Source organism: Mesorhizobium sp. M0491, from assembly GCF_040321265.1.
In the GTDB taxonomy this organism is placed as follows: Bacteria; Pseudomonadota; Alphaproteobacteria; order Rhizobiales; family Rhizobiaceae; genus Mesorhizobium.
Genome location: NZ_JAMYRE010000015.1, coordinates 1 through 57,347 on the forward strand (window position 1 = coordinate 1; position 57,347 = coordinate 57,347).

Genomic DNA, 57,347 nt, shown 5'->3' on the forward strand with positions numbered 1-57,347 from the left:
CCGGTGGGGTGCCGGCCGGCCCCACCCCCCGCCCCCCCCCCCCCCCCCCCCCCATATATATTTACATCTTAACAAACCCCCCCCTTCGGGCCGGGGGGCTCCGGGCGGGGGGCCGCGGCCCCCCCCCCCCCCCCACCGGCCTTGGGAGGATTTAGCGGGCTGCGGTCCAGCCCTTGTAGTCCTTCAGGTTCTCGGCCGTGATGAGCTTCGGGTCGAGCAGGACGGTCGGCTCCGCCGGCTTCTTGCCGGCCAACAGTTCGGCCGCCATCGTCAGCGACTGGCCGGCCATCACATAGGGATCCTGCGAGGCCGAGGCCTTGATCATCGAGGTGCCGGAGGAGAGTTCCTTCTCGATATCGGGCGCGCCGTCGACGGCGGTGAAGATGAACTCCGAGCGGTTGAGCTGCTTGGCGGCAAGCTGGGCGCCGATCGCCGTCGGATCGTTGATGGCAAACACCGCATCGATCTTGTCGAAGCGGGTGAGCAGCGACTGGAACACCTTCAGGCCGCCGTCGCGCGAGCCTTCGGCATTCTGGTCGTCGGAGAGGATCTTGATGTCGGGATGCTGCGCCAGCACGTTCTTGCAGCCCTTCACCCGCTCCAGAATCGACGACGATGCCGGTCCGTTGAGGATGACGTAGTCGCCCTTGCCGCCGGTGTGGTCGACCAGGTATTGGCAGGCCTCTTCGCCGGCCTTGACGTTGTTGGTCATCACGGTCACGTCGGCGCCCGGCGCCGAAACGTCGAAGGCGGCAACGACGATACCCGCAGCCTGTGCCTTCTTCACCGCCGGCGCGATCGCCTTGGCGTCGACGGCATTGAGCATGATCACGTCGACACCGGCGGCGATGAACGAATCGACCTGCGAGACCTGCTTGTTGAGGTCATAGTCGGCCGACACCGAGGTCACCTCGACCTTTGGGTTGATCTTCTTGGCCGCGTCCTCGATGCCCTTGATGGTGGCGACGAAGAAGGGATTGCCGAGCAGGCCGACCGAGATGCCGACCTTATTGAGGTCCTTGGCCGAAGCAGGCGCGATGGCGAGCGACGCGAGTGCGACGCCGCAGAGCAGTTTGGCGATGGTCTTCATTGCTTTCCTCCGATTGCCCCGCGCCTCTCACGGTGCGTTACATGAAACCGGTCGTTGACGCCGGCGACTAAGGTCAATCACGTTCTTGCTCCTGCCTGGAGCCTGTAGCGGTCGAGGGCGACCGCCACGATGATGACCAATCCCTTGATGATGTACTGCCAGATGTCGGAGACACCGGCCAAGATGAGCCCGTTGGAGAGCACCGCGATGATCAGGCCGCCGATCAGCGTACCCCAGATCGAGCCGACGCCACCGACGAAGCTGGTGCCGCCGAGGATGACAGCGGCAATGGCGTCGAGTTCATAGGACTGCCCGAGCTGCAGCCCGTTGGCGGCATAGAGCCGGGCCGCCGACATGGCGCCGCCAAGGCCGGCCAGCAGGCCGGAAATGCCATAGACGAAGAGCAGCACCAGCGGCACCTTGATGCCGGTCAGCCGCGCCGCTTCGGCATTGCCGCCGACGGCATAGATCCAGGTGCCTAGCACGGTGCGCTTGAGCACCAGCCAGGACAGCACCACCACCGACAGCGCGATGATGACCAGCCACGGAATGCCGAACAGCGAACCGTTGCCGATGAAATCGAACGGCAGGTCCGAATTGAACACCGTGGTGTCCTGGCCGAGCAGGCGGGCGACGCCGCGCACCGCGGTCAGCGAACCCAGCGTGACGATGAAGGGCGGCAGCTTGATATAGGCGATGAGCAGCCCGTTGATGAGGCCGAAGCCGAGGCCGACCAGAATGGCCGCCGGCACACCGAGCAAACCCCAGTCGGGCACCAGCGACACCATCACCGCCACCATCGCCGATGCGGCGAGGATGGCGCCGACGGACAGGTCGATGCCCCCGGTCAGGATGACGAAGGTCATGCCGGCCGCCAGCACGATGTTGATCGACGACTGCTGGGTGACAATCAACAGGTTGGTCTCGGTCAGGAAGCGCGGGTTCAGGAACTGGAAGCCGGCCGCCAGCAGGATCAGCACCGGCAGCATGCCAAGGGCAGCGAAAGCCGTGCGCAACCGTCGGCTCGTGCCGGTGGCCTGGCCGCCTGCGCTGATCTCGGTCGCCTTGTCGGTCATTGCTGAGCCGCTCCCGTTGCAAGTTCCATGATTTTCTCCTGGCTTAGCGGTTCGCCTTGCGATGCCGTCACCTCGCCCGATATCGTGCCGTCGCGCATCACCAGCACGCGGTCGGCAACGCCGATCACCTCGGGCAGTTCGCTGGAGATCATCAGGATGGCGATGCCCTGTTTGGCGAGATTGTCGATCAGCCGGTAGATTTCCGATTTCGCCCCGACATCGACGCCGCGGGTCGGCTCGTCGAGGATGACGACCTTCGGCTCGGTTTCGAGCAGGCGGGCGAGCAGCACCTTCTGCTGGTTGCCGCCCGACAGCGAGCCGGCATTGGCCTGCACCGAACTGGTGCGGATGGAGAGACCGGCAACGGCCTTGGAAGCGCGCCTTTCGGCGGCCGCGAAGTCGCGCAAGCCGCCGGCGCGCGAATCCCGCGCCAGCACGCCCATGCTGATGTTGTCGGAAATCGACATGTCGAGGAACAGGCCGAGTTCCTTGCGGTCCTCGGTCAGATAGGCGATGCCGGCATCGAGCGCCTCGCGCGGCGAGCCGATGGTTACAGGTTTGCCGTCGAGTTCCAGCGTGCCTGACACGCGCCTGTCGGCGCCGAAGATCAGCCGCGCAAGCTCGGTACGGCCGGAACCGACCAGACCCGCCAGCGCCAGCACCTCGCCCTTGTGCAGGTCGAACGAACAGTCTTTCAGGAGACGGCCGTCGGACATGCCACGCACCGAGAGCGCCACCGCGCGCTTTTCGTCCGGCGGCCGATGATCCTTCTTGTAGAAAGCCGACAGATCGCGGCCGACCATCATCGAGACGAGGCGCGAGGCGCTGAGGTCGGCACGTTCGAGCGTACCGACATAACCGCTGTCGCGCAGCACGCTGACGCGATCGGCAAGCTGGTAGACCTCTTCCATGCGGTGACTGATGTAGATGATGGCGATGCCTTGCGATTTCAGCGTCGCGATGACCTCGAACAGCCGGTCGGTCTCGCGCGAGGTCAGCGACGTCGTCGGCTCGTCCATGACGATGATGCGCGCATTGGTCGACAGCGCGCGGGCGATCTCGACCAATTGTCGCTCGCCGAGCGACAGGCTGGAGACCATGTCGCGGGCCGAAAAGGAGACGCCCAGACGCGCGATGATCTCCCTGGCGCGCCGGGTGCACTGGTCACGATCGACGATGCCGAAGCGTCGCGGCTCGTTGCCGAGGAAGATGTTCTGCGCCACCGTCAGATTGGGCGCCAGCGACAGCTCCTGATAGATCACCGCGACGCCGCTGGCGCGCGCCTTGATCGGATCGCCGGTCGCGGCCGGCATGCCGTCGATCAGGATCTCGCCACCGGCATCCGGCCGATAGGCGCCTGAAAGCACTTTCATCAATGTCGACTTGCCGGCGCCGTTCTCGCCCATCAAGGCGTGCAGCTCGCCGGCATGGACGCTCAGCGAGACATCGTGCAAGGCACGGATGGTGCCGAACGTCTTGGAGATGTGGCGCATCTCCAGCACCGGCTGGCGCACCGTCTCGGCCTTGGCAATCGCACTCATCGCGCGCCTCCCGCCACCGCACCAGCGACGCCCCGGTCCATGGTGGCGGCACGCCAATTGCCGCGATAGCCTGCCAACCCGGTGAAACGCGACGCGCGCACCGGCTCCGGAACTTCGGCGGCGAATTCGCGCCCAACGCTCTCGAAGGCGAGCGCCGCTGCACCGGTGGCACTGCCCTCCAGCGTGGCGCCCTGCAGGAAAGCCTGGTCGGGACGCAATTGCGCCAGCAGTCCGGCGAGCAGACCGCCCGTATTCAGCCCGCCATCGACGATCACCGTGTTGTTCGAATGGATGAGGTCGAGGCAGAGATCGACCATCAGCGCGACGTAGAGCAGCGCCGTAGCCGCGCGTTCCTCGACATTGGGCGCGCGCCCCGCCAGTCGGCCGGAATGCCCCGTCATCGGCCCGCCCGGCGCGAAGCTCGGCAGCGCCATGATGCCGGCATCGATCACCCGCTGCACCGCCGGGCCGGCGATCTCGCCTTGCCAGCCGGCGCTGATGGTTGCGAATTCACGCCCGCCCATGAAGCGGATGGTCGGCACTGGGCCGCCGCCGACATCGACATTGACCAGCATGTCGCGATCCCGGTCGAGCGCGTCGAGGGGACAGGACGGATTGAGCACGACGACCCAGGTGCCGGTAGAAACGACGGTGACCGGGCCAAGCTCCTGCCGGCGATAGGCATGCAGCGCCGCATTCGAGTCATGGACGCCGTTGTGGATGGCGATCGGGCTTGCCGCAGCGCCGAGGCGCTGCTCGCCGATAACGGTGCCGGCGCGCTCGAAGGCAGGCATCCGGTCACGCCAGCCCTGCGCGTCGACCAGCGAGGAAAAATCTTGGCGGCGCGGCGCCCACAAATGCGAATGGCAGCCGAGATAGGATACTTCCGAGACCGCCCGTCCGCCAAGGCGCCAGCTCCAGTATTGCGGATAGCCGAGGATCGATTTCGACGCAGCGAACGCGTCCGGATCGACCTCCTGCAGCCACAGCATATGGCGGCCGTAATTGAAGCCGAGCGGCAGCCGCGGCGAGAACGTCTCGGAAAAGTCAGGAATGCGGCGGTCGATCCGCGCGGCAATCTCGGCCGGCGGCTCTTGCTCGTAATCGAGGAGAGGATGCGTCAGCGCCGCCTCGTCCACCAAGGCAAAGGTGCAGCCATGGCCCGACACCATGACCCCTTCCACTCCATGACCATCGACCGCATCGGCAACGGCGCTGAGCGCCCAATGGTGGAGCGCCGCCTCGTCGAGCACGCTGAAGCCGTCTTGGCGCACCCATTTCGGCTGTGTCCGGCGCTCGTCGATGATCCGCCCGTCCTGGCCGAAGACGAACAGCTTCGAATTGGTCTTGCCGAAATCGAGGACAGCCACCTTCACTGGATGGCTCCCGAGGCTATCCGCACCATGACGCCGGCGTCCTCCAGCATGCGCGCATCGGCGTCGGAGAGACCGTCGTCGGTGACCAGCGTGCCGATGCGGGAAAGCGGCAGCGCAACATTGCGCGCGTGGATCGACAGTTTGCGGCTATCGGCCAGCACCACGATCTGGTCGGCGCAGAGGCTGAGATCGAAGATCGAGCGTACCAGCAGCGGGTGCGATTCCATCACGCCTTCCTGGCCAAGGCCTTGCGCGCCGAGAAAGAATTTGGAGGCGTAGAAGGGCACGGCCTGGGTGAGCGAATGGATGATGCCGGGTTCGCGATGCAGATCACCGCCCGCAACCGTCAGGCTGCAATGGCCGTGGTCGCTGAGATAGGCCGCCAGCGGCATCGAGTTGGTGTAGAGGCGGATGTTGCGCTCGGCGAGCTTGACCCCGAGATGGAAGCAGGTCGAGCCGCCATGCACGATGACGGCGTCGCCGTCACGCACCATGGTCGCCGCGAGAGCGGCGATCTGCCGCTTGGCCTCGACCGCAAGGTCGCGGTTCTCGTCATAGGGCCGGGCGTAGGCGACACCGGCCTGGGAAGCGCCGTCGAGCGCCGAGATGCCGCCATAGACCTTCCGCGCTTCGCCGGCTTCGTCGATCCTGTCGATATCGCGCCTGACCGTCGCGGCCGAAACGCCAAGCCGTTCCTGCAGCTCGCGCACCGAAGCGAACGGACGATCCCGCAGCAGTTCGACGATCTGACGCTGGCGGCCGGAGTCGCTCAATTCTTTCCTCCCGGATGCCATTTCCATGGCAGTTGGCGCAACTTACTCAACATTAGCCGGATTGCAAGCGGGTTTTGATGATACTAGATCACTGTTGACGTAGATCACTCGTATCTGCGATATCAGCGCCAATTCGACCCCGGCAACGGGATTTCGCGCAGGACACGGCCGAGCCGTTGGAGGAAAAGCGCCATGGCGACCCAAGCTGATGCGCAGGAGCTGGCGGCCTTACGGGCGCTTTCGGCCAGCATCGGGCAGAGCCCGCATCTGACCCAGGCGGCAGGCGGCAACACCTCGCTGAAAGCCGGCGACACGCTGTGGATCAAGGCCTCCGGCACCTGGCTGAAGGACGCGCTGGTCGATGACATCATGGTGCCGGTGGCGATGGCGCCGTTGCTGAGAGCCGTCGAACAGCGCGATCGCGCCGCCGACCAGCCGCAGGGTTTCACCATTGCAGCGCTCAACCCGCGCGGCCTGCGGCCGTCGATCGAGACCACGGTGCACGCCCTGATGCCGCAGCGCGTGGTTCTTCACGTCCATTGCGTCGACACCATCTCGCTTGCCGTGCAGGCCGATGGCGAGGCCGAGGTCGCCAGGCGGCTCGATGGCATCGAATGGGCCTATGTGCCTTATTTCCGGCCGGGCCTGCCGCTTGCACGCGGCATTGCCGAGAAACTGCGGCCTGGTGTCGACGTGCTGATCCTTGGCAATCACGGGCTGGTCGTCGCCGCCGAAACCGTCGCCGAGGCGGAGCTTCTGCTGCGCCGTATCAGGTCATTGCTGGCCCGGCCGGCGCGCGCGACCGCCGCACCCGACCTCGATGCCTTGGCGGCGCTTGCCGGCGGCAGCTTCTACAGATTGCCGGCCGATGTCGAAGCGCATGCGGTTGCGCTCGACCCTGAGAGCCGCCGCATGGCGCAGGCCGGCAGCCTCTATCCGGACCACGTCATCTTCCTCGGCCAGGGCTCCATCGTGGCGAAACCAGGCGAGGCGGTGGCCGATGTCATTGCACGACTGGACACGTCGCCTGCGGCGATCCTGTTTCCCGGCGCAGGCGTGCTGATGCGCGGCGACGCCAGTGCCGGCGCCGATGCCATGCAACGCTGCCTCGCCGACGTGACGGCGCGCATCGACGTCGCCGCACGGCTGAACTATCTCACCGCTTCCGAGAATGACGAGCTGGTCAACTGGGACGCCGAGCAATATCGCCAGAAGCTCAACGCGGCTGGCGGCTAGCATGGACATGATGCCACTTGTCATCGGCATCGACCTAGGCACATCAGGTGCGCGCGCCGTCGCCATGCGCCCGGATTTTTCCATAGCCGGGCATTCGGCCGTTCCACTCGACAGGTTTGGCCGCGATGACCGAGCCCCCACGGCATGGTGGCAAGCGGTCAAGGCGGTGCTGACGGACCTGCTTTCCGGCATCGACCGCACGGCGGTCCGCGCCATCGCCATCGACGGCACCTCCGGCACGCTGCTGCCGGTCGACGTCGCCGGGCGGCCGCTGGCCGAACCGCTGATGTACAACGACAAGGTCGATGACGACGACATTCTGGCCGCGATCGACCGCACCGCGCCGGCTGCAAGTGCAGCGCACGGAGCGACATCCGGCCTCGCCAAGGCCCTGCGCTTCCAGCATCTGCCGGGCATTGCGGCGGTGCTGCATCAGGCCGACTGGATTGCCGGAAACTTCTCCGGCCGCTTCGACGTCAGCGACGAGAACAATGCCCTGAAGACAGGCTATGATGTCGAGGCCCGCCGCTGGCCGGAATGGATCGCCGCGACCGGAATGCGCGTGGAGTTGCTGCCGCGCGTGGTCGAGCCGGGCGAAGTCACCGGCGCCCTCACCGCGGAAGCCGGGGAACTGTTCGGCTTGCCGCGCGATGTGGCCGTCGTCGCCGGAACCACGGATGGCTGCGCCTCGTTCCTGGCGACCGGTGCTGCCGCGATCGGCGACGGCGTCACCGCGCTGGGATCCTCGCTGACCATCAAGATCCTGTCCGACCGGCCGATTTCGGCGCCGCGCTTCGGCATCTACAGCCACCGGCTCGGCAACGCCTGGCTGGCAGGCGGTGCGTCGAATTCCGGCGGCAAGGTGCTGGCTCAGCATTTTCCGCTCGCCCGTATCATCGAACTCAGCGCAAAAATCGACCCGGAGACCGACACCGGCCTCGATTACTATCCGCTTCCCGCCACGGGCGAACGATTTCCGATCGCCGATCCGGCGCTGCCGCCTCGCCTTGCACCCCGGCCGGCGGACGACGCCGATTATCTGAAAGCGATGTTCGAAGGCATCGCCGCGATCGAAGCGCTCGGCTATGACAGGCTTGCCGAACTCGGCGCGCCCGCGCTGATATCGGTCAGGAGCGTCGGAGGCGGGGCGGCGAACCCAGCCTGGACGGCAATCCGGCGGCGCAGGCTCGGCGTCGATTTCCTGCCCGCGCTTTCCGACGAGGCCGCCGCCGGCACGGCGCGGCTGGCGCTGATGGGTGCAAGCCGGGCAGGACTCCTATGAGCGCGAAAACGATCGAACGTCTCGACGGCATCGGGCCGCTGGCGGAGCGCTACGACGTGTTCCTGCTCGACCAGTTCGGCGTGCTGCATGACGGCACACGGCCCTATCCGGGCGCGGTGGCAGCGCTGTCGGCGCTGAAGCGCGCCGGCAAGACCGTGGTGCTGGTTTCGAACTCCGGCAGGCGGGCACGACCCAATGAAAGCCGGCTCATAAAACTCGGCTTCGAAGCGGGAAGCTGGGATCATTTCGTTTCTTCCGGCGAGGTGGCGTGGCGATCCTTTAGGGAGATGGCGACGTCGGGGAAGCTGCGCCCAGGGACAAAATGCCTGCTGATCAGCCGTGAAGCTGACCGCTCCGCGATCGAGGGCCTGCCTTTTGTGCTGACCGGGTCCGGCGATGAGGCCGAACTGGTGCTGATCGCGGCCAGCGAGGGTGACCGCTTTGACCTCGACCATTATCGCAGGCTGTTCGCGCCGGCCGCAGAGCGGCGGGTGCCGTGTTTCTGCACCAATCCCGACATCATCATGCTGACGGCCGTTGGCCCTCGCTTCGGCGCCGGCCGTCTGGCCGATCTCTATGAAAGCCTGGGCGGCAGCGTTACCCGAATCGGCAAGCCCGACAAGGCGATTTTCGACGCCGCGCTGGCGCTGGCCGGCGAGCCGGACCGTGGCACCGTGGTCTGTGTCGGCGACAGCGTCGAACACGATATATCGGGCGGAAACAGCACCGGCATCGCCACCGCGCTGGTGCTGAGCGGAATACTGGCGGACACACCGGATCTCGCCGCTGTTTTCGACGAACAGCAGGCCTGGCCGGACTACATCACGGACAGCTTCAGCTTCCGCTGACCGCTTCCAGCATGCGCCGCGCGCTCTCCTCGTCGGTGATCAGGATGGTTGGGGCAATGAGGGTCATGGCGCCGAGCAGCGCTTCGGTTTTCTCCTCGCCACCGGAAGTGAGGATACGGATCGGTGCCTTGCGCAGACGGTCGACATCCACCGACATCACGTGGCTGTTGACGGGATGGTCGACCAGATCGCCGTTGCGGTCGAAGAAATGGAACAGGAGGTCACCCACGGCGCCACGCGCAAGCAGGGCCTCCCGATCCGCCTCCTTGAGGAAGCCGCCACGAGAGAAGGTGGTGGCCGAGGCGATCCCGCCGACGCTCAGCAGAACGGCATCGAGCACGTCGGCCATCTCGAAAATCTCCTGCAGGCCGCAGCGCTCGATCAGTGCGATCTTGGTCTCGACGCTGTCGACGACGGCTGGTGTCGGCATCAGATAGCCGTCGCCCTGGAATATCTGAGCGAAGCGCCAGGCGAACTCGGCTGGGTTGACCCGGCGCACGACGCCGACACCGCCAAGCAGCGAAATCACCTTGAAATCGGTGAGCGACTTGGCGCTGATGAAGGGCAGGCTCGAGAACAGCGTCTGCCCCCAGCCGACGCCGACCCGCATCCCGGACTTCATCGTGTCCGACAGGAAACTGCCGGTCTTGGCGCTGATCGCTGGTATCGGATCGGCATCGGGTGCCGAAAGCGGCGCCACCAGCGCCTGCTGCAGCCCGAACGTCTTCTCCAGCGCGCGCTCAAGCCGCACAATTTCCGACAATTCGCTCTCGATGGTGATCTTCACTTCGTTGCGCGCCCGGGCATCCGCCAGCATGCGCACGATGGTGACGCGACCGACGCCGAGCACGTCGGCGATCTCGTTCTGCGTCATCTGTTCGACGAAATACATCCAGGCGGCGCGAATCCTGAGGCGATCCGTCCGGCTTTCGCTGGCGACCTGCTCGGTTGCCTCGCCTCGACCGTCTTCGCTTTCGCCCTGTCGTCGTCTGCCCAAGTCTGTCTCTCCCCCTGCGGCGACGGACGAGCGCGCCGCCGCCGATTCTGCATGCTGGTCTAGTATCGCCTATTGATCTACCAATCGATAGGAGCAATGTAGAGAGTGGCGGCTGCCCCGGTTGGCGGCTATCCGCAGCAAATTTCAAGGCGATCCGCGATGCTCCGACAAATCTCCGAGGATGTCCGCGTCAATCTGAAGGACCGGCTGCGGGAAGTCCGCGAAATCATCCGCCAGAGCCGCCATGACGGCAGCGGCAATACCAGCATCCTGCGCGAAGCAACCAGCCATCTGCCGCCGTTTCCAGGCAAGGGCATCGAAGGCCTGCTCAGCCATGCCGCGAGTGCCGTCGACGAAGCGCTGTCGATCGCTGAAGCTTTCGTCCCGCATGAGCGCCCGATCAAGGTGGACGGCACCACGGTGAAGGGCCTCGGCACCTATTTCCCGGTCGGCAACGAGGATCGCCAACTGGGCGCCGAGCGCCTGTTTCGGCGCGATATGTATTATCTGACCAAGGCGGTGCTTGCCGGTCTGAACATCGACAGTGCCCGCATCCACGAAGCCGATTTCGCGGCCGTCCATGCCACGATGCGCAAGCGGCATGGCGATCTGCTGGCCGCGTTGGCCGCGCCAGGTGCCGGACTGCAGGCAATCGCGGCCACCTGTTCGGCGCTGCTGGTCGAGTGCCTCGGCCAGCGTCCGGTCCGCTTTGCCGAAACGGTGTCCGAAACGCCGGCGGTGGTGGGCAGCAGCGCACTTGACGTAAGCTGCCTGGCACCGCTCGCTTTGGCCTGCGGCCTGGCGACCGCCGGCAGGGACGGCGCGCCGGAGCCGGATATGCTGGAGATCGCGATCCTGGCGGCGGATATCCGCCACGACCGCATCGTTCAGGCCTGCGCCAAGGCAAACCCGATCGCTGAACTGACACCGGTGTTCGCCACCTTGCTTGCCCATCTGCCGTAGTTGGCCGGCCTGGGCTAGCCTTCAGCGGCCATGGCCATGATCGCTTTCTTGGCGCGCTGGATGGAAGCCGGGCTCATCGAGAGTTCGGTCAGCCCCATCTTCACGAAGGTCGCAATGAGATCGGGACGGCCGGCCGCCTCACCGCACATGCCGACCATGATACCGGCGGCGACGCCGGCTTTTGCCGTCATTTCGATCGCCGACATGACGGCCGGATTGGTGACATCGTTGAGCTTGGCGACCGTCGGATTGAGCCGGTCGGCGGCCATGATGTACTGGGTCAGATCGTTGGTGCCGATCGAGAAGAAAGCAACCTCCTTGGCCAGCGCCGGGGCGATGAGCACGGCGGCCGGGGTTTCGATCATGACGCCGAGATCGAATGACGCGTGCGGCACGCCTTCGGCTTTCAGCTCGACCGTGCATTCGTCAATCAGCACGCGCGTCTGCCTGACCTCCGAGATGTCGGACACCATCGGCAGCATCACCTTGATGTTGCCGTGCACGGCGGCCCGCAGCAGCGCCCGCAGTTGGCGCTTGAAGATGTCGGGCCGGTCGAGACACATGCGGATGCCGCGCCAGCCGAGGAAGGGGTTTTCCTCGTCGGGAAATTCGATGCCGGCAATCGGCTTGTCACCGCCGATGTCGAGCGTGCGCACAATGACCGGATACGGCGCAAAAGCCTTGGCCAGCGCCGCATAGGTCTCGGCCTGCATGTTTTCCGAGGGCAGATGCATGTGGCGCATGAACAAAAGCTCGGTGCGGAACAGGCCGATGCCCATGGCACCAGCCTCTTGCGCCGCTTCGATTTCCTCAAGTGAGCCGATATTGGCCGCGACCTCGATGATCCTGCCGTCGGCAAGCTTCGGCGTCACCGTCTTGAAGATGGTCAGTCCGGCGCGCTCCTTTGCCGCCGCTTCGACGCGGCCGGCGAAATCGGCGCGGGTCGCCTCGTCGGGGTCGATGATCACATGGCCGGCATTGCCGTCGAGCGCGACGTCTCGCGCGGTACGCAAGGCATTCACCTGGCCGCCGAGGCCGAGCACTGCCGGAATGCCGTGCGAGCGGGCAATGATGGCGATGTGCGAGGTGGCGCCGCCATGGCCGCACACCACGCCGCCGATACGCTTCAGCGGCGCGCGTGCCAGATCCCAGGCGCCGATGTCATCGGCAATCAGGATAGCCCCTTCGGGTATGTTTTCGAGGCTGACATCGTCCTGCCCGAGCAACACGAGGCAGATCTGCCGCCCGACCGCATGAACGTCATCCGCCCGCGCGTTGAGATAGTGATCGTCGACCGCGCTGAATTCGGCGGCAATGTTGGAGGCGGCGGTGATGACGGCGGAGACCGCGTCATTGCCGCCCTTGATCAGGCCCTCGGCCTCACCAGTCAGGCTATCGTCGGCGGCGATATCCCTGAGCGCGGCGACGATGCCGCGGTCTCCAGCCGACAGGCTGTCCTGCGCCAACGCATAATCCATGCGGGCCTGGACCGCGCCGACAGCCGCGCGGAACCTGTCGATCTCGCCTTCTATCTCCTCGGCCCGCAACATGCGGCCCTGTCCGGCGATATCGGGCGGGAAATGCGCAAAGGCCGGGCCGATGGCGAAACCTTCGCTCGCGGCCACGCCACGCAGGCGGTTTGCCCCGTCAGGTGCCGCTGGCGCCGGTTCGGACGCGGGTGCCGCTTCCTGTCCGGCATCGTTCGCCGGACTCTGTGCTTCTGCTTCATCATCGAGGCCGGCCCGCGGATTCTCGAGATAACCGATCAGCGCCTCAAGCGCCTCGATGGCATCGGCGCCATTCGCCCGCACCGTGACTTCCTGGTTCTCCTTGACCGCCAGCAGCATCAGCTTGACCGAGCTCTTGGCGCTGACCGCCTTGCCGTCCTTGACCAGTTCGACGTCGGATTCGAAGCCCTTGGCGAGCTTCACGAACCGCGTCGCGGGACGGGCGTGCAAACCTTCATGCACTCTGACGATGGTCGAGCGTTCCATGGCAATACTCTGGTTTTGGGCGCCGCTCCCAACATAGGCCACGGCGCGAATGCTGTCAGGCGGCGATGGTGATGATCGCGCCGGTCTTCAGGGCGGCCACCAGCGCTTGCGGGTCGACTTGCGACGCACAGATCTCGCCCGGCCTCTCGGCCTCGGTAGCGCCGTTGAACGAGATGACGACATGGCCCATTTCCAGCACCTTGCTCCACGCGCTGGAGCCGACCGCTGTGATAACAGCGACAACCGGGCCGAGGGTGATCGAAGCGCCCTTGGCGGGCGCTCCGTCACTTGGTCCCTGCTCCGCCTTGTGGAGCACCGAAACCTCGGCAAGCTCCGGCGGCGAGCCATCCGCAAACAGGATGACCACGCCCCCTTCGGCAAGGTCCGCCACTTCAGGGCCGATGGCAGTGACCCGTGTTCTCAGCAGAACCGTCATATGGCGAACCTCATTTTCTCAACTTTCCCTAGAGCGGTGAACCGCTCTATCTCTTTGTTTTGACGCAATTTCCAAGGGAAAGCATTGTGCGCTTTTCCCTGGAATTGCCTTAGAACACGATCAGGCTGACAACCCAGGCGATCAGCACCGAGACCGGGCCCATGATCTGGCGGCTGATCAGCACCGCCGGAACACCGATTTCGATCGTCTTCGGCTTGGCCTCACCAAGCGCCAGGCCGACGGGGACGAAGTCGCAGCCCACCTGGGTATTGTAGGCAAACAGCGCCGGCAGTGCCATCGCCGGCGAAATCGTGCCGTTGGCGATCTGCGGGCCGATGATGGCGACGCCGATGACCTGCGCGATGACCGCACCTGGCCCGAGGATGGGCGACAGGAACGGCAGGCCGCAGATCGCCGAGATGATCAGCAGGCCGACGATGTTGTTGGCCAGCGGACCCATCGGCTGCGCCAGCACATCGCCGATGCCGGTGTACAGGATCAGACCGATGAGCATGGTCACGAAGGCCATGAACGGCAGCACGTTGCGGATGACCTGATCGATGGTGCGGCGGCCGGCATTGAAGAAGATGCCGACGATACGTCCCATGACGCGGCCGATCGTGCTGATGAGGCCGATCAGCCCACCTTCGCTCGGCAGCGGCTGTGGTGCCGCAGCCGCATTGTTGCTTGAACTCATCGCTGCTGCTCCCCCTGCAGTCGTGATCGTTTCGGATCCGTCCGCCATTGTGATGTTGGCCGGCTTCACGCCCGAAACGTAGATGTCCTCAGTGATGAACTGGGCCAGCGGCCCGGATTGACCGACCGGCGTCAGATTGACGGTCGGGATACGCTTGCGCGGATAGACGCCGCATCGCGCGGTGCCGCCGCAATCGACGACGACAACCGCCATCTCGCTTTCGATCGGCGGCGCCCTGAAGCCGTCGACGGCTTCGCCACCGGTCATGTCGGCAATAAGCTGCGCCACCGGGTGAATGCCACCACCGGTGACGGAAACCACCTTGCTGCGCTGTTCGGTCGGCTCGATGACGAGCGGGCCACCCCAGCCGGTTTTGCCCTGGGTGATCCTTACGGCTTTATATGTCTTGGCCATGATGTCCTCCCCGCCCTTACAGCTCGACGCCCTGGCGGCGTGCCATGATGGCGGTGATGCGTTCGGTCAGCATCCCCTTGAGCAGGATGACGACGAGGCCGACGATGGCGTACCAGATCGCCACCTTGACGTGGTAGCCGGCGACGACGACGCCCTTCTTTTCCAGCTCCAGCAGCGCGACGAGAATGCCGCCCCAGACGAAATACTCGCCGGGATTGATGTGCGGGAACAGACCGAGCGGCGGGTGCACATAGGACACGGCCGCGTCATAGAAGGCCGGCTTGTGCTTTTCTTCCAGGAACGATCCGAACGTATAGGCCATCGGATTGGTGAGGAAGAACACCGCCAGCAGCGGCAACAGCGTGTAGCGCGTCAGCGCGATCCGGCCGGCGCCGCGCGCCAGGCCATGCACGCGCTCTTCGCCGACCAGTTCGGTGACGGCGTAGAAGGCCGTCATCAGCACCACCAGCGTCGGGATGATGCCGGTGACGAAGCCGGCGAAGACCTCGCCGCCCTTCTGGAAGATGCCGATGAAGTACTTGCCGATGGCGGTCAGCCAGCCGAGCTGCTCTTCCTGCTGGACGTCCTTCAGCTTTTCCTTGAACTGATCGACGGTGATCGGTCCGCTGTCCGCTTGTGCGAGGACAACGAGATGGTCGGAGGCATGCTCGACTGCGAGCTTGCCATGCAATGCGGCATCCGAGACCATGGCACCTGCGACATGCAGATTGTGCACGGCCATGTCGGCATGCTGCGCCAACAACGAAAATACAGACATTTCTCCTCCTTATGCCACCCGCCGGTTGATCCCAGTCGGTGCGCGGCGTCCTCTATCCCTTTGATTTAGAGCCCGAAATCCTCCGGCCCTAAGCCCTTGCTATGTTCAAGCCGGACAGGCCCGGCTTCTTCCCCGGCTCCGACCGTGTCTTGTCGATCTGCTCGATCGCCCGTTTCACGGCCTCGGCCACACCGGGTTCCCCCTCCCCCATTATTGCAGGGTTGGACCGGAGTTTATCGAGGGGAACACCCTCGAATTCTTCATGTCTTTTGAATTTGGTGAAGACGGAACGGCCGCTCATCACCATCAGGCGGCGCACGACCAGATCGGGCGTCACCACGACGAGCGCGATGGTGCCCTTGGCCAACCGACCGCGAAAATTGCCGGCTCCGACGAAGCCGTCCTTGTACTGGTCGGTGACGCCCCTGAAGACATCCGAATAGTGCCGCATCTGCAGCCAGACGCCGAGCGACTGCAGCGCCCACACGATAACCAGCAGAAGCAGTCCCCACTGCCAAATCGCCATTCGGTTCTCCTCCCGAAGCCTCAGTTGAACCGCACCTTGGACCGGCGCGTGACAACAGCAAAGTGAGAACATTTGTTTCCGAGAATGTCAATATGTATGATATTGGCCTCGGCTGCGGTCATCTACAAGGGCGCTGACCGATTTCGGCCGTGGCGCTGTTGTGCTAGGCTGACCGGGAAACAGGATACGAGGAACATGGAGCTGCCCTTCAGGGACGAGCTGGCCTTGATGCCGGATCTTCGCCATCGGCTGCGGCAGCTGCGCTGGTTCCGCGCCACCTTTCGCGGCAGCGCCAAGGTGGTCTCGGACACGTTCGGCGTGCGCTTCGAGATCGACGAGGCCAAGCTCACCAGAGCCTTTCTCGACTGGGTCGAGATCATGGAAGCGCAGAAGCGCTTCGCCGCGATCGACCGCGCCGACTTCATCGTCTTTGCCGCCGGCCTCGTGCTGCGCGAGTTGATAAAACAGGCGCCGGCAAAAGAAATATCCGGCCTCACCCAACTGATCGAGACGGAAACGAACGCCGGCACGCTGGAAATCGTCCGCTTCTGGCCGGAGGGTTTCCTCTACACCAACTACTGCGTCTCGGTGATTTCGGCGATCCACGAGCAGGAATTCGGCACGGCACCCGGCATCGACAAATGCGCCGACGATTTGCGCACATGGTGGTCCTATCGCGAGAATGTGACCGAGATGCCGGCCTATGCGGTGGCTTTCCTCGACCGCTTTCTCGGCGCCGAACCGAACTGGATCACCCCAGATCGCGCGCAGTCCCGGCAAGCCATGCAACGGGCGCTCGGGTCTTCCCGTGCGAGCGATGCGTTGCGCCAGCTTTGAGCCCGCTCTTCGCGCCCCCAAAACGCACGCGCTATTGAACATTTGACTTTTTGCCGATAGCGATGTGCGAAAATTGACTCGAGAGGGAAACGCGTGGCGCGACCAAGGCCTATTATTTTCGATTGCGACGGCGTTCTTGTCGACAGCGAGCCGCTGGCCGCCCGCGCCTATGAGCGCGTCTACGAAAAGCACGGCATGCCCGGTGTCAACACCAGCATCATCGCCCAATGCGTCGGCATGAAGCAGTCCGATATCATCGCCAGGATCAAGGAATTGACCGGGCACCAATTTCCGGCGGCGGCGGACGGCGACATCTGGGCCGAGACCAAGGTGCTGTTCTCGCAGGAATTGAAGCCGACACCGGGAATCACTGCGTTTCTCGCGACGCTTGCGGGCGACCGCTGTGTCGCCTCGTCCTCCTCCGTCGAGCGCATAAACCACAGCCTTGCCGTGACCGGGCTGGCGCGTTTCTTCGGCGACGCGATCTACAGCTCCTCGATGGTCAAGAACGGCAAGCCCGCGCCGGACATCTTCCTCTTCGCGGCGGACAAGATCGGCGCCAATCCCGTTGACTGCATCGTCATCGAGGACTCGCCCTTCGGCATCCAGGGCGCTGTCGCCGCCGGCATGACGGCGATCGGCTACACCGGCGGCGGCCATACCTATGCCGAGCACGCCGCGCGGCTGACAGCTGCCGGTGCCGATTTCGTCTGCGCCGACTGGCAAGAAGTTAGCCGGCAATTGGCTAGGTTTGGTGTGCCGGCCTAGTTTAGGCGATACTTTGTGAATCCACGGCTGGCCCATTCGCCAGGCGGCACCAATGAGCCCACACGGAAGTTGAAGGACAGGACCTTGGTCGCATCGGCGTCGACTTCGCATCGGAAATTTAGGTTATACCAGGCGTTTCTGGTGCTGAAGGCGGCCTGCGGAGGATTGAGAACATTGCCTTTGTCCAGCGTGATGGTTGGCACCCATTGGACCGTATAGTCGGCAGTTTGCAATTCCCGGCTCAGAACGTTGCCGCAAAGGGTGGCCACGCGCTGACCGCGCGGCACATTCTCCATGGAGCTTGTAGCGAACGCATTGCCGGTTGCCCCTTGCGAGTAAAGCTTTCTGACGCCAGGAAGGCCGGAATAGATCGGTGATCCCGCAAGGGCGTTGTTGGTGGGATTTGACCTTCCAGCATTCCCGCTCGGCGCTTTGAAAGCTTTTGCGGGTTTGAACGTCATTGTCTTGGCAGGTTTGGCTTTGGGCTTTGCCTTTTCGGTCGAGGCTGGAGGCGCCGGCTTGTCACCGGTCTCAGCCGTCAATGGCTTTGGCGTCACGACGGCTTGCTTTTCGTCGGGTTGCGGTGCGGGTTCCTGTTTGTCCGGCTGCTGTTTGTCGGTGTCCTCGGTCGCCTGCTTCTCCTCGCTTTGCGCGGGCTTTTCGTCCGGCGCAACGGTGGCTGGCTTCTCGTCAGACTTGCTGGGCTCTGCCTTCTGCTGTGGCGTTGCAGCCGGGGCGGGCTGGGTCGGCGCGGGTGTCGGTGCTACAGGCGGCTTCGGCGCCTCATCCTTGGCCGGCGACGGCGTGTTGGGTTTAGCGCTGCTTCCGTCGAGCGATTTCTCCGGCCCGGTATCTTTCTGGCCGTACTGGAAAACGCGCTTCAAAACCTGGTCGTCTGGCGGTTTCGGCGGTTCCGGAGGCGGCTTTTGTTCAGGCGGCTTTTCAGCCTTCTTTTCAGGTGTCGGCTCCGGTGGCTTTGGAGCAGGTTTCGGCTTGGGCTTTTCGGGCGGGGGCACGATCGCGACATTGACGGGCTGTTCCTGCTGAGCCGGCTGCTGCTCGGGTCTCGGCAGGCCATAGACCAGAAACGCCGCGATGAGTGCATGCAGGATCAGCGATGCGGGCAAAGCCCACAGCAGATGCCGCCGCCGTTCTCCTGTTTCGCCCTTCATCCGCACCGATGTGGAATGAAATGGCGGCGGCTTCAAGCATAGGTAGTGGATTGGCTTGATTTAACCGCTGACAGGTTGGTGATCGGATGACGACGCGCAGACCCCAGGTCAGCCAGTTTGCCGCTGGCGCGGGATCCTGTCCAGAAACCGTTCGTCCAGCCGTGTCTCGCCAAACCAGTTCAGCCGGTTGATGCTGATAAAGCCGGCATCGATCGCCTCGTTTTCGTCACCCGGCTCACTTGCATGAGCGCGCCCGCGCGGCACGGTGATGACCGTGCGTTCGCCGTCGCTTTCCACGATCTCGGCCTTGCGGGCGATCTTGTCGCGGCCGATGCGCGGCTGCCGGATTTCGGCCGGCAGCAAGGTCGGCAGGTTGATGCTCAGCCAATGCCCCTCAGCGGCCCAGTCGGCGCGCGATTGCCACAATGAAGCGATCAGCGCGCCAAGCCATTGGTCGTCGCCATCGGTGAAATCAGGATTTTTCACGCGTGAGAAGCCGATGGCTGGAACGCCCCAAAACGTCGCCTCCCGCGCAATGCCGAGCGTGCCGGAATAGGCAAGGTCCTCGGCAACGTTGCGGCCATCGTTGACGCCCGACAGCACAAGGCCCGGTTTGTCGGAATCGGCGAACAGCCAGGTCATGGCGCTTACCACGCAATCGGCCGGGGTGCCGGAACAGGAGTACCAGTTCGGCTTGACGCGCCCCATGGTCAACGGCCTGGCAATCGTCAATGACGAGCCGGCAGCAGTGCGCTTGCCGTCGGGCGCGACCACCCAGACATCGTCGCTCAACCCGCCGGCGGCCTTGACGAGACGGGCAAGCCCCGGCGCTTCGATGCCGTCGTCGTTGCAGATCAGAATTCTCATCGTTTTCTTGCCTCCGACACCACCATGCGCTGGCCGGTGCGGCACTGCGTCCGCAGCGACGGGATGTGGGTTTGCAGATCGCCGAGAAGGTCCGGCGTGCAGGAATGACCGAGTGCTGCGGGACGCCCGGCCTTCTCCCAGATGTCAACATTGCCCGACAGCGTCGGATGGGTCGGCATGCGCACCCAGTCCGCCCGGCCGGCCTTGTGCAACAGATCGCCCGGCGAACCTGACGGCAGATGGCCGGTAAGCAGCACCGGAAAACCGGAATTGTCGGCACGCGGCAAGAGGCGCGACGACGGGCCGGCCTCACCCATACCGTCATCCGCCAGCAACGGCATTGGCGGCAGAGGATCGGCATCGGTCCAGTCGGCTGCGTCTTGCAGGCGGCGAAGCAAGAGTTCTGAGACACCTGGCAACAGGGATGCGGTGGCGCCGATCTGCGCTTCCAGCGACGAACGCATGCCGGCATGGATCGCGAAAGGCCCAGGCAAGGCCGCGATCAGCTCCAGCGACCGACCCGAGAGCGGCGTCGGCAAAAGACACCCGCCCGAATGCCTCGCAACCCACTGCGAGATTTCGAGCGCCCGCGCCGCCCCCGGCACCGGATCGGCGCCATAGGAAGCATCGAGGACAAGAAGATCGCACCCGGGAATCGTGTCCATCACGAAGACATTGCTGTCCGGCACCACGTCGGCGGAATAGGCGACGCGGCTCTCGCCATCGTCCACGGCAAACCAGACGCCCCCCACCACATGCCCGGAGCGTCCCGTCCGGATCGTGAGATTTCCGCTCTTCAGCGTATCGCCGGGTTCGAACAATTCGATGCGGTCTCCGGGGAAAGGGAACCGCCTGAAATCCTCGGGCTCAGCATAGCCGGCGAGCGTGGCAGGCGCCTCATTGCGGGTCTCCGCCGTCATGAAAATCGGGCCGGCATAGCCGCGCGACAGCAGCCAGCTCAGCGCGCCGACATGATCCTCATGCGCATGCGAGACGAACAGCGCATCGATGTCGGCGGCCGACCCGTTCAGCACCGGATAGTAGTCCGCCCCCGAGGCGCCGACCTTGATGCCGACGTCGAGCAGGATGCGATCCTTGCCGCTGCTGACAGCAAGGCTGGTGCGGCCCTTTTCGCCAAAGCCGCCGAGCAGGTCGAGCATCATCACGCTGCTGCCCCCGCCGCCGGGATCAGCCAGCCGGAGCGTATCCGCAGACGCGCCTGGGCTCCGCTCTCCAGCACGACCGGATCGGGCTGTTCGAAATGCAAGGTGAGATCGAGGCTGGTCGAAGGCGTGAATTCGATGCGCGCCGAGCCACCCTGGTAGATCACCCGCTTGACCAGGCCGTCGAAGCCGGGACCGTCCGGCGACACGTCGAGATCAGCCGACCGGCAGCAGATCTTGGCGCCAGCGCGCGGCCGCTCGCCTGGCCGGCAGCGGACAATCAGCTCAGTCCCGAGAACCCGGACCTTGCAGTGGCCCGCCTGCTCCGCGCTCAGCACGTCGGCGGGCAGCAAAATGCCTTGCGAAATGAAGGATGCGACCATTTCATTTGCCGGCTCATGATAGAGCTCGCGCGGCGTCGCCAGCTGGGCAAGGCGCCCGCCATCCATCACCGCGATGCGGTCGGCCAATGCCATCGCCTCGGCCTGATCATGGGTGATGTAGACGATGGTGGTGCCGGTGCGCTTGTGGAACGATGCGAACTCGTCCTCCATCGATGCCCTCAGATGCACGTCGAGATTGGCGAGCGGCTCATCGAACAGCACTAGCGAGGGCGCGGCGACAAGGCAGCGCGCCAGCGCCACGCGCTGGCGCTGGCCGCCGGAAAGATTGGCCGGCCGACGCTCGCCCAGCCCTTGCAGATTGACAAGGGCCAGTGCGTCTTCAACCTTCCGGCGGGCGACGGCCTTGTCGAGCTTCGCCACCTTCAGCGAATAGCCGATGTTCTCGGCCACCGTCATATGCGGCCACAGCGCATAGTTCTGGAAGACGATGCCGACGCGCCGCTTTTCCGGCGCGACGCTGCCGCCCTTGCCCGACACGACCTCGCTGCCGATGCGGATTTCGCCCGACGTCACTTTCTCGAATCCGGCGACGAGCCTCAGCAACGTCGTCTTGCCGCAGCCGGAAGGGCCGAGCACTGCCAGGAACTCGCCGTCGGCGACGTCGATCGACACGTCCTTGACGGCATCGAAATTGGCGAAGCTCTTGGTCACATTGTCCAGGCTCAATCGCGCCATGGCAGCACTCCGGTCGGAAGGTAGGGGGCAAGCAGATTGGTCACCAGCATCAGCGCGAAAGTGACCGCCACGGTGATGACGGACATCGCCGCCGCATAGTTGGAATCGCCGCCCTGCTCGAAGGAGAACATCACCACGCCGATCGTTTCCGAGCCCGACGACCACAGCAGCGCCGAAACGGTGAGTTCGCTCAGTGCCGTCATGAAGATCAGCAGGCCGCCGGCGATCGCCGCCGGTGCCACCAGGGGAAAGATGATCGTGCGCATGCGGGTGAACAGCCCGGCGCCGGCCACTTGCGCAGCCTCCTCCAGCGCCCGGTCGATCTGGTGATAGCCGCTGATGGTCGGCCGCAGCGCCAGCACCAGGAAACGGGCGAGATAGGCGTAGAGGATGATCCAGACGGTGTTGTAGAGCTGGATGCCGGTCAACGGGATCGGCCGCAGGAACATGAGCAGCGAGGCGATCGCCAGCACCACGCCTGGCAAGGCATAGGGCAGCTCCACCGACAGATTGAGCAGCCGCACCCAGCGCTGCTTGCCCCACGCGATCAGATAGCCGATCGGCACTGCGACCAGAACCGCGAAGAAGGCCGCCGCGATCGACAGCCAGAAGCTGTTGAAGAAGGCGCGGCTGGCCGCGTCATGCTCGAACAGCACGAAGCGATAATTGTCGAGCGTTGCCGTCTTGGCGGTGAGCGCGATGCCGTAGCCCGGCACCAGCGATGTCAGAACCAGCCCGAACAGCGGCAGGAACAGCACCACGATGATCAGCAGCCACATGCCGGCCTGGACCGTAGGCCGCCAGCGACCGAGTTCATAGGGCTCGGCCGAAAGCGACGTGGAGCTGATGCGATAGTCCCGGCGGCGGCTCATGATCTCCTGGGCAAGGATGCCCGCCATGGCGATGATGCCGATCAGCACCGACAGGAACGCGGTTTCGCCGAGCACGGCAGCGCCGCCGCCGGCCAGCTTCTGATAGATCAGCGTCGGCAGCACGAGATAGTTGGCGGGAATGCCGAGAAAGGCCGGAATGCCGAAATTGCCGACGCAAGAGACGAAGGCAAGTGCGGCGGCGGCCATGATCGAGGGCGTCATCAACGGCAGCACGATGGTGACCAGCACGGTGAACCAGCCGGCACCGCCCGCCCGCGCCGCTTCGACCAGTTCGCGCGGCAGCTTGCGCAGGCCGGCGCGCACCAGCAGGAAGACCAGCGGGCCATACTGCACGCCGAGCAGCAGGATGATGCCCGAGGTGGAATAGAGCGGGTTCCTGGTCCCGAGCGGCGGTGCCGCCCCGAACAGCTTGAGGAACGGGCTTGCCGGGCCGAACAGCTGCAGCCAGGCAAGCGCCGTCACCTGCGGCGCGATCATCAGGGGCATGACGTAACAGAGCACCATGGCGCTGCGAGCGCGGATATCGGTCAGAGTGACGAGGACGGCCACCAGCGTTCCCGACAGCACCGCAAGCAGGGTGCCGCCGATACCGACGACCAGTGTGTGCCAGGTGGCGATCCAGGTCGCCGGACTGGCGAGCCCCACCTTTATCGCGACGGTCGACAGCGTGCCGCCGGGTGCCACGATTTCCTTGATCAGGCGCAGCATCGGCAGCAGCGAAAGCAGGACGATGACGATGGCCACCGCCGCCGTCAGGACCATTTCCTGGCCCCGGCGTTCCCTGATCCGTGTTGACATGATTGCTTTTCCTGGGATCGATCAGCCGATGCGCTCGGGTTTCGCAGTCGGCATGCCGCTAGAGGGGCATGCCGACTGGATTGCCGGCTCAGCCGCCGAACAGTTCCGAGAATTTCGCCTTGTCGGCGTCGGTCTTGGCGACGATTGCCTTGGTGTCGAACGACATCACCTTGACCTTGACGCCTTCCGGCAGCCATTCGGGGCGGCCGACCGAGGCGCGCGCCGGCAGATAGCCCATCGAAAGCGCAAGCTTCTGGCCGTCATCGGAAAGAATGAAGTCGACGAACTTCTTGGCGCCATCGACATTCCTGGCGGTCTTCATGATGGCGACCGGTTCGGTCACTGCCGGCACACCTTCCGAGGGGAACACGAATTCGACCGGGGAACCTTTCTTCTTGGCGTTCATCGCCATGAAGTCGACAAGGATGCCATAGGGCTTCTCGCCCGATGCCACCGACTTCAGGACCGCACCGTTGCCGCGCACGCTGACGGTGTTGTTGGTCTTCAGCTTCTGGAAGAAATCCCAGCCATAGTTGGTATCGCCGACGAAGCCCGAAAGCAGGTAGGCGGCGGCACCCGAATAGAGCGGGCTCGGCATCACCAGGCCATCGGCATAGGCGGGCTTGGCAAGATCGGCCCAATGCTGCGGCTTCTCGGTCGCCGCGGTGTTGTAGACGATGCCGGTGGTGATCAGCTTGCTGCCGAAATAGGTCTTGTCGGCATCATAGGCATCCGCTTCGATGCCGTCGAGCTTTGCCTCGGGATAGGGCAGCAGCCGGTCGTCCTTCTTCAACAGCTCCATGCTGACCGCGTCAGCGATCAAAAGCACATCGGGCTGCGGGCTGCCGGCGGCAAACTCGGCTGCCATCTTGGTCAGGATGTCGCTCGTTCCCGAGCGATAGATATTCACATCGATACCCGGCTGCGCCTTCTTGAAGGCATCCACGGTCTTGGCCGCGTCGGCTTCCGGCTGGGACGTGTAGAGAGTCAGTGTTTCGGCGTTTGCCACGCCAGCAAACAAAGTTGCCGCGAGCGCCAGCTGGCTGGCCAGCAGCTTGATGAAGTGCGTCTTCAATGAGACCTCCTGTCTTTCTGTGCATGACCGGTCCGGCTCTGGCCGGCTACCCGTCTCTTCCTCCCTGCACGGCGCATATGACTGGTGGATGACACAGCGCGTGAAACCCACAAAATATGTTCATATGTACGATGTCAATTACAAATGAACAAAACTGTGCGACAATCGACGCGCCGGCGATCGGCATCGATTGACATCCGGCCGGTGTTTCCTGATGAGCGCCGGGCAGGCCACGGCTCATGAGGGACAGGAACCGATGACCACAGAAAAACCCAGACAGGCTCGCCTGCCGATGGTCTCGTCGGACCTTACCGTCAAAACGGCATGGCTCTACTATGTCGAAGGTTTCACCCAGGAACAGATCGCCGAAAAGCTCGATGTCTCCAGGGTGAAGGTCATGCGTACGCTGGCCTCCTGCACCGCCGAGGGCATTGTCGTCACCATGATCAACGCGCCGACCGCCGGGCAGGTGGCGCTCGAGCGGGAACTGGAAAAGCGCTGGGGTCTGAATGCCGCCGTCGTCATCCCTACGCCTTCGGCGCATGACCATCTGGAGAAGGCCATCGGCCATGCCGTCGCGGCCTATCTCGGCGAGCAGATGCAGGACGGCATGACGCTGGCGATCGGTGGCGGCGCGACCCTGCATGCCAGCCTCGGCTTCCTTACCCGTCGGCAGTTGAAGCGTGCCTGCGTGGTGGCGCTCGTCGGCAGCCTGCCGCACTCGCAATGGATCAATCCATCCATCGTTGCTGCCAAGGTCGCCGATGTCTTCGAGGTCGACAGCTATCAGATCACCGCGCCGGTGACGGTCGACAATTCCTCGCTGCGCGATCTCCTCTGGGCGCAGCCGACCCTGCAGGATGTACGCCAACGCGCGGCCGCCGCCGACATCGCGCTGCTCACCGTCGGCGACATGTCGCCGGACGCCACCATCTTCCGGCACGGCATCGTTCCGTCATCGCTGATCGCTCCGTTGAAAGCGAAGGGCGCGGTCGCCAACATGCTGTGCTATTTCGTCGATGCCGCCGGCGGGCTGGTCGACCACGAGGTCAACAGCCGCGTCATGGCCATCGATCTCGATGTGGTCAGCAACGTGCCGAACGTGGTTCTCGCCGCGGGCGGCAAGCGAAAGGTCGCGGCGATCCTCGCCGCGCTGAAAGCCGTCGACACCAACGTGCTGATCACCGACAGCGATACCGCCACGGCGCTGCTTGCCAAGGGCGGCTGAGCCGGTTCGACTGGCCCCGGTGTTTCCCGCTACCCGTGTTTCCCGCTAAATGAGCCCGCGCTCGCGCAAAAAATCCTCGACACCGACATGGGTCATGGATTCGAATTCGGCGACCGCTTCGGCCACCCGCTTGCGCTGCGCCGCCAGCAGCGTGAACACCTGCTTCATCTCGCCGGAAACGCCGAAACGGCTCCACCGCTCGGCGATGTGGGTGGGCAAGCCGATATCGGCGCAGAACGCATCCAGGCTGTCATACCCGAGGCTGGCGACAAGCTGCCTGGTCTCCTGCGCCGACATGCGCGGCTCGAAGGCATGATCGTGCAGGCGCTGCGCCACCAGCTTGATGTCGGATGGCGACGCGCCCATGACCTTGCCGAACAGGGTTTTGACGTCAGACGGGTCGAATGCAGGCATATTTGGCCTCCCTGGATCGCAGTCCAGATAGAACATGGGTCAAGGGTTGGTGCCTGACAAGTCGTTTCTGTTTGTGAGCGCGCATGATTTGGCACCGGCTCCCGACAGGACCTAGACCAGCATGCCCATCGGGTTCTCGATCAGGCGCTTGAAGGCGACCAGCAGTTCGGCACCCAGCGCGCCGTCGACGGCGCGATGGTCGGTCGACAGCGTCACCGACATCACGGTGGCTATTCTGATCTCGCCGTTCTTGACCACTGCCCGCTCCTCGCCGACACCAACGGCCAGGATGGTCGCATGCGGCGGGTTGATGACGGCGGCAAAGTCCTTGATGCCGAACATGCCGAGGTTGGACACCGCCGTGGTGCCGCCCTGATACTCTTCCGGCTTCAGCTTGCGGCTGCGCGCCCGGCTGGCCAGATCCTTCATCTCGTTGGAGATGGTGGACAGCGTCTTTTCGTCGGCATGCCGAATGATCGGCGTGATCAGCCCGCCCGGGATCGACACGGCGACGCCGACATCGGCATGCTTGTGCTTGACCATGGCGCTTTCGGTCCATGAGGCATTGGCATCCGGCACTGCCTTCAGCGCCATGGCCATCGCCTTGATGACCATGTCGTTGACCGACAGCTTGTAGGCGGGCGCATCGCCCTTATCGGTCTTCTTCACCGGGGCTGCGGCGTTGATCTGCGTGCGCAGCGCCAGCAGCGCATCGAGCTCGCAGTCGAGCGTCAGGTAGAAATGCGGGATGGTGGTCTTGGCCTCGACCAGCCGCCGCGCAATGGTCTTGCGCATATTGTCATGCGGGACGAGGTCGTAGGAGCCCTGTTCGAACAGTTTCAGCACCTGCTCGTCCGACATCGCCTTCACCGCAGGCGCAGGAGCGCCAGCAGGAGCCTTGGCGGCAGGCGCCGCCTGGGCACCTCCACCGGCAATTGCCGCATCGACATCGGCCTTTACCACACGGCCATGCGGGCCTGTGCCACTGATGCTGGCAAGGGCAAGGCCCGCCTCGCGGGCCAGGCGTCGGGCAAGCGGTGTTGCACGGCCGGCCGATGGCGATTGGCCGATCCCCCCCCTCGTGGGGGAGATGCCAAGTGGCGGCAAAGAGGGCAGGGCAGAGGGGGGCGTGACAGAATGCGACGTTGGCGGGGCAGCGCCCCCCTCTGTCGGCTTCGCCGACATCTCCCCAACGGGTGGGGAGATTGGCGCTTCGTCCTGCTTTGTCGCAGCGACATCAGCCCCATAAGCCTCATCGTCAGCATAAATCCACGCGACGGCAGCGCCGACCGCAATATCGACACCTTCCTTGCCGCTGACATCGCGCAGGACGCCGCTGGCCGGCGCGTCGATCTCCATCGCCGCCTTGTCGGTCTCGATCTCGAACAGCACATCGCCCTTCTTGACGCGCGCGCCCTCCTCGGCGAACCAGCGCGAGATCTGTCCGGTCGCCATGTCCATGTCGACCTTGGGAAGAATGACTTCGGTCGGCATTTCTCAGCGAACCCCTTTCACGAGGTCGCGCGCGGCGGTGATGATGTCGGGAACCTGCGGCACCGTCGCCTTCTCCAACTCCGGATTGTAGGGGATCGGCGTTTCGGCGCCGCCCAGCCGCACGATCGGCGCATCGAGATAATCGAACGCTTCGCTCTCGGCGATCATGGCGCTGACCTCGGCGCCGATGCCCAGCGTCTTGACCGCTTCGTAGACGCACATCAGCCGCGATGTCTTCTTGACGCTATCGATGACGGTTTGCTTGTCCATCGGCCGGATGGTCCGGAGATCGACGACCTCGACGTCGATGCCTTCGCTCTCCAGCACGGCAGCGGCGTCGAGCGCCTTCTGCACCATGATCGAGGTGGCGACGATGGTGAGGTCCCGGCCCTCGCGGCGGATATCGGCCTTGCCGATCGGCACCGTGTAATAGCCTTCGGGCACCGGGCCCTTCATCTTGTAGAGCAGCTTGTGCTCGAAGATCATCACCGGATCGGGATCGGCGACCGCCGCCAAAAGCATACCCTTGGCATCATAGGGCGTCGCCGGCTGGATGACTTTCAGACCCGGCACATGGCCGAGCCAGGCCTCGAGGCTCTGGCTGTGCTGAGCCGCCGCACCGGTGCCGGAACCGGCGGGAAAGCGCATCACCACGGGAACCGAAACCTCGCCGCCCAGCATGAAGCGCATCTTGGCCGCCTGGTTGACGATCTGCTCCATGGCAAGCGTGGCGAAATCGGAAAACTGGAACTCGAAGATCGGCCGCATGCCGGTGAGGGCAGCGCCCACCGCAACGCCCGCGCCGCCCAGTTCCGAAATCGGTGTGTCGATGACGCGGTCAGCGCCGTAACGTTCGACCAGGTCGCCAGTGACCTGGAAGGCGCCGCCATAGACACCGATATCCTCACCCATCAGGAAGACGCGTTCGTCCATGTCCATGGCGATCGCCATGGCTTCCTGGATCGCCTGGGCGTAGCTCAGTTCACGCACCATCGCGTCCATCACGCCTGCTCCGTATACACGTAATTTCCGGTCTCGCTGATATCGGGCGATGGGCTCGCCTTGGCGAACTCGATGCCCTCGGCGATCTCTTGCGCCACGGCATCGCGAATGGCCTCGATGCCCTTGTCGTCGATGAAGCCGAATTCCCTGAGCTCGCTTTCGAACAGGGTGATCGGATCGCGGTTCGACATCCAGTCCTCGATCTCTTCCTTGGTGCGATAGCGGTTGCGGTCGCTCTTGGAATGGCCGCGATGGCGGTAGGTCTTGGACTCGATCAGCGTCGGCCCCTCGCCGGCGCGGGCTCGGGCGATGGCCTGATGAGACGCCTCGGCGACCTCGGAGAAGATGTTGCCGTTGACGATGACGCCGGGCATCGAATAGGCGGCGGCGCGCTCGGCGATGTTCTTGACGGCGGTCGAGCGGGCCGTCGATGTCGACATGCCATAGCCATTGTTCTCGCAGACGAAAATGACAGGCAGCTTCCAGACCGCCGCCATGTTGAGCGCCTCGTGGAAAGCGCCTTCATTGTTGGCGCCATCGCCGAAGAAGGAGACCACGACCTTGCCGGTCTTCATCATCTTGGAGGACAATGCCGCCCCGACGGCGATCGGGATGCCGCCACCGACGATGCCATTGGCGCCGAGATTGCCCTTGCCGACATCGGCGATGTGCATCGAGCCGCCACGGCCCTTGCAATAGCCTGTGGTCTTACCGAAGAACTCGGCGAACATGCGCTTGACCTCGGCACCCTTGGCTATGCAGTGGCCATGACCGCGATGCGTCGAGGTGATCTGGTCATCCTCGGCAAGCGGCATGCAGATGCCCATGGCGCTGGCTTCCTGGCCGATCGACAAATGCATGGTGCCGTGGATGAAACCGCGCGTGTAGCACTCCTCCGCGCCCTCTTCGAAGCGGCGGATCAGGTACATCTTGTGGAGCACCTCCCTGAGCTGCTCGGCGCTGTAGTGGCGGTAGACGAAGGGCAGATTGGCGCGACTGTCAGTGACGGCTTTGCTGGCTGTGGCCATGATCACGCTCCCACGGCCCCATAGACAAGCTTGTCCTGGCGGGCGCGCAGTTCGGCGATCTTGGAGCCCGCCGCGGGCGCTGCATTCGCGTAGGTTATGAGCTCGCCCTTCTTGATCGGCGCGGTGACCGAGCCGCCCTGCAGCAGGCCGCAGGGAATGGCCTTGGCGGCGCGCGCCTCAGGCGTCGTCATGATCCAGGCACGGTAGCAATATTCGCCGATCGCATCGAGCTTCTCGCCGGGCTTCATGTCCTTCTTGGCCACGGCGGCGACTTCGGCCACCGGTTTGGCCAGCGGCACCATGTCGGCCTTGCCGTAGAGCACGACGCGGGCGCAGGTCAGCGGCACTTCGAGCGAGGTAAGGTGATAGGGACGATGGAAAGTGAAATACGGGCCTTTGCCCATCTTCAAATCTTCCATGCGCTCGGAGATACGCGGATGCGACATGTCGGCAACGACGAAGACGCCTGGCGCGACACCCTTGCCGATCGAATAGTCGACGACGCCGACCCTCGACAGCACGCCGCCATCCTTCTGCGGCACCAGCACCTTGGACAGTTCGCCAAGCGTCGCCGCCGGGCCATGCATGCCGGCCTTGTCTGGAACCAGGCCGGTGGCATTGGCGATTGCCGCCATCTCGACCATGGTCTTGGAGCCGTCGACGAATTCGACCAGCATCCGCACGTTCATGTGCCGGCGCTTGGCTTCCTCCTCATAGTCTGGGGGAATGGCGTCGATGTTGAGCGGATTGTTCTTGCCCTTGCCTGCGGCAACGATCGGATGGCCCATGGCCGAAACGAATTCGATGAGTTCCATGCAGGAGGACGGCTCGTCGCCGGCGCCCAGCGAATAGGTGACGCCGAGCCGGTCGGCCTCGCTCTTCAGATAGGCGCCGATGGTGACGTCGGCCTCGACATTCATCATCACCAGATGCTTGCCATGTTCCATGGCGCGCAGCCCGATCTCGGCGCCGACGGCGGGAACCCCGGTGGCGTCGATGACGACGTCGATCAGATCGTTGTTGATGACCAGATTGGCGTCGTTGGTCACCGCGACCTTGCCGGCTTCCATCGCCGCGGTCATCGCCGAAACGTTGGACACTCCGCGCGCATGCCCGGTTTCCTGGAAGGCGATATCGACCGCCTTGCTGGCGGCAGGCAGGTTCAGTTCGGAAATGGCGCCGATCTCGATGCCCGACATATGGGCGACACGAGTGACGATGTCGGTTCCCATCTCGCCCGAGCCGATCAGGCCGATGCGGATAGGCTTGCCCGACTTGGCGCGTTCCTCGAGATCGCGGGCAAGGCCCGTCAACGAAACATTGGAAGCCATACCGCTCGTTCCTCCCATAATGCAGGCTTGTTCGATTGCCTGACGGGTATTGAACATCTGTATTTCTGTCAAGACTAATGTCCAGATTCTCGTGCTTAAAACCACTTTCCCGGCGGCCCGAACCATGGCCGAAAACGAGCCACGAACCGCACGGCGCGCAAAGACAGCTTCGCTCGCAGGCGCGCTGGAACGGCGCCAGCGCTGCACGCTTTTTGGGATTACGGCCGGCCGTGAAATAAAAATACCGAAATATAAAACTGTAAAATTTATCTTTCATGGCGTGTTCTCGCGTGCTAGCGTCACGTCATGAACTGGAAATGAAGTGCGCTTCCTGGGCGGCATTTCCGGTCTGTTCCAAATAGGTCTACCAAGGGACGTTGCGGTCGATGAAGACGAAAACGCCTGGCGAGAAGGCTGTGTCCGGTGAGACCGAGGTGGCCAGCGCGCTGGAAGCCAGGTTGCGTGAGGGCTGGCTGGATTTCGCCCGGACCGAGCAGGCAATGGCGCGATACCTGCTCGCCAACATCCATGACATTCCCTTTGAAACTGGCGCCACCATTGCCGCCGGCGCCGGTGTAAGCGAGGCAAGTGTCACCCGTTTCGTACGGCGTCTCGGCTACACCGATCTCAAGGAAATGAAGCGTGGCCTGCGCTCCGCACCGAAAGCCGCTGGCCCGGGCCTGGACAGTGCCGAGTTGCGTTTCCGCATCGGCGGCGAAAAGCAGGAGCGGTTGGCTCGCAGCCTGGAGATGGAGCAGCAGGCCTTGACCGCGGCCTATGGCCTTGCCCAGGGCGAGATGTGGTCCGAAATCGTTCATCTGCTGAGCACCTGCGATCGCGTGAACTGCGTCAGCTTCCAGGCAGTGAAGGGATTGGGGCTCGATTTCGCGACGCGTCTGCGCTGGGTGCGTAGCGATGTCCGCTTTGCCGAAGGTTTGGGCGGCACGTTCTCGGAAATCCTCACCGATAGCGGCGAAAATTCTTGCGTGCTGCTGATCGACACGGCGGAATACGCAGCGATGAGCTTTCGGCTGTGTGCCCAGATCAAGCGCCGAAAGATTCCTCTGATCATCGTTACCGACAAATACAGTCATTGGGCATCTGAATACACAAAACTGGCGCTCGAAGTATCGACGCGCGTCGACCTGTACTGGGATTCGACGGCCGCGATAAGTTCGGTTCTGAACCTCCTCACGCATTCCGTTGCCGAGAAACTCGGCAAATCGGCCGAGACGCGGATGAATGAGCTGGAGGATATCGCCGGGATCCTGCGAACCTTCCACAAACCGCCACGGCGCGTCGCACGGCACATCAAAGAGGAAGAAGTCGAAGAATGACGATGCATCACCCGTTGCTGAAACCGCGGACTGTCAGGGCAAGCGCATGAAGTTGACGGAATACGCCGCCTATGACGGCGTTGGTCTGGCCGAGCTCCTGCGCAAGCGGGAAGTTACGCCGCGCGAACTGGGAAACTGCATCATTTCAGGGATCGCCGCGGTCAATCCGCAGCTCAATGCCGTGATCGAAACCTATGCCGATGCGATCGAAGCGCTCGGCGAGGTCCCCGGACCCGCACCTTTCCACGGCATGCCGACATTGACCAAGGATTTCCCCATCGAAGCTGGCCGGCCGGGAGAGTTCGGCAGCGTTCTCGCCAAGGGTTTCATCTGCGGCGACGATCACGCCTTCTGGGTGAAAATGCGATCCGGCGGCCTTGCCAATATCGGGCGTACCACCACGTCGGAATTCGGCATAGCGGCGGCAACCGAATCCTCCCTCTATGGTGCGACACGCAACCCCTGGGATACCAGCAGGGGTGTTTCGGGATCGAGCGGCGGCGCAGCGGCAGCCGTTGCCGCCGGCATCGTTCCTTTCGCGCAAGGCGCCGATGGTGGCGGCTCCATCCGCACCCCCGCCGCCTTTTGTGGTGTCGTCGGCCTGAAGCCGTCTCGTGGCCGGATCAGCGGCGCGCCGGAATCGAATGCGCCAATGCTGGGTCTCGCCATTTCATTCATGCTGACACGCTCGATCCGCGACACGGCGGCTTTGCTTGATCTGGGGTCTGGTGCGCTTCCCGGCGACAGCTATGAGATCGTCCCTCCAACCACCAGCTATGCCCAGGCGATCAAGACGCCACCCAAGGCTTTGCGCATTGCCCTGTGCACAACGTCCTGGTCCGGCTTTCCGCTCGACACCGAGGTGAAGGCGGCAGTTCTCGAAGTGGGCAAGAGGCTGGAGCAACTGGGCCACAAGGTCGTCGAAGCCGGGCCTGTGTTCGATTATGAGCGCTATCTGGCGGCACAGAAAGTGATCTGGGCAGCTTCTACGGCGCAGTCGCTCGACGAGTTGGCGGGCTTGCTGCGACGGCCAGTCGAAGAGGCCTGCCTGCAGCAGACGACACTTGCTGTCTATCGCCATGGCCGAACGCTGGACGCGGCAAGCCTGATCGCGGCCCTCGCTGTTTATGACCAGATCACGCGGACGGTTGGCGAATTCCTGGCCGTCCATGACGTGCTGGTGACGCCGACTTGCGCGATCTCGCCGGAGTTGCTCGGCACGTACAACCCGGATCGTCCCGGCCGCGACATCGATACGGTGTTCGCCGATCTGGCGCCGAAGGAGACGTTCAGCGCGCTCTTCAACGGCACTGGATCGCCGGCGATATCCCTGCCGCTCGGCTGGACGCAAAACGGCCTGCCGATCGGCGTGCAGTTTGTCGCCGCATTCGGACGCGACGATCTGCTGCTACGGCTAGGTGCGGTGCTTGAGGCCGACTACGCCTGGCACCAGCGCAAACCACCTGCCCACATCACCAAGACTGCTTGAACCAACAAGGACTGCTTGAACCAACAAGCATGGAACCGCCCCGGGAACATCATCAACGAAAATGGGAGATTGTCATGGACCGCAGAGTATTCCTCAAAAGTGCGGCGTTTGCCGGCTTCAGCATCGCGACGTTGCCGGCCACATTGCTTCGAGCCAATGCTGACGGCAGCAAGATACTGCGTATGGCCTATGGGGCCGAGGTTCTCACCCTGGACCCGATCAAAACCACTTACGGAGCCGATATCCTTATCCAGGGCATGATGTATGCACGCCTGCTGCATGCCAATGCCGATCGCACAGAAGTCGGCCCGGGCCTTGCCGAGAGCTGGGACATCGCGGATGACGGCAAGACCTATACCTTCCACCTGCGCGAGGCCAAATTTTCCGATGGGTCGCCGATCACGGCCGAGGACGTGGCGTTCAGCTGGAACCGCATGCGCCTCCAGAAGGATTCCGCCTATGCGGCGCCGTTTCAGCCCCTGACCAAGGTCGAGGCAAAGGACGCCAGGACAGTGGTGATGACGCTCGACCGCAAATTCACGCCCTTCCTGACGCTGACCGAAATCTGGAATACCGGCATCGTGCCGAAGGCAGCGGTCGAGAAAATGGGCGACGACGCTTTCGCCAAGGCGCCGGTCACATCAGGGCCGTTCAAATTCGTCGAATTGAAGCCGGGAGACCGCGTGGTCCTTGGCCGCAACGAGCATTATTACCGCCAAGGCGAGCCCAAGATCGACGGCGTCGAATTCCGCTATGTCCCGGACGACAACACCAGGGTCTCGATGTTGCAGGCGGGCGAACTCGACGTCTGCCTCGCAGTTCCGGCCCCGCGCATGGCCGAGTTGAAGGCCGCCGGCTTCCGGGCCGACCCTGAACCTTCGAGCACCACCTATGACATGCTGATCAACCATTCGGCAGAACCCTTCAACGACCTCAAATTCCGCCAGGCCGTCAGCTATGGCATCGACCGCACGGCCATCAATGCCGCGGTGACGCTGGGTCTCGGCACGCCGGCCAGTTCCATCATGAGCCCGACGCTCGATTTCTTCGACAAATCGCTGCCAGTCATTGCCCGAGACGTCGAAAAGGCCAAGGCCCTGCTGGCAGAATCCGGCAAGACCGGAGCCAGTTTCGAACTCATCCAGAATGCCGGAAGTGCCGACGAGGAAAAGGCGGCGGTGCTGATCCAGGCGCAGTTGGCGGAAGTCGGCATCACCGTCAACATTGCCAAGATCGATTCAACCCAGGCATGGACCCGCCTCGCCGATGGCGAGTATCAGGCGGAAATGAACTGGTGGTACAACGAGACGCGAGATCCCGACAACGCATTGCGCTGGTGCGTCTGGGGCGCGGGCGACAACAAGTCCTACTACACCCGCTACAACAACGAAACGGTCGACAAACTGATCGATGAAGCCTCGGGTGAGGCGGACAATGCCAAACGGGCCGAGCTCTATGCCCAGATCCAGAAGACCGTGGTGGACGAGGTGGCGCAGGTGGCGCTCTATCACCCGACGTGGCTCAACGCCTACGCTCCGAGCGTGAAAGGGTTGGTCCTGAACGTCGGCCTGCAATTCTCGTCCATCGGCGGGACCAGCCTGGATTGATCAGCACAGGATGCGAGACGGGGACGAGACACTTCGTCCCCGTCTCGCATCGATTTGACACCAGGATCCCGACCATGAATCGATTCTCCTTCGTGCTTAGACGGCCGATACAGTTGATCCCCGTGCTGCTGGGTATCAGTGTGATCACCTTCCTGCTGCTGCAAATGACACCCGGCGATCCGGTTCGCCTCATGCTTGGCCCCAAGGCCAGTCAGGAGGCGATCGAATTCGTGCGGGCGCGATACGGTCTCGATCAGCCCATCCCCGTGCAGTATTTCTATTACGTGCTGAATTGCCTGCGCGGCGATTTCGGTCAGTCGATCGCCTTCCGGGGTCCCGTCAGCGGCGTCATCGCGGCACGGATCGCGCCAACGGTTTTCTTGATCCTCTACGGCCTCGTGATCTCGCTGCTGTTGACATTCGCGCTCGCGGTCACCGCTGCCCGGCAGCGCGGACGGTGGATCGATCACCTCATCCGTCTCGTCTGCGTCGCGGGCGTCGGCGTGCCGTCCTACTTTGTCGGCCTGCTGTTGATCATGGGCTTCTGCCTGCGGCTGAAGATTTTCCCGGTATCCGGTTACGGACCGACCTTTATCAACAATCTGTGGCATCTGTTCTTGCCGGCCCTGACGATCGGTATCGGGGTGACGCCGATCCTCGCGCGCAATCTGCGCGCGACCTTCATTCAGCAGCTGGACAAGGATTATGCGATCGCCTGCCGCTCCAGGGGCCTGCCGGAAAGCTACATCTTTTCCCGGCATGTGTTCTGGAATTCCCTGTTGCCGACAGTCAATCTGCTGGGCGTCGTGGTCGCCTTCCTGATCGGCGGGACGGTCGTTGTCGAAAATGTCTTCAACATTCCAGGGCTCGGCAACCTGCTCATCCGCGGCGTTCTCACGCACGACCAGTTCGTCGTCCAGGCAGTGGCCCTGCTGCTTGCCGTAGGTGTCGTCATTTCGAATTTTGCCGTCGATGTCTTGACCGCCATTCTCGACCCACGGGTGGAATTATGAGCGATGTGATGCGAGGCAGCGGCCCCTTGGCCATGGCGCGGATCCGCACGATGCCGGCAACCTTGGCCATTGGCGGCGCCATCACCTTGGCCTGGATCGTCGTGGCCATTCTGGCGCCGGTGCTGACCAGTTTCGACCCGATCAAGGTCGATGTGATGCAGGCGCTGAAACCACCTGGCGCCGAGCATTGGTTTGGCACGGACGCCATCGGCCGCGATGTCCTGGCGCGGACACTGTTTGCCGCGCGCTACGATCTCGCCATGGCCTTCTTCGGCGTGGTCGGTCCGATCATCCTGGGGACGACCATCGGCCTCATCGCCGGCTATCTGGGCGGCAGGATCGATGCGGTGCTGATGCGCATCCTCGAGGTCACCGTATCATTTCCCTATTTCGTCCTCGTGATCGCCATCGTGGCCGTGTTGGGGCCCGGCCTCAAGAGCTACTTCATCTCGCTCACCTTGGTGAACTGGGTCAGCTATGCCCGACTTGTGCGGAGCCAGGCGCTGGTGCTGCGCGGCGTCGATTTCGTGCTGGCGGCACGTGGCATGGGTTTTGGGCATTTGCGCATCATGCTGTTCCACATCCTGCCGAATGCCATCGTCCCATCGATCGTCTTCGTCATGACCGATGCCGTGCTGGCCATCGTGCTCGGATCATCATTGGGTTTTCTCGGCCTCGGCGTACAACCGCCGACGCCCGAATGGGGCGCCATGATCGCGGATGGGCAGACCTACCTGACGACCGCATGGTGGATTGCGATCTTCCCAGGCATCGCCATCTGCCTTCTGGCGCTCGGCCTCTCCTTGACCGCTGATGGTCTCGCCCGCCTCCTGAACACGGAATCCTGAGATGAGCGACCTCGTCAGCGTCGAGAACCTCACCATCGACTTCACCACCGATTTTGGCGACGTCCACGCCCTGCGCGGCGTCAGCTTTTCACTAAAAGCGGGAGAGGTCCTTGGGATCGTCGGTGAATCCGGATCGGGCAAGACGGTGGCCTGCAGAGCCATCCTCAAGCTGATTGCCGGCAACGCACTGGTGAAGTCGGGCCGGATCATGTTCGAGGGCAGCGATGTCCTCGCCATGAAGGATGCCGAGCTGGGCCGGCTGCGCGGCGGGCAAGCGGCGATGATCTTCCAGAACCCCTCGACGCATCTTGATCCGATCATGACGGTCGGGCGTCAGGTGGGCGAGGCGATGGTGGTCCATCAGGGCATATCCTGGCGGCAGGCCAATGCGCGGGCGGTCGGACTGCTCGAAGACATGCATATCAAGGACGCGTCAAGGCGCGCGGGCGCCTATCCTCACGAGCTGTCCGGTGGCATGCGTCAGCGGGTGATGATTGCGGCGGCCCTTGCCTGCGAACCGAAACTGCTGATTGCCGACGAGCCCACGACGGCACTTGATGTCACGGTGCAAGCTCAGATACTCGACCTGCTCCGCGGCATCCGGCGTGAACGCAACCTGTCGGTCATTCTGGTCTCTCACGACCTTGGCGTGATCGCGGAAATGTGCGACCGCGTCGTCGTCATGAAGGACGGTGCGGTGCTGGAAATCGGCTCGGTCGATCAGATCCTGCGTGACCCCGCCCATGAATACACGAAGCGCCTGATCGCTTCCCAACCCTCGCTGATGAAGCCGACCACGCATGCCTGCCCCGTGGCGACGGAACCGCATCTCCTGGTGAAGAACCTGTGCGTGAACTTCTACCCTGGGCAGAGCCTTGCGGCCTGGGCGACGCGCAAGCCGCCGCAAATCGTGCGCGCCGTCGACAATGTTTCGCTGGCATTGCGGCGCGGTGGGGCGCTGGGGATCGTCGGCGAGTCCGGTTCCGGCAAGAGCACCATAGCCCGGGCTATTGCAGGCCTTGTGCAGCCGCAACAAGGAGAGATCGAGGTGGACGGCCAATCGCTCGATCGCGCACTGAGGCAGCGCCGACCGGAGCAGGTTCGCAAACTGCAGATGGTGTTCCAGGACCCGTTCATGTCCCTCAACCCGGCGTTTACGGTTGCGCGAACTCTGGCCGAACCGCTGCGGCAACAGAACATCTGCCCGGAAAGAGACATCCCGGAGCGGATCCGTGAGCTGATGGAAAAAGTGGAATTGCCACGCCAGTTGCTGGACCGACGCACCACGCAGCTTTCCGGCGGCCAGCGGCAGCGCGTCGGCATCGCCAGAGCCCTGGCGCTGGAGCCCGAGATCTTGATCGCCGATGAAGTCACCTCCGCTCTGGACGTCACCATCCAGGCCCAGGTGCTCGGCCTCTTTGCGCGGCTGCGCCGCGAATTGTCGCTGACGCTGATCCTGATTTCCCACGATCTGGGCGTGGTGCGTTATCTCTGCGAGCACGTTGCGGTCATGCAGCACGGCAAGCTGGTTGAGTATGGCAATACGGAAGACGTTCTGGATCGTCCGCAGCAGGCCTATACCCAAGAGTTGATCGCCGCTATCCCGAAACTCTCGCGTCGAACGAGCAGCGGAATCCAACCAGGAGACACCCCGCTACTGGCCGCCGGAAGCAAATGCTAGACTAAAACCTTCAGGGCCGAGTGTGATCGAGCACGGCAGCGTCAGCACCCAGGCAAGCAGCAAATTGCGTCGGGCGTTGCCGGAACGATGGCGGCGAACGGTTCCGGCTGCAATGGGGCGACGCTGCGCACGCCGAAGGCGGGCAGGAACCACTTCGCGCTGCCCGATTGTTCCAGCGGATGATCCGGTCTCGGAATGCCCGCCTCGCTGGAACTATATCCACCATGTTCCACTCCAGATGCATTGCAGCAAAGAACTGGGAAGAACGCTATGGCCGCACGATGAACCCTGTGTGACGCCGGCGAACCGCGTTGACGCACAGGCCTGGCCGAAAAGCGGGTGGGCGACCTATTTGGCAATCTCGAGCAGGGACGATACCAACAGCTCGCGCTCGTCTTTCGACAGGACATCCGAATCGAAGAGGTTCATGCTGCGCAATCCCTCGATGGCGAGATAGCAGATCAATAGCGATTTGAGATCCGGCGTTTCGCCCTTCAGCCGCTCGAAAAGCTGCCGCTTGAAGGTCTTTATCGGCATCATGAAATCGGGATCCTCGGCGATGGCCGAGAAGATCCAGGACGCCGACGGCTGCTTTTCCTCGCAATCATTGGCCGACAGCCTGATGTAGACGGCCAGGGGATTTTCGTCCTTGTCATTTGTGCGGGCGGCTTCCAGCGCGTGCTCGAACTCACGCAGATAGCCTTCGACCAAACCTTGCATCAATTTGGCCTTGGTCGGGAAGTTGTAGAGGAGCCCTCCCTTCGACACGCCGGCACGGCTGGCGACGGCATCCAGCGACAGGCTGCCTGGTCCGGATTCCCGGGCAACATCAGCCGCCGCGGCGAGAATCTTCTCGCGCGAATTCGGTCGTTGGGCTCTCATGGCGCCTCCCTTCGCAAGTCTAGGCCCAATTGACAAGACCGTCCAGACGGTACAGTAAGACCGCCATTATTTGAAATCGGGACCCGCAGTCGATATGTGTCCCGATATCCGCGCTTTGCGCCGGATTTCGACTGAGGGGACTTCCTTGTTCAAGCGCATACTCCGTATCTTTATCATCGTTCTGGTTCTGGCCGTGCTCGTCGTCGTGGTCGGCGGCATCGTCGGCTTCAACTTCCTGCGCGACAACGGCATCAAGCAGTATTTCGCATCGATGAAGCCGCCGGCGGCAACCGTTTCGACCACCATCGCCAAGCCTTCGGCCTGGACGCCGGGCGTCGAGGCGATCGGTACGGTCAAGGCCGTGCGCGGTGTCGACCTGACGGTCGAGACCACCGGTATCGTCAAGGACATCCTTTTCCATGCCAACCAGAAGGTGGCGGACAATGCGGTTCTGCTGCAGCTCGATGACGCCGTCGAGCGCGCCGATCTCGACGCACAGAAGGCGCAGGCCGCGCTCGATCAGACATCGCTTGCCCGCGCCATCGAACTGACCAGGCGTGGCGTTGGCTCCGACTCGACGCTGGACACGGCGCGTGCGGCGGCCTCGGCCTCGGCGTCTCAGGTCACCAAGCTGCAGGCCGTGCTCGAGCAGAAGCAGTTGACGGCGCCTTTCGGCGGCACGGTGGGCATTCCGAGGATCGATATCGGCCAGTATCTGGCGCCCGGCACCGCCGTGGTGACATTGCAGGATCTCGACACGATGCGGGTCGATTTCTCGGTTCCCGAACAGCAACTCGCCTTGCTCAAGATAGGCCAGACGATTCGATTGGGCTTTGGCGGTGAGGACAGGCCATTCGCAGGCGCCATTCGCGGCATCGACCCGAAGATCGACTCGTCCAGCCGGCTGGTGAACATCCGGGCGGAAGTCGCCAATCCCGATGGCAAGCTGACCCCCGGCCAGTTCGTGCAGGTGCGTGTCGAGCTGCCCGAAGAGCAGAACGTGCTGACCCTGCCGCAGACGGCGCTGACGACAAGTCTCTATGGCGACTACATCTTCGTGGTGCAGCCAGCCAAGCCCGCCGAGGCGGCGCCAGCTGCCAAGCCGGAGGAAAAACCCGCCGCGCCGGCAGCCGACAAATCGGCTGATGCCAAGCCTGCGGACACCAAGCCGGCCGATGCCATGAAGCCGGCGGCTGATGCTGCCAAGCCCACCGCCGATGCGGCAAAGCCGACTGACCAGGCTCCCGATGCGGCCAAGCCGGCGGCGGAAGGTGACAAGCCCGCGCTCGTGCTGTCGCAGGTGTTCGTCAAGCCCGGCCGCCGCAATCAAGGCATGGTCGAGATCGTCGAGGGGCTGAAGGCTGGCGACGAAGTCGTCACCGCCGGTCAGAACCGCCTCTTCAACGGCATGTCCGTCGTTGTGGACAACACCATCGACCCGACCAAATCGGCAAACAAGCAGGCCGGCCAGCAATGAGCATCTCCGATCTCTTCATTCGCCGGCCTGTTCTTTCGACGGTCCTTGGCTGCATGATCCTGCTTCTGGGTTTCCAGGGCATCTTCAACCTGTCGATCCGGCAGTATCCGAAGGTCGACGAAACGGCGATCACCATCACCACGGCCTATCCGGGCGCCAGCGCCGATCTGATCCAGGGCTTCATTTCCGCCCCGATCGCGCGCGCCGTCGCCTCGACCGAAAACATCGACTACGTCACCTCGTCCAGCCGCCCGTCCTCCAGCACCGTGACGGTGCAGATGAAGCTCGGCTCGAACCCCGACGTCGCGCTGACTGAAGTTCTGTCCAAGGTCCAGGGCGTGCGCGGCACCTTGCCGGACGCATCGAAGGACCCTGTCATCGTCAAGGGCACCGGCCAGCAGTTCGCGATGATGTACATCTCGATGCAAAATCCGAACATGACGAAGGAGCAGCTTACGGAGTATATCGAGCGCGTCATCAGGCCGCGCATGTCGACGGTCGAAGGCGTCGCCGACGTGCAGATCTTCGGCGCCCAGGAATACTCGATGCGCGTCTGGATCGATCCGGTCAAGCTTGCCGCGCGCGGCGTGACGGCCTCCGAACTGCTGACGGCGATCAACAATTCCAACTTCCTGTCGGCGCCCGGCAACACCCAGAACGAGTATGTCGTTTCCTCGATCACCGTGCGCTCGACATTGCAGACGCCGGAGGCCTTCGCCGAGCTGCCGCTGCGCTCGACTGACGGCAATGTGGTGCGGTTGCGCGACGTGGCTCGCGTCGAACTCGCCGCCGAGAACACCGACACCAGGGTCTCGTTCAACGGCAAGCCCGGCACCTTCCTCGCCATCTTCCCGACGCCGGCGGCCAATCCGCTGACCACGGCGGCGGCGCTCACCAAGCTGGTGCCACAGATTCAGGAGACACTGCCGAAGGGAATGACGATCGAGGTCGTCTACGACGCGACCGGGCAGATCAGCGCCTCGATCGAAGAGGTGTTCAAGACCATCGCCGAGGCGGTTGCCATCGTCATCGTCGTCATCCTTCTGTTTCTTGGCTCCTTCCGGTCGGTGATGATGCCGATCATCACCATCCCGTTGTCGCTGATCGGCGTCTGCTTCCTTTTGTTTGCGGTCGGCTACTCGATCAACCTGCTGTCACTGCTGGCCATGGTTCTGGCGATCGGCCTGGTCGTCGACGACGCCATCGTGGTGGTGGAGAACATCCATCGCCATATGGAAGAAGACCACATGTCGCCGATGCAGGCCGCGTTCAGCGGTATGCGCGAAATATCGTCGGCCATCGTTGCCATGACCATGACGCTGGCCGCCGTGTTCGCGCCGCTGGCCTTCACCGGCGGCCTGACCGGCGCGTTGTTCCGTGAATTCGCGGTCACGCTCGCCGGCTCGGTGGTGCTGTCGGGTGTCATTGCCATCACCATCACCCCGATGATGTCGGCACGCCTCTTGAAGTCCGGCACGCCGGGCCGTTTCCAGCGCATTGTCGACGGCACCTTCGCGCGCGTCGAGCATGTCTATGAACGGGCCGTCACCGGATCACTGAACTATCGCCCATTGACGCTGATCATCGTGCTTGCGCTTGTCGGCGTCACCGGCTTCATGTTCACCAAGACCTCAAGCGAACTGGCGCCGGAAGAAGACCAGGGCTTTCTGCTCTCGATTGTGACGGGGCCGCGTTATGCGACCTCCGATTACACCGAGACATACGTCAACCAGATCCTCGGCCTGGTGAAGGATATTCCCGAAACACGGGCGCAGTTCTCGGCCGTGGCCTTCGGCGGCACGACAAACAGCGCCTTCGTCGGCTATGCCTTCAAGGACTGGGCGGAACGTAAGCGCAATTCGAAGGAACTGCAGGCCGACATTACGGCCCGTATCGCCAAAGTGGCCGGTGTCGAGGCTTTCGTCTTTGCACCGCCGACGTTGCCGGGCTCCGGTGGCGGCCTGCCCATTTCCATGGTGGTGCGATCGACGGGCGCTTCCTCGGAGGTGTACGAGGTGGCCGAGCAGATCAAGAACAAGGCGCAGGCCTCCGGCCGCTTCATCGTCGTGCAGAATTCGATGGCCTATGACGCGCCGGAGGTGACGGTGACCATCGACCGCGACCGCGCCGCGGCGCTGAACCTGCCGATCGCCGATATCGGCCGCACGCTGACCTTGCTGGTCGGCGGCGCCGAAGTGGCGCAGTTCGACCGCGACTCCAACAGCTACGACATCATCCCGCAGGTGCCGCAAGAGTTTCGCGACAACCCCGACAAGCTCGGCGAATACTTCGTGCGCAGCGTGACGGGCGAGATGGTGCCGCTATCGGCGGTGGTCAAGATTTCGACCAATGCGGCGCCGGCGGCAATCGAGCAGTTCAACCAGCTGAATTCGTCGACGATTTCGGCGCTCCCGCTGCCCGGCGTCACGACCGGCGACGGGCTGAAGGCGCTGGAGGACATTGCCAAGGAGAGCCTGCCCGACACCTTCTTCCTCGACTATTCCGGTCAATCGCGGCAGGAAAAAGAACAGGGCAACACCATCCTGATCGCTTTCGCGGCCGCCGTGGTCGTCATCTATCTGGTGCTGGCGGCGCAGTTTGAAAGCTTCCGCGACCCGCTGATCATCATGATGGCGGTGCCGCTGTCGATCTTCGGCGCGATCGTGCCTCTCAATCTGGGCCTCGGGACGCTCAACATCTACACGCAGGTCGGCCTGATCACACTGATCGGTCTGATAACCAAGCACGGCATCCTGCTGGTCGAGTTCGCCAACCAGCAGCGTGAAAAACATGGCATGCGGCGGCGCGACGCCATCATCGCCTCGGCCAAGGTGCGCCTGCGGCCGATCCTGATGACGACAGCGGCGATGGCGCTCGGCGTTGTGCCGCTGATCACGTCCAGCGGCGCTGGTGCCGCAGCCCGCTATTCGATGGGCCTGGTCATCTTCACCGGCATCCTGGTCGGCACCCTGTTCACGCTCTTCGTCGTGCCCATGTTCTACACCTTCATCGCCAGCAAGGATCTGCCTCATTTGGCGGAGAAGCCGGACCCCAAGCTGATGCCGGCACTGCCGAGCTAGGGCGGTCGAGGGAGTCCCGCCCGGAAATGTGCAGGACAAATCGATGGAAGCAAAAGAAAAGAGGCCGGGAATTTCCCGGCCTCTTTCTTTTGGCTGGGCTCGATACCCCGGTTCGAGCTTTGCTCGATACCGCCGGTTTGCGCTGTACTCGATACCGCAGCGTTTTCCGGCGGGAGCCTTGAACAAGGCGCGACAGCATGCTGACACGCCACCGTTTCCAGCCTGCTACTTGACGATGACGATGCTGGTGTTGGTCGCCCCGAAGGTTTCGACGAGCTGGTAGAAATCGGCGGCGTTGTCGGGGTGCAGCCGCACGCAGCCATGCGAAGCCGGCTGGCCGAGGCGCTTGATCGCGTAGGTCGCGTGCACCGCATAGCCGCCGCTGAAGAAGACCGAGTGCGGCATCGGGGCGTTGTCGTATTTCTTCGAGTACCACATTTCATGCATGCGGGTCGGCTTGAACGAGCCGGTCGGCGTCACATGGGCCCGGTCGCCGGTGGAGACTTTCCAGGCGAAGGTCGGCCGGCCGTCGACGGAGACTTCCATGATCTGCTGCGAAAGCGAAACGCGCGCCACGATCTTGTTGGCGGCGTGCGCCGCACCCGAGCCGGCGCCGAGCAGCAGTGCTGCACCAGTCAAGGCAGCGGCGGTGATGTTGATGAGCTTGGCGGAAATGGCGGTGTGCATGATGAAGTCCCCTCTCTCTGCCGGTTAGGCCGGCTCCAATTCGATGGCCGCTTATCCCAACGTCATGTTTCGAGGAGATTTCGCAAAACACTCGTTTCTGTTTCGAATCTGTTTCCACTACTTAACAAACGCCTCCTTATAAGCCTAGCTAGAACAGGCTCGGCAGGCCCGCCCAGCCAAGACCAAGAGTCGGGAACATGAGTATCCGCCCCCAAACGAAAGTGCGAATTGGCGTCATGTGAAAGAACAACCGTCAGTATCGAAACCAACCTGCAACAAAGCGCGACCCCTAGCGGCATGATCCGGATACGGGCCGCGAGCAAAGTTGACGCAACGAAAACAGCCGGTAACGAACATGGGAACGAAATCGAACGCGCTGTCCTGGCTTCTCAGGATCAGCATCGCGGCAGCGGTCATCGGCGGCGTCGGCACGGTTGCCGGCACCCCGCTGACAAGCCTCGGCGCGATGACATCAGGCGAGATTTCGACGCTGCATGCCGCACTGTTTTTCGCCACGGTCTGGATTGTTTCCAGCCTGCGCATCGCCCGGCTCAAGGCCCTCTGGCGGGTCGGCCTTAGGCTGACGGGTTTGCGCGGCGCCTCCGGCAACTTGCTGCCGAGAGGACCGAAGGCCCGCGCCGCGACGGGGGGCTCCGTGGGCGGCGCGGGCACTTCGGGGGTATCCTGAAGCGACCCGCAACAGGTTCATTTCTAGAGAATTGGCATTTTTGGGGAACTGCGACGATGAAAACGAAATTCGCTGCTTCGGTGCTGTCCGCACTGCTTTACGCCCAAGGCCTGCTCGGCTTTGCCGGTCTTGCCACCATGCTTCTCAGGGACCGCGCCCATGCAAGCGAACTCACCATCGGCAGTGACATGCCGGTGGGGCCATCGCTTCTGCTGGTACGCTGAGTATAAAGAGCATCGGGCCCAGAGATGGAAAATCCGATGCCCGAAAAAAGGGATTGCGCCAGTACCCGGCAGTCAGTCGGCGAATTGCCGCGGCGGATCGAACCGATAGCCGGCGCCACGTATTGTGGTGATGGTGTCGGTGTCGAGCTTGCGGCGCAGCCGCACGATGCGCGAATCGATCGAACGATCGAAGGCGTCGGCGTTTTCGGCCGGTGCCGCGGCGATGATATCGTCACGCGTCAGCACCTTGCGTGGACTGGCCAGGAACAACCTGAGCAGCGCCACCTGGCCGGGCGAAAGCTGTTCCTCGGAGCCGGAGCGATGCATGACCATGGCCGATCTCAGATCGACGGTCGCGTTTTCCAGCACGATCAGTTCCTGGGTGCCCCTGCCGCGGCGCGAAAGCAGGCCGCCGACACGGGCGGCCAGTTCACGGACATTGAGCGGGCTCTCGACGACGTCGGCCGCACCAAGCTCCAGCGCCAGCACCTTGTCGACAAGATCGGCCGGCCGGCAGATGAGGATAAAATCCGGTCCGCCCTCGCCGCCTCCTCCTTGGCCGCCATAACGTCTGAGCAGGTCCCGCCCCTCCGCCTGGCTGAGGCTGTCGCCGACGACGACGACGTCGATGCCCTTTCCCGACAGCAGCGATTCGGCCTCCCAGGGCTGGCGCGCCTGATGCACGTCGTGGCCGCGCCGCTCGAGATGGTCGGCGAGTTCGGTCGCCACCACTTCGGCTACCGAAACGAGCGCAATAACGGATCGTGCGGCCATCTTTTCCAACCGTTCCCTGGCAACCCGGATATGAGTGCTGGACATGATGTTTATACCCAATCTACTTTCCACTGAAAGTGGGAGCGAAAGCATCGTGCGGGCAAGAATTGTCATCGTCGAGGATGAGCCCGACCTCAGGGACGCGGTCGCAGAATATCTTGGCGCATCCGGCTATGACGTGGCCACCGCTGAAAGTGCTGCCGCGGCGCGCAGCCTCGTTGAAACGCAATCGTTTCATCTCGCCATTCTCGACATCGCCATGCCCGGCGAGGACGGCCTCTCGCTCGGCCGCTGGCTGCGTTCGAAACTGCCGATCGGCATCATCTATGCGACCGCGGCCGGCACCGCGCTCGACCGCATCGTCGGGCTGGAACTCGGTGCCGACGACTACATCGTCAAGCCCTACGAATTGCGCGAAGTGCTGGCCAGGGTGCGCAGCGTGTTGCGCCGGGTTCCCCAGCCGAAGGAGCTCCAGGACAACAAGGCCGGGACGGATCGCCGTTCCGTTACCTTCGGCCCCTTCCAGGCCGATCTCGACGGCAGGCTGGTCACCGGCGCCAATGGCGCGGTGATCGACATGGCCAAGAGCGAGTTCGACGTGCTGGAGATTTTCCTCACCCGCGCCAATCGGCTGCTGACCCGCGCCGCTATCTCCGAGGCGATCGGTTTCACCGAAGATCCGGAATCGTCACGCGCGGTCGACATTCGCATCATGCGGCTACGCAAGAAGATCGAGGCCGATCCCGCCAATCCGAAATTCCTGCGCACGGTGCGCGGCGAGGGCTATATCTTCTCGCTGCCGGCCGGCGACGGGAACTGAGCTCCGAGCCGGAAGGATTCGGTTGCTCGCCAGCCGAAATTGGCACGACTCCGAATTGGCACGACTCCGGAATGACGGCACAAGATGATCGCTGAAGCAGCAAGCACCGATATGCAAGGGTTCAGGCAGGGCGCGGCGATGGCGGCCGTGCGCGTCGTTCGCCGGCTTCGCGAGGCCGGCGACTGGCAGCGCGAGATGGACGGCATACTGGAAACGCTTTGCCGGGCCATGGATTGCCAGCGCGGCATCCTGTTTCGCTTGCGCGAACTGCCCGGCCAGGGCTTCGCCCAATCCGTCGCCGCCTATTGGATCGACCCTCTTTTCGGCGGCGAACTGGCGTCGCCAACCGTCATCATGCAATCGATCGTCAATTCCGACCCCCTGCTGGAGCGGCTTGCCGAGGACGAACGGCAAGGCAAGATCTTCGCTGGCCATACGCGCGACCTCGAAGGCTTCCTGAGGACCGATTTCGAGAAGCAGAACATCAAATCGTTCCTCTCGGTCTCGGTCTTCGCGCATGGCCATCTCTGGGGCACGCTGGCGGTCAATGACTGCGTCAACGAGCGTGCATGGACGGACGAGGAAGAGGCGACGCTGCATATCATCGCGCTGGCCATCGGCGACGCCATCGAGCGCTCGCCCTCCGACGCCCACGCCAGCGAGGTCATTCGCCGCACCATGCTGCAGGCCTCGCTCGACGCCATCGTCGTCATCGACGAGACCGGCTCGATCATCGAATTCAATCCGGCTGCCGAGAAGATGTTCGGCTTCCAGCGCAGCGACATCCTCGGAAAGGACCTGCTCGATACGATCGTGCCGATCTACTACCGCAAGGGCTATGTTTCGGGGGCCGAATACATGTCCGGCCGCGGCGCGCCGATGGTCGGCCAACGGCTCGAGACGGTGACCCAGAACGCCGCCGGCGAAGTGTTCCCGATCGAGCTGACGGCGACCGAGATGCGGGTTGCCGACCGCCGCCTGATCTTCGGCTCCATCCGCGACCTGCGCGACAAATTGCGCGCCGAGGAGGAGATCGGCCGGCAGCGCGAGAAGCTGCACCAGAACGAGAAGATGGCGGCGATGGGTTCGTTGCTGGCCGGCGTCTCGCACGAGCTCAACAATCCGCTGGCCGTGGTGGTGGCGCAATCGACGCTGCTGCACGAATTCGCTTCCGACCCGCAGACCAAGGTGCGCGCCGAGAAAGTCCGTGCGGCCGCCGAGCGCTGCGGCCGCATCGTCAAGAGCTTCCTGTCGATGGTCCGCCTCCATCCCGCGGCACAGGCCGAGACCGACCTCAACCAGGTGATCCGGTCGGCACTCGAAGTGACCGCCTATGGCGCGCGCTCGAGCGGCATCACCATCGACACCGATTTCGCCGCCGGCCCGCTGCTGGCCATGGCCGACGCCGACCATGTGACGCAGGTGGCGGCCAATTTCCTCATCAACAGCCAGCACGCTTTGGCCGGCATTGCCGGCGACCGGCTGATCAAGGTGCGGACGTTCCGCAGCGACCGCGGTCATCCCTGCTTCTCGGTCGAGGACAATGGGCCCGGCGTGCCGGAAACGATCCGCAGCCGCATCTTCGAATCCTATTTCACCACCAAGCCGGTCGGCGTCGGCACCGGCATCGGCCTGTCGATCTCGAAATCGATCATCGAGCGGCACAATGGCAATGTCTGGTTCGAGGAAGTGCTCCCGAGAGGCGCGCGCTTCGTCGTCCAGCTGCCGGCCATCGTGGCCGGCCTCGCCATCGCCGGCGACAACCAGCCGCGATCGAGCGGCCTGCGGCATGCCTTGATCATCGACGACGAGCCGGATGTCGCCGGCTCGCTCTCCGACATTCTCGAACTGATGGGCATCAAGTCACGGATCGTTCCTGTCTGGGAATCGGCCGCCGCCACTTTGAGCGGCCACATGCCGCCGGACATCGTCTTTTCGGACCTGCGCATGCCCGGCGTTAGCGGCATATCGATCTATCGCGAGTTGCTCGCCGAAAAGCCTGATCTGGCACGGCGTTTCGTGCTGGTCACAGGCGACCTGATCGGTGCGAAAGCCGAAATCGAGGCGCTGCCGGCACAGCAGCGGCCGCAGATCCTGGAAAAGCCGTTCAGCACGCTGGATGTGCGCAGTGTGCTGTCCGCCATTGCCGAACAGGCGGTCTTGAAAGGATAAGGAAGAGGCCCCCGGGGCCGAAGAAGAGCGCACTGGAGGGAGCGCTCGGGGAGTCCGGAGCATGATCCCAAAGCGGGAACGGTTTCGGATCATGCTTCGACAAAATCAGAAAATATTCGGCGTGTCGGCCAAGGGCGCGGCATAGGCGATCATGCGGATGGCGCGGTTCTTGTGTGTTCCGGACTGTTCGGCGATGGCGCGCAGGCAATCGATACTCTCGGCACCCCAGGCCTGGCCCTTGCAGGCGAAGTCGGTCACCGGCACCGGCAGACGCGCGGTCCTGGTCGTCGTCTGCGCGCCGTCGATGAGATTGGACGGCGGATTCAACGAAGCGAAGGCCGGCCCGATTGTCGGCGTGAACGCCATGCCGACGAAGGCGCAAGCAGCCAGCACCATGAACATCGCCATGGGGTGGTCGCTGGCCCGCTGGCGCAGCGCCAGTTTCGGACGGCGGTCATTGCGTTCTGGAGCCTGAAGGCGGCTCTCGCCGCGGATCGTCTGGATTTTCGCATGCATTGCCTTCCCCTTCGCTGAGTTTCTTTTGGCGGTGAAATGAACTTATCCGCACTTTGTAACGACGATGGGGTGGCGAAGGACTGGCACTGTAACGAGTTCGAAACAGCATTCGGGCGAAGTCGGGCAAAATCGGGCATAGCTTCGACGGCGCTCGGGCTCGAGGCGCAACCCGACCGATCTTGCCAAACAGTTTTTCGAAAAGACCAGGCTCATGCCGGAGCTTGAAGCTCGGCAATGATCTTGTGCGCGGCGATACGCCCGGCAATAATAGCGCCCTCGACATACCCCGGAAACGACGGCGAGAGTTCTGAACAGGCGAGATACACCGGGGGTGCGCCGGCAAGGATCGTTCGCTCGGCATCTCTTGCTGTCACGTCGACAACAAGATCGCTGTACGCGCCGCCGCTCCAGCGATCTCCTACCCAGTCACGCAAACTGAAATCGATGACGTCGCCGGCACTCGGGCCAAGGGCTGCCTCCAACCGGCCGGTCACCTCCGCACGCAGTTCCGGCTCGCCGAGGTCGCGCCAGCGCAGCGCGAGCGGCCCGCCGACGAACACGACGAGCGCGGCATGCTCCACATCCTTGCCGGCGTCGCAGGCAAACAGTCCCGGCGGATCGAGCCACATCACCATGCCGTTCAAATCCCGCCCGCGCCAAAACGGTTTGGCATAGCGCACCAGGATCTTGATAGCCGCGCCGCTTTTCCAGGCGCCGAGCGCCCGCCGTAGTCCAGCCGGCAAGGCAGGGACAAAGGCGAGCTCCGTCACCGTCGCCGGGGGGACGGCAACCAGAACCGCGCGCGCCTCGATGGCACCCCCGGCCGAAACGACAAGAACACCTTGCGAACTGTGCTCGATGCGCGTGACGGGCTCGCTGAGCCGCAACCGATCGCCAAGGTCGCGGGCCAGATCGTCGGCCAGTGAATGCATGGTTTCGCGCACGAAATATTGCAGCTCCGGCACCTCGTTGGTGACGCGTCGGTCATTGTCGATCAGATACCAGAGAGGAATCCGATCCAGCGCCATGCACCAGAGACCTTCGATCATCGAACGGAAGACGGCCCTGGCATCGGCGGAATCGCGCTGGCGGGCAAGCCAGTCGGCAACGGCCAGTCCGGCAATCGAGACGTCGTCCGGATCGATCCCGTTCATGCGCTCGCGGATTGCCATTGCCGCGTCATAGATCCGCTCTGCTCTCTGTACGGACATCGTCGGCTGGGTAATGAAATCGCCATCGACATAGGTTTCAACCAGCGTCTTGCCGCGTGCTTCGACCAGGGCCATCAATTCCGGCATGTCCTCGCACAGGAACTGGCCGCCACTATCGATCCGTTCGCCAAGTCCGTTCAGTCGGGACTCGACGCGTCCGCCAACGCGGTCGCGTGCTTCGAGCAGGATGAAATCGATGCCGGCCTTCTTCATCTCGAGCGCCGCCGACAGGCCTGTGAAACCCGCACCGACGATGACGACATCGGTTCGCTCGAATTCGCCGCCCTCATCCGTGAAGGTCTTCAGCATTGCCGGCTATCAACCCAGTCGCATCCGGCTTCCACAGACGAAGTATGTCCTTGTCGACATATGCCGGCGGGCCGCACACGCCATGCCGCAGGCTTGTCTCTAACCTATCGTTTTCTCGAGCATATTGAGCCAGTTGCGATAGGCGATTTTTTCGATCAGTGCGCGGCCGAAACCGCGTGCCGCCAATGCATCGATCAGCTTCGGCAGGCCGGCGACATCCCCGATGACGGCCGGGATCATGGCGCCGTCGAAATCGGAGCCAAGACCAACGCCATCCTCACCCAGCGCCTGCAGCAGCGAATCGATATGCCGCACCATGATATCGAGGCTGGTGTCGGCATTCATGCGACCGTCCTCGCGCAGGAAGCCTGTTGCGAAGTTCAGCCCGACCATGCCGCCGGTTTCGCGGATCGCGCCGAGCTGCCAGTCGGTCAAGTTGCGCGAATGGCCGCAGATCGCGTGCACGTTGGAATGGGTCGCGACCAGCGGCGCATCGCTGAGCGCCGCGACATCGCGAAAGCCCTTCTCGTTGAGATGCGACAGGTCGATCATGATCTTCAACTGGTTGCATGCCTTGACCAGCGCCTTGCCGGCATCGGTCAGGCCGGGTCCGGTGTCGGGCGAGGACGGGAAGCGGAACGGCACGCCGTGGCCGAAGGCGTTCGGACGGCTCCAGACGATGCCGAGCGAGCGCAGGCCGGCTTCATGCAGCACGTCGAGCAGGGTGAGCTCGGGATCGATCGCCTCGACCCCTTCGATGTGGAACACCGCGGCGATCGAACCTTGCGCCATGGCATTGCGCACATCGCCGGCGCTGCGGCAGACGGTGAGCGCTCCGGCCCGTTCCAGCCTGAACAGGATCGAGGCCATGGCGATCGTCGAGGTCAGCGCCTCATTGCGCGGAACCTCGGGCGGCAGCGGTTCGGCGACGCTCGGCGCCAGGGGCACGGCGCCGCGCCTGGATTTCTCGACAGGCGGCGGAAAGATGGCGAACATGCCCCCGGCGAAGCCGCCGGCTTTCGCGCGTGGCAGGTCGATATGGCCGCCCGATTTCCCCTCGATGAACAGTTTTTCGACGTCCGTGTCTTTCGACTGATAGAGTCTGAGCAACGTATCGTTGTGGCCGTCGAAGACGGGAACGAGATCGGTTTCGGTCATTGGGGGATCATTCGGTTCGTTTGTCGGCGCGGCGGCTAGGATATATCCTATCTACTTAGGCAGGATGCGCCACCCGCGCAAATGCCAAAGCCGCCCCGGCAGGATGGCAGCCGCTTGCCGCGCCGTTTCCAAGCAACGAAATCCCTACCGCTTCAGCACGTCGGCCCATTCCTGATGGCGGCGGAACTGGGCGTTGGCGAACGGGCAGAGCGGGATGATCTTCTTGCCTGCCGCACGCGCATCCTCGACGGCGCGGGTGACGAGCCGAAGCCCGGCACCCTGGCCGCGAAAGACGTCCGGCACTTCGGTGTGGTCGATGATGATCTGGTGCTCACCGATCTTGGTGAAGGTCATCTCGGCCTCGGCGCCATCGGGTCCACGCAGGACATAGCGGCCCTTGGAACCGCGATCCTCAAGTTCGATCTCAGGCAGTTGTTCAGGCATCGCTATGCTCCTTGGGCAGCATCGGCAAAGAACCGCCGTGCCGCCTCGATCTCGTTTGGCCGCACCTCGTGCCCGCCATCGTGCCATTCCACTGTGACATCGGCGCCGTCGGCACGCAAATAGGCCTCGAGCCGCGTGGTCAGGTTCGGCGGACAGATCGGGTCGCGCTTGCCGGCGGTCATCAGGATATGGCGGCCGGCGAGGCTGCCCTTGACCTGCGGCTCGAACGGGATCAGCGGATGCATCAGCACCGACGCGTCGAACAGCGCCGGAACCGCGAACACCACCGAGGCCAGGACATTGGCGCCGTTGGAATAGCCGAGACCCAGCACGGCCGATGGCTTCGCTGCTTCTACATGGGCCTTGACGAAGCCCGCCATCTTATCCGTCGCCCGCGCCAGATCGTCCATATCGTAGACGCCCTCGCCGGTGCGGCGAAAGAAGCGCGCGGCACCCTGTTCCAACACATCACCGCGCGGCGAGATGATGGTTGCCTGGGGCGCGAGATCGCGCCCCAGCGACAGAAGCTGGTTCTCATCGGCCCCAGTGCCGTGGAAGACGAACAGCAATGGACCGCCCGGCGAACCGGGCAGCAGCTTGTGGATGTAAGCGTCCTTGCTCATGACCTCAGCCTTCCAGGCTCTGCAGATGCTGTTCAAGATACGGCCGCAGGTGCTGATGCTGCGACGGCAGCTTCAGCGCTTCGCCCAGATGAGCGGTATCCTCGTCGCGATCGAAACCCGGCTCGTTGGTGGCGACTTCGAACAGCACGCCACCCGGTGTGCGGAAATAGATCGCCCAGAAGTAGTCGCGATCGATCACCGGCGTCACCCCATAGCCCGTGTCCATCAACGCCTTGCGCACCTCGAGCTGCCTGGCGCGGTTCTCGACCGCGAAGGCGACGTGATGGACGGAGCCGGCACCGAGATCGGCGAAGGCCGTGCTCGGCAGCGATTCGATGTCGATAACATCGGCGCCATTGCCGTTCTTCACCGCCAGCCGCCTGAGATTGCCGGACTTGTCGACTTCCTCATAGCCCATGAACTTCAGCAGCTCCTCAGTGGCGCCGCCATCCTTCAGCCTGAGCGATACCGAATGGAAACCGCGGATCGCCTGGTCGACCGGAACACCGCCTTTCGCCCAGGGCGCTCTGCCGTCGCCCTTGCCCTCGACCAGCGCGAAGCCGTCACCATCCGGTCCGGCAAAAGTCAGGCGCTTCTCGCCGAAGGTCTCTTCGCGCGAGAGGCCGGTGACGCCCTCATCGGCAAAACGTTTTTCCCAATAGGCAAGCGTGCCTTCCGGCACCGAGTAGACGGTGGTTCCGACTTCGCCGACGCCATGCCGGCCCTTGCCGATGTCGGGGAAAGGGAAATAGGTCATCACCGAACCCGGCGTGCCGGTCTCATTGCCATAATAGAGATGATAGACGTCGGGCGCGTCGAAATTGACAGTCTTCTTGACCCGGCGCTGGCCGAGTTTCCTGGTGAAGAAATCGTTGTTCTGGCGGGCATCCCTGGCCATCGACGTGACGTGATGCAGGCCCTTGATCTGGTCGAGCATTGTCTTGCTCCTTCCCTTGGTACTTGTGCGGCCCTCGCCGCTGTCCATGCCAATATGAGGACCCGAGCAGTTTACGCAAAGGCGGCAAACACAGAATGGACTGTGTCGCAAAAGTGAACGATGGAACAGAGTTCGTTCACCAATTGGCTCGCAGAGTCGGGCTTGCGCCGTGGCCAGAATTCGTTTCCATGAACGGCATTCGACATTCCGGGACAAAGGTATCGTGAGTGACTGGAAAAGCCAGGCGGCCCAACATTCTCCTGATCACATGCGATCAGTGGCGTGGCGATTGTCTGTCCGCAGCCGGTCATCCGGTTGTGCAGACGCCGAACGCCGACGCACTGGCCGGGGAGGGTGTGCTGTTCAAGCGGCACTATGGCGGCGCGGCGCCCTGCTCGCCCGCCCGCGCCTGCCTCTACACCGGTCTCTACCAGATGAACAACCGCGTCTGCCGCAACGGCACGCCGCTCGACGCGCGCCACGGCAACATCGCGCTCTCGGCTCGGGCCTTGGGCTATGATCCGACGCTGTTCGGCTACACCGACGTCTCGCTCGATCCGCGCCTGCTGGCCAAGGGCGATCCGCGGCTGCAAAGCTATGAAGGCGTGCTGCCCGGCTTTACGGTGCGCCAGTTGCTGCCGGAGCACCAGAAGCAATGGCTATCCTGGCTGGAGCTGCAAGGTGTCGACGCCAGCGCCGGCTCCCCCGACATCCACCGTCCGCTGGCCGACGGCGCCGGGACCACCATCAGCAACGCGCCGCCCGTCTACCGCGGGCAACAAACCCCGGCGGCCTTCCTGACCGGCGAATTCACGCGTTGGCTTGGCGAACAGGAGCACGCCGCGCCGTGGTTCGCGCATCTTTCCTTCATCAGCCCGCACCCGCCCTTCATTGCCCCGGAGCCCTACAATACAATGTACGATCCGGCTGACGGCCCGGCCTTCCGGCGCGCGGCAAGCTGGCAGGAAGAGGCGGAAAACCATCCCTATCTAGCCTATGATCTCGGCCGGCAGAAACAGATAAAATTCCGGCCCGAAGCCAGAGACAAGGTGCACGACTGGAGCGAAGACGATTTTCGCCGCATCCGCGCGATCTATTACGGCATGATTTCCGAGGTCGACGCGCAGCTCGGCCGCGTCTGGCAAGCACTTAAGGCCGCGGGCGCGTGGGACGACACCATCATCGTGCTCACCTCGGACCATGCCGAGATGATGGGCGACCATTTCATGCTGGGCAAGGGCGGCTATTTCGACGGCAGCTACCACATTCCGCTGATTGTCCGCGATCCGCGCCACGGCAAGGCTGCCGGCGGCCGTGTCGACAGCTTCACCGAAGCGGTCGACATTTTGCCGACCCTTCTCGACCTACTCGGCGAAAAGCCCGCGCCGCATCTCGACGGCGCCTCGCTGAAGCCGTTCCTGAGCGGAGAAACCCCTGCGGCGTGGCGCGATGCCGCGCATTGGGAGTTTGACTTCCGCTCGATTGCCGCGGGCGAGGCCGAAAACCATTTCGGCATCGCCGCACGTCAATGCAACCTCGCCGTTATCCGCACGGAACATTTCAAGTATGTGCATTTCGGCGGCAACCTGCCGCCGCTGCTGTTCGATCTGGAAAACGATCCGGGCGAGCTGGACAATCTCGCGGCCGACCCCAGTCATCTCACCGTGCGCCTGGAATTCGCCGAACGGCTGCTCGCCTGGCGGGCCGAACATCTCGACCAGTCGTTGGCACTGGCCGAATTGACCGAGAACGGCCTAGTCGGCCATGCCGCTGGCCTGCCACCTGGCCACACATAAATAAAGCCCGCGCCGTTGCCAGCGCGGGCTTCATTTGGCTGAACAGAATTACCTTACGATCATGCGCTGCTGATCGCGCTGTTCGGCATAGCTGCCCTTGTCATAGGCGGTTTGAGCCTCAAGCTGTTCCTTGGTGAAGGTCGTGTAAAGATATTTGTTGCCGTCCTTATCGGTCATGAATTTGAGATTATCCATGCCGACCGCGACCTCCTTCTCACCGATGCCGAGGAAGCCGCCGACGTCGACGATCACCGCGTCGGCCTTCTTGTCGGGCGCAAGCACGACATCGCCGATCTCGCCGACCCTGGCGTCGTTGGCGCCGTAGACAGTCGTGCCCTTCAGGTCATCGGCACGAATCTCGCCGACCGGCATCTCGGTCAACGTCGACTTGTCGATGG

General features: G+C 63.4%; 52 protein-coding genes (1 of these 52 running past the window's edge). 20 read left to right on the top strand and 32 right to left on the bottom strand.

Translation table 11 applies throughout. The features are described 5' to 3' along the window. Window positions 1–151: 151 nt before the first annotated feature. The 5 genes from NKI69_RS20020 to NKI69_RS20040 all read right to left on the bottom strand — a co-directional run bounded on the left by NKI69_RS20020 (window position 152) and on the right by NKI69_RS20040 (window position 5,856). Window positions 152–1,090 carry an ABC transporter substrate-binding protein gene (locus NKI69_RS20020; RefSeq protein ID WP_027038073.1) on the bottom strand — a complete coding sequence of 313 codons (939 nt, stop codon included), beginning with the start codon at window positions 1,088–1,090 and terminating at the stop codon, window positions 152–154. Window positions 1,091–1,167: 77 nt separating this feature from the next. Then, window positions 1,168–2,166 carry an ABC transporter permease subunit gene (locus NKI69_RS20025; protein WP_352611812.1) on the bottom strand — a complete coding sequence of 333 codons (999 nt, stop codon included), beginning with the start codon at window positions 2,164–2,166 and terminating at the stop codon, window positions 1,168–1,170. After that, window positions 2,163–3,707: a sugar ABC transporter ATP-binding protein gene (locus tag NKI69_RS20030; RefSeq protein WP_352442064.1), complete on the bottom strand. Its 1,545-nt coding sequence runs from the start codon at window positions 3,705–3,707 to the stop codon at window positions 2,163–2,165. The genes NKI69_RS20025 and NKI69_RS20030 overlap by 4 nt, the downstream gene beginning before the upstream one ends. Next, entirely contained in the window at window positions 3,704–5,083 is a 1,380-nt protein-coding gene (locus tag NKI69_RS20035; RefSeq protein ID WP_352722413.1) for an FGGY-family carbohydrate kinase, read from the bottom strand. The genes NKI69_RS20030 and NKI69_RS20035 overlap by 4 nt, the downstream gene beginning before the upstream one ends. Then, on the bottom strand, window positions 5,080–5,856 hold the full coding sequence (locus tag NKI69_RS20040; RefSeq protein WP_023811051.1) for a DeoR/GlpR family DNA-binding transcription regulator: 777 nt from the start codon (window positions 5,854–5,856) through the stop codon (window positions 5,080–5,082). Before NKI69_RS20040 ends, NKI69_RS20035 begins: the two co-directional genes overlap by 4 nt. 192 nt (window positions 5,857–6,048) lie before the next feature. Here NKI69_RS20040 and NKI69_RS20045 point away from each other — a divergent pair, with 192 nt between their 5' ends. The 3 genes from NKI69_RS20045 to NKI69_RS20055 are packed head-to-tail and all read left to right on the top strand — an operon-like array spanning window position 6,049 to window position 9,222. Next, window positions 6,049–7,092 (top strand): class II aldolase/adducin family protein, encoded by a 1,044-nt coding sequence (locus NKI69_RS20045; RefSeq protein WP_023811050.1) that lies wholly within the window; start codon window positions 6,049–6,051, stop codon window positions 7,090–7,092. A gap of 7 nt (window positions 7,093–7,099) precedes the next feature. Next, window positions 7,100–8,374 carry an FGGY-family carbohydrate kinase gene (locus NKI69_RS20050; RefSeq protein ID WP_031213187.1) on the top strand — a complete coding sequence of 425 codons (1,275 nt, stop codon included), beginning with the start codon at window positions 7,100–7,102 and terminating at the stop codon, window positions 8,372–8,374. Then, entirely contained in the window at window positions 8,371–9,222 is an 852-nt protein-coding gene (locus tag NKI69_RS20055) for a TIGR01459 family HAD-type hydrolase (protein ID WP_023811048.1), read from the top strand. Before NKI69_RS20050 ends, NKI69_RS20055 begins: the two co-directional genes overlap by 4 nt. On the opposite strand, the gene NKI69_RS20060 is transcribed toward NKI69_RS20055, so the two are convergent. After that, entirely contained in the window at window positions 9,209–10,219 is a 1,011-nt protein-coding gene (locus NKI69_RS20060; RefSeq protein ID WP_023811047.1) for a sugar-binding transcriptional regulator, read from the bottom strand. The genes NKI69_RS20055 and NKI69_RS20060 overlap by 14 nt on opposite strands. Before the next feature lie 159 nt (window positions 10,220–10,378). Here NKI69_RS20060 and NKI69_RS20065 point away from each other — a divergent pair, with 159 nt between their 5' ends. Then, window positions 10,379–11,182, top strand: coding sequence for a hypothetical protein (locus NKI69_RS20065; protein ID WP_128304696.1), 804 nt, complete (start codon window positions 10,379–10,381; stop codon window positions 11,180–11,182). Window positions 11,183–11,196: 14 nt separating this feature from the next. On the opposite strand, the gene ptsP is transcribed toward NKI69_RS20065, so the two are convergent. The 5 genes from ptsP to NKI69_RS20090 all read right to left on the bottom strand — a co-directional run bounded on the left by ptsP (window position 11,197) and on the right by NKI69_RS20090 (window position 16,027). After that, complete coding sequence (gene ptsP, locus NKI69_RS20070) at window positions 11,197–13,176, bottom strand: phosphoenolpyruvate--protein phosphotransferase (RefSeq protein ID WP_352722414.1); 1,980 nt, start codon at window positions 13,174–13,176, stop codon at window positions 11,197–11,199. Window positions 13,177–13,231: 55 nt separating this feature from the next. Then, window positions 13,232–13,612, bottom strand: a complete 381-nt coding sequence (locus tag NKI69_RS20075; protein WP_023811044.1) for a PTS glucitol/sorbitol transporter subunit IIA — start codon at window positions 13,610–13,612, stop codon at window positions 13,232–13,234. 109 nt (window positions 13,613–13,721) lie between these two features. Next, entirely contained in the window at window positions 13,722–14,723 is a 1,002-nt protein-coding gene (srlE, locus tag NKI69_RS20080) for a PTS glucitol/sorbitol transporter subunit IIB (protein WP_127295941.1), read from the bottom strand. 16 nt (window positions 14,724–14,739) lie between these two features. Beyond that, complete coding sequence (srlA, locus tag NKI69_RS20085; RefSeq protein WP_013529328.1) at window positions 14,740–15,501, bottom strand: PTS glucitol/sorbitol transporter subunit IIC; 762 nt, start codon at window positions 15,499–15,501, stop codon at window positions 14,740–14,742. An 88-nt stretch (window positions 15,502–15,589) separates the two neighbouring features. Next, window positions 15,590–16,027 carry a transcriptional regulator GutM gene (locus tag NKI69_RS20090; protein WP_023811041.1) on the bottom strand — a complete coding sequence of 146 codons (438 nt, stop codon included), beginning with the start codon at window positions 16,025–16,027 and terminating at the stop codon, window positions 15,590–15,592. Window positions 16,028–16,222: 195 nt separating this feature from the next. Here NKI69_RS20090 and NKI69_RS20095 point away from each other — a divergent pair, with 195 nt between their 5' ends. Next, window positions 16,223–16,864, top strand: a complete 642-nt coding sequence (locus tag NKI69_RS20095) for a hypothetical protein (RefSeq protein ID WP_023811040.1) — start codon at window positions 16,223–16,225, stop codon at window positions 16,862–16,864. A gap of 93 nt (window positions 16,865–16,957) precedes the next feature. Then, entirely contained in the window at window positions 16,958–17,632 is a 675-nt protein-coding gene (locus NKI69_RS20100; protein ID WP_023811039.1) for an HAD family hydrolase, read from the top strand. Here NKI69_RS20100 and NKI69_RS20105 read toward each other — a convergent pair. From NKI69_RS20105 to NKI69_RS20130, 6 genes are all read right to left on the bottom strand, one after another. After that, window positions 17,629–18,804 (bottom strand): DUF930 domain-containing protein, encoded by a 1,176-nt coding sequence (locus NKI69_RS20105; RefSeq protein ID WP_352722415.1) that lies wholly within the window; start codon window positions 18,802–18,804, stop codon window positions 17,629–17,631. The genes NKI69_RS20100 and NKI69_RS20105 overlap by 4 nt on opposite strands. A 108-nt stretch (window positions 18,805–18,912) precedes the next feature. Then, window positions 18,913–19,671: a 5'/3'-nucleotidase SurE gene (locus NKI69_RS20110; protein WP_352722416.1), complete on the bottom strand. Its 759-nt coding sequence runs from the start codon at window positions 19,669–19,671 to the stop codon at window positions 18,913–18,915. Then, complete coding sequence (locus NKI69_RS20115) at window positions 19,668–20,834, bottom strand: MBL fold metallo-hydrolase (RefSeq protein WP_352722475.1); 1,167 nt, start codon at window positions 20,832–20,834, stop codon at window positions 19,668–19,670. The genes NKI69_RS20110 and NKI69_RS20115 overlap by 4 nt, the downstream gene beginning before the upstream one ends. Next, window positions 20,834–21,913 (bottom strand): ABC transporter ATP-binding protein, encoded by a 1,080-nt coding sequence (locus tag NKI69_RS20120; RefSeq protein WP_352722417.1) that lies wholly within the window; start codon window positions 21,911–21,913, stop codon window positions 20,834–20,836. The genes NKI69_RS20115 and NKI69_RS20120 overlap by 1 nt, the downstream gene beginning before the upstream one ends. Further along, window positions 21,901–23,604 carry an ABC transporter permease gene (locus NKI69_RS20125; protein WP_352722418.1) on the bottom strand — a complete coding sequence of 568 codons (1,704 nt, stop codon included), beginning with the start codon at window positions 23,602–23,604 and terminating at the stop codon, window positions 21,901–21,903. Before NKI69_RS20125 ends, NKI69_RS20120 begins: the two co-directional genes overlap by 13 nt. A gap of 88 nt (window positions 23,605–23,692) precedes the next feature. Continuing rightward, window positions 23,693–24,679 (bottom strand): ABC transporter substrate-binding protein, encoded by a 987-nt coding sequence (locus NKI69_RS20130; RefSeq protein WP_128305052.1) that lies wholly within the window; start codon window positions 24,677–24,679, stop codon window positions 23,693–23,695. 256 nt (window positions 24,680–24,935) lie between these two features. Between NKI69_RS20130 and NKI69_RS20135 the strand changes: the two genes are divergently transcribed. Further along, a complete protein-coding gene (locus NKI69_RS20135; RefSeq protein ID WP_352722419.1) occupies window positions 24,936–25,907 on the top strand; it encodes a sugar-binding transcriptional regulator in 972 nt (323 codons plus the stop codon). 45 nt (window positions 25,908–25,952) lie between these two features. Here NKI69_RS20135 and NKI69_RS20140 read toward each other — a convergent pair whose 3' ends face one another. The 5 genes from NKI69_RS20140 to NKI69_RS20160 form a co-directional block, all read right to left on the bottom strand. After that, window positions 25,953–26,321, bottom strand: a complete 369-nt coding sequence (locus tag NKI69_RS20140; protein ID WP_352722420.1) for a hypothetical protein — start codon at window positions 26,319–26,321, stop codon at window positions 25,953–25,955. 111 nt (window positions 26,322–26,432) lie between these two features. Further along, on the bottom strand, window positions 26,433–27,815 hold the full coding sequence (locus NKI69_RS20145; protein WP_352722421.1) for a pyruvate dehydrogenase complex dihydrolipoamide acetyltransferase: 1,383 nt from the start codon (window positions 27,813–27,815) through the stop codon (window positions 26,433–26,435). A gap of 3 nt (window positions 27,816–27,818) precedes the next feature. Next, window positions 27,819–28,817, bottom strand: coding sequence for an alpha-ketoacid dehydrogenase subunit beta (locus tag NKI69_RS20150; protein WP_352679566.1), 999 nt, complete (start codon window positions 28,815–28,817; stop codon window positions 27,819–27,821). Then, window positions 28,817–29,845: a thiamine pyrophosphate-dependent dehydrogenase E1 component subunit alpha gene (locus tag NKI69_RS20155; protein WP_352722422.1), complete on the bottom strand. Its 1,029-nt coding sequence runs from the start codon at window positions 29,843–29,845 to the stop codon at window positions 28,817–28,819. The genes NKI69_RS20150 and NKI69_RS20155 overlap by 1 nt, the downstream gene beginning before the upstream one ends. Window positions 29,846–29,847: 2 nt before the next feature. Next, entirely contained in the window at window positions 29,848–31,176 is a 1,329-nt protein-coding gene (locus NKI69_RS20160; protein ID WP_352722423.1) for an NAD(P)H-dependent oxidoreductase, read from the bottom strand. 386 nt (window positions 31,177–31,562) lie between these two features. On the opposite strand from NKI69_RS20160, the gene NKI69_RS20165 reads away from it, so the two are divergent. The 6 genes from NKI69_RS20165 to NKI69_RS20190 all read left to right on the top strand — a co-directional run bounded on the left by NKI69_RS20165 (window position 31,563) and on the right by NKI69_RS20190 (window position 39,151). Continuing rightward, window positions 31,563–32,513: a MurR/RpiR family transcriptional regulator gene (locus NKI69_RS20165; RefSeq protein WP_352722424.1), complete on the top strand. Its 951-nt coding sequence runs from the start codon at window positions 31,563–31,565 to the stop codon at window positions 32,511–32,513. A 46-nt stretch (window positions 32,514–32,559) separates the two neighbouring features. Beyond that, the gene (locus tag NKI69_RS20170) at window positions 32,560–34,002 is read left to right on the top strand and encodes an amidase (protein ID WP_352722425.1); all 1,443 of its coding nucleotides are present in this window, start codon (window positions 32,560–32,562) and stop codon (window positions 34,000–34,002) included. 74 nt (window positions 34,003–34,076) lie between these two features. Next, entirely contained in the window at window positions 34,077–35,609 is a 1,533-nt protein-coding gene (locus tag NKI69_RS20175) for an ABC transporter substrate-binding protein (protein ID WP_352722426.1), read from the top strand. A 74-nt stretch (window positions 35,610–35,683) separates the two neighbouring features. Continuing rightward, entirely contained in the window at window positions 35,684–36,622 is a 939-nt protein-coding gene (locus tag NKI69_RS20180) for an ABC transporter permease (RefSeq protein WP_023811025.1), read from the top strand. Window positions 36,623–36,672: 50 nt separating this feature from the next. Beyond that, on the top strand, window positions 36,673–37,470 hold the full coding sequence (locus tag NKI69_RS20185; RefSeq protein ID WP_155930577.1) for an ABC transporter permease: 798 nt from the start codon (window positions 36,673–36,675) through the stop codon (window positions 37,468–37,470). Window position 37,471: 1 nt separating this feature from the next. Then, a complete protein-coding gene (locus NKI69_RS20190; protein WP_352611802.1) occupies window positions 37,472–39,151 on the top strand; it encodes a dipeptide ABC transporter ATP-binding protein in 1,680 nt (559 codons plus the stop codon). 348 nt (window positions 39,152–39,499) lie between these two features. On the opposite strand, the gene NKI69_RS20195 is transcribed toward NKI69_RS20190, so the two are convergent. Further along, window positions 39,500–40,033, bottom strand: a complete 534-nt coding sequence (locus tag NKI69_RS20195) for a TetR/AcrR family transcriptional regulator (RefSeq protein ID WP_023811021.1) — start codon at window positions 40,031–40,033, stop codon at window positions 39,500–39,502. Window positions 40,034–40,178: 145 nt separating this feature from the next. Between NKI69_RS20195 and NKI69_RS20200 the strand changes: the two genes are divergently transcribed. Then, the gene (locus tag NKI69_RS20200) at window positions 40,179–41,510 is read left to right on the top strand and encodes an efflux RND transporter periplasmic adaptor subunit (RefSeq protein WP_352722427.1); all 1,332 of its coding nucleotides are present in this window, start codon (window positions 40,179–40,181) and stop codon (window positions 41,508–41,510) included. Beyond that, window positions 41,507–44,590 carry an efflux RND transporter permease subunit gene (locus NKI69_RS20205; RefSeq protein ID WP_023811019.1) on the top strand — a complete coding sequence of 1,028 codons (3,084 nt, stop codon included), beginning with the start codon at window positions 41,507–41,509 and terminating at the stop codon, window positions 44,588–44,590. Before NKI69_RS20200 ends, NKI69_RS20205 begins: the two co-directional genes overlap by 4 nt. Window positions 44,591–44,815: 225 nt before the next feature. Here NKI69_RS20205 and NKI69_RS20210 read toward each other — a convergent pair whose 3' ends face one another. After that, on the bottom strand, window positions 44,816–45,277 hold the full coding sequence (locus NKI69_RS20210) for a L,D-transpeptidase (protein WP_023811018.1): 462 nt from the start codon (window positions 45,275–45,277) through the stop codon (window positions 44,816–44,818). Window positions 45,278–45,632: 355 nt separating this feature from the next. Between NKI69_RS20210 and NKI69_RS20215 the strand changes: the two genes are divergently transcribed. Together NKI69_RS20215 and NKI69_RS20220 are read left to right on the top strand one after the other, a co-directional pair. Continuing rightward, window positions 45,633–45,965, top strand: a complete 333-nt coding sequence (locus tag NKI69_RS20215) for a hypothetical protein (RefSeq protein ID WP_023811017.1) — start codon at window positions 45,633–45,635, stop codon at window positions 45,963–45,965. A 56-nt stretch (window positions 45,966–46,021) separates the two neighbouring features. Beyond that, on the top strand, window positions 46,022–46,189 hold the full coding sequence (locus NKI69_RS20220; RefSeq protein WP_352722428.1) for a hypothetical protein: 168 nt from the start codon (window positions 46,022–46,024) through the stop codon (window positions 46,187–46,189). A 72-nt stretch (window positions 46,190–46,261) separates the two neighbouring features. Here the strand turns inward: NKI69_RS20220 and NKI69_RS20225 are convergent, their stop codons facing one another. After that, window positions 46,262–46,963: a response regulator transcription factor gene (locus NKI69_RS20225; RefSeq protein WP_127271440.1), complete on the bottom strand. Its 702-nt coding sequence runs from the start codon at window positions 46,961–46,963 to the stop codon at window positions 46,262–46,264. A gap of 46 nt (window positions 46,964–47,009) precedes the next feature. On the opposite strand from NKI69_RS20225, the gene NKI69_RS20230 reads away from it, so the two are divergent. Both NKI69_RS20230 and NKI69_RS20235 read left to right on the top strand, forming a co-directional pair. Then, window positions 47,010–47,783, top strand: a complete 774-nt coding sequence (locus tag NKI69_RS20230) for a response regulator (protein ID WP_352611813.1) — start codon at window positions 47,010–47,012, stop codon at window positions 47,781–47,783. A gap of 84 nt (window positions 47,784–47,867) precedes the next feature. After that, window positions 47,868–49,955, top strand: coding sequence for an ATP-binding protein (locus tag NKI69_RS20235; protein WP_352722429.1), 2,088 nt, complete (start codon window positions 47,868–47,870; stop codon window positions 49,953–49,955). 105 nt (window positions 49,956–50,060) lie between these two features. Here the strand turns inward: NKI69_RS20235 and NKI69_RS20240 are convergent, their stop codons facing one another. The 6 genes from NKI69_RS20240 to NKI69_RS20265 form a co-directional block, all read right to left on the bottom strand. After that, window positions 50,061–50,471 (bottom strand): hypothetical protein, encoded by a 411-nt coding sequence (locus NKI69_RS20240; protein ID WP_023811012.1) that lies wholly within the window; start codon window positions 50,469–50,471, stop codon window positions 50,061–50,063. A 209-nt stretch (window positions 50,472–50,680) separates the two neighbouring features. Next, window positions 50,681–51,991 carry a flavin monoamine oxidase family protein gene (locus NKI69_RS20245; RefSeq protein WP_023811011.1) on the bottom strand — a complete coding sequence of 437 codons (1,311 nt, stop codon included), beginning with the start codon at window positions 51,989–51,991 and terminating at the stop codon, window positions 50,681–50,683. Window positions 51,992–52,090: 99 nt separating this feature from the next. Continuing rightward, a complete protein-coding gene (locus NKI69_RS20250; RefSeq protein WP_352722430.1) occupies window positions 52,091–53,149 on the bottom strand; it encodes a dipeptidase in 1,059 nt (352 codons plus the stop codon). A gap of 144 nt (window positions 53,150–53,293) precedes the next feature. Then, window positions 53,294–53,593 (bottom strand): GNAT family N-acetyltransferase, encoded by a 300-nt coding sequence (locus NKI69_RS20255; protein WP_023811010.1) that lies wholly within the window; start codon window positions 53,591–53,593, stop codon window positions 53,294–53,296. A 2-nt stretch (window positions 53,594–53,595) separates the two neighbouring features. Then, on the bottom strand, window positions 53,596–54,216 hold the full coding sequence (locus NKI69_RS20260) for an alpha/beta hydrolase (protein WP_023811009.1): 621 nt from the start codon (window positions 54,214–54,216) through the stop codon (window positions 53,596–53,598). A 4-nt stretch (window positions 54,217–54,220) separates the two neighbouring features. Beyond that, the gene (locus NKI69_RS20265) at window positions 54,221–55,153 is read right to left on the bottom strand and encodes a VOC family protein (protein WP_023811008.1); all 933 of its coding nucleotides are present in this window, start codon (window positions 55,151–55,153) and stop codon (window positions 54,221–54,223) included. Window positions 55,154–55,380: 227 nt separating this feature from the next. On the opposite strand from NKI69_RS20265, the gene NKI69_RS20270 reads away from it, so the two are divergent. Then, complete coding sequence (locus NKI69_RS20270; protein WP_352722431.1) at window positions 55,381–56,949, top strand: alkaline phosphatase family protein; 1,569 nt, start codon at window positions 55,381–55,383, stop codon at window positions 56,947–56,949. Window positions 56,950–56,997: 48 nt separating this feature from the next. Here NKI69_RS20270 and NKI69_RS20275 read toward each other — a convergent pair whose 3' ends face one another. Next, window positions 56,998–57,347 carry the 3' end of a PRC-barrel domain-containing protein gene (locus tag NKI69_RS20275; RefSeq protein ID WP_023811006.1) on the bottom strand. It continues 988 nt past the right edge of the window, so 350 of the gene's 1,338 nt are visible here — the last part of the coding sequence; the start codon falls outside the window, past its right edge — the gene reads right to left on this strand; it ends in the stop codon at window positions 56,998–57,000.

Coding starts and splice junctions, on each gene's coding strand:
- NKI69_RS20090 (WP_023811041.1), bottom strand. CDS start 16,027: ATGGCGATTTGGCAGTGGGGACTGCTTCTGCTGGTTATCGTGTGGGCG.
- NKI69_RS20205 (WP_023811019.1), top strand. CDS start 41,507: ATGAGCATCTCCGATCTCTTCATTCGCCGGCCTGTTCTTTCGACGGTC.
- srlE (WP_127295941.1), bottom strand. CDS start 14,723: ATGGCCAAGACATATAAAGCCGTAAGGATCACCCAGGGCAAAACCGGC.
- NKI69_RS20190 (WP_352611802.1), top strand. CDS start 37,472: ATGAGCGACCTCGTCAGCGTCGAGAACCTCACCATCGACTTCACCACC.
- NKI69_RS20075 (WP_023811044.1), bottom strand. CDS start 13,612: ATGACGGTTCTGCTGAGAACACGGGTCACTGCCATCGGCCCTGAAGTG.
- NKI69_RS20140 (WP_352722420.1), bottom strand. CDS start 26,321: ATGCCTGCATTCGACCCGTCTGACGTCAAAACCCTGTTCGGCAAGGTC.
- NKI69_RS20210 (WP_023811018.1), bottom strand. CDS start 45,277: ATGCACACCGCCATTTCCGCCAAGCTCATCAACATCACCGCCGCTGCC.
- NKI69_RS20215 (WP_023811017.1), top strand. CDS start 45,633: ATGGGAACGAAATCGAACGCGCTGTCCTGGCTTCTCAGGATCAGCATC.
- NKI69_RS20245 (WP_023811011.1), bottom strand. CDS start 51,991: ATGCTGAAGACCTTCACGGATGAGGGCGGCGAATTCGAGCGAACCGAT.
- NKI69_RS20120 (WP_352722417.1), bottom strand. CDS start 21,913: ATGGCGCGATTGAGCCTGGACAATGTGACCAAGAGCTTCGCCAATTTC.
- NKI69_RS20105 (WP_352722415.1), bottom strand. CDS start 18,804: ATGAAGGGCGAAACAGGAGAACGGCGGCGGCATCTGCTGTGGGCTTTG.
- NKI69_RS20175 (WP_352722426.1), top strand. CDS start 34,077: ATGGACCGCAGAGTATTCCTCAAAAGTGCGGCGTTTGCCGGCTTCAGC.
- NKI69_RS20240 (WP_023811012.1), bottom strand. CDS start 50,471: ATGCATGCGAAAATCCAGACGATCCGCGGCGAGAGCCGCCTTCAGGCT.
- NKI69_RS20045 (WP_023811050.1), top strand. CDS start 6,049: ATGGCGACCCAAGCTGATGCGCAGGAGCTGGCGGCCTTACGGGCGCTT.
- NKI69_RS20145 (WP_352722421.1), bottom strand. CDS start 27,815: ATGCCGACCGAAGTCATTCTTCCCAAGGTCGACATGGACATGGCGACC.
- ptsP (WP_352722414.1), bottom strand. CDS start 13,176: ATGGAACGCTCGACCATCGTCAGAGTGCATGAAGGTTTGCACGCCCGT.
- NKI69_RS20230 (WP_352611813.1), top strand. CDS start 47,010: ATGTTTATACCCAATCTACTTTCCACTGAAAGTGGGAGCGAAAGCATC.
- NKI69_RS20260 (WP_023811009.1), bottom strand. CDS start 54,216: ATGAGCAAGGACGCTTACATCCACAAGCTGCTGCCCGGTTCGCCGGGC.
- NKI69_RS20220 (WP_352722428.1), top strand. CDS start 46,022: ATGAAAACGAAATTCGCTGCTTCGGTGCTGTCCGCACTGCTTTACGCC.
- NKI69_RS20025 (WP_352611812.1), bottom strand. CDS start 2,166: ATGACCGACAAGGCGACCGAGATCAGCGCAGGCGGCCAGGCCACCGGC.
- NKI69_RS20110 (WP_352722416.1), bottom strand. CDS start 19,671: ATGAGAATTCTGATCTGCAACGACGACGGCATCGAAGCGCCGGGGCTT.
- NKI69_RS20155 (WP_352722422.1), bottom strand. CDS start 29,845: ATGGCCACAGCCAGCAAAGCCGTCACTGACAGTCGCGCCAATCTGCCC.
- NKI69_RS20055 (WP_023811048.1), top strand. CDS start 8,371: ATGAGCGCGAAAACGATCGAACGTCTCGACGGCATCGGGCCGCTGGCG.
- NKI69_RS20195 (WP_023811021.1), bottom strand. CDS start 40,033: ATGAGAGCCCAACGACCGAATTCGCGCGAGAAGATTCTCGCCGCGGCG.
- NKI69_RS20095 (WP_023811040.1), top strand. CDS start 16,223: ATGGAGCTGCCCTTCAGGGACGAGCTGGCCTTGATGCCGGATCTTCGC.
- srlA (WP_013529328.1), bottom strand. CDS start 15,501: ATGTCTGTATTTTCGTTGTTGGCGCAGCATGCCGACATGGCCGTGCAC.
- NKI69_RS20030 (WP_352442064.1), bottom strand. CDS start 3,707: ATGAGTGCGATTGCCAAGGCCGAGACGGTGCGCCAGCCGGTGCTGGAG.
- NKI69_RS20235 (WP_352722429.1), top strand. CDS start 47,868: ATGATCGCTGAAGCAGCAAGCACCGATATGCAAGGGTTCAGGCAGGGC.
- NKI69_RS20255 (WP_023811010.1), bottom strand. CDS start 53,593: ATGCCTGAACAACTGCCTGAGATCGAACTTGAGGATCGCGGTTCCAAG.
- NKI69_RS20180 (WP_023811025.1), top strand. CDS start 35,684: ATGAATCGATTCTCCTTCGTGCTTAGACGGCCGATACAGTTGATCCCC.
- NKI69_RS20125 (WP_352722418.1), bottom strand. CDS start 23,604: ATGTCAACACGGATCAGGGAACGCCGGGGCCAGGAAATGGTCCTGACG.
- NKI69_RS20160 (WP_352722423.1), bottom strand. CDS start 31,176: ATGGCTTCCAATGTTTCGTTGACGGGCCTTGCCCGCGATCTCGAGGAA.
- NKI69_RS20150 (WP_352679566.1), bottom strand. CDS start 28,817: ATGGACGCGATGGTGCGTGAACTGAGCTACGCCCAGGCGATCCAGGAA.
- NKI69_RS20265 (WP_023811008.1), bottom strand. CDS start 55,153: ATGCTCGACCAGATCAAGGGCCTGCATCACGTCACGTCGATGGCCAGG.
- NKI69_RS20170 (WP_352722425.1), top strand. CDS start 32,560: ATGAAGTTGACGGAATACGCCGCCTATGACGGCGTTGGTCTGGCCGAG.
- NKI69_RS20185 (WP_155930577.1), top strand. CDS start 36,673: ATGCCGGCAACCTTGGCCATTGGCGGCGCCATCACCTTGGCCTGGATC.
- NKI69_RS20225 (WP_127271440.1), bottom strand. CDS start 46,963: ATGGCCGCACGATCCGTTATTGCGCTCGTTTCGGTAGCCGAAGTGGTG.
- NKI69_RS20020 (WP_027038073.1), bottom strand. CDS start 1,090: ATGAAGACCATCGCCAAACTGCTCTGCGGCGTCGCACTCGCGTCGCTC.
- NKI69_RS20050 (WP_031213187.1), top strand. CDS start 7,100: ATGATGCCACTTGTCATCGGCATCGACCTAGGCACATCAGGTGCGCGC.
- NKI69_RS20065 (WP_128304696.1), top strand. CDS start 10,379: ATGCTCCGACAAATCTCCGAGGATGTCCGCGTCAATCTGAAGGACCGG.
- NKI69_RS20115 (WP_352722475.1), bottom strand. CDS start 20,834: ATGATGCTCGACCTGCTCGGCGGCTTTGGCGAAAAGGGCCGCACCAGC.
- NKI69_RS20135 (WP_352722419.1), top strand. CDS start 24,936: ATGACCACAGAAAAACCCAGACAGGCTCGCCTGCCGATGGTCTCGTCG.
- NKI69_RS20250 (WP_352722430.1), bottom strand. CDS start 53,149: ATGACCGAAACCGATCTCGTTCCCGTCTTCGACGGCCACAACGATACG.
- NKI69_RS20165 (WP_352722424.1), top strand. CDS start 31,563: ATGAAGACGAAAACGCCTGGCGAGAAGGCTGTGTCCGGTGAGACCGAG.